A 46,908-nucleotide genomic window follows, 5' to 3' on the forward strand; every position below is an offset into this window, starting at 1 on the left:
ATTAAATTGGATATAAAAATCGCGATAAAATGGCTAAAACTGCAAGTTACAACAGGCTCAGCAAGTTATAAATAGCTTGAGCCGTTTCGTCCCGGCTCGTAAACAAGCTTGGCTGGAATGTCCCATTCGGATAACCTTTCATAAGCCGGATATGCGTTGCTTCCTCAATGGATGGACGGGCCCATTCCGATGCTTGGTTCAGATCGTTCGGACGGCTTGTGACATCTCCTGCTTCTACAGGGCCGTCGGCATAATGGTAAGCGCGCATGAGCATAATAGCCATTTCCTGGCGGGAAATCCGATCATCCGGCGCAAAACGCTGCTCCGAGCGTCCCGAAATGATTCCCGCTTCGTAAGCAGCCGCCACCATATCCGAATGCCAATCACCTGGCCTTACATCCTGGAACGGCGATTTCAATTGCGCATTCGGGAGCTTAAGCGCCCTCGCAAGCAGCGCCGCAAACTCCGCCCGTGTCGTCTCGCCGTCGGGATCAAAACGATCTGTCGACTTGCCGCTTACGATATGTTTGGCGGCGAGCGTCTGAATTGCCTCCAACGCCCAATGTCCCGCCGGAATATCTGCGAATGCAGCTTCATATTCCATAACGGCGTAGGCGCTGAAGTGCTGGAGCTCCGCTGAAACCGTACGGCTCGCCTCCTCGAATTCGCCGCCCGCGTATTCCCAGCTTCCTGAACCGGCATTGTGATATACCCCAAGCAAGTTCTCATTGCCATCGAACGAATCAACCGAGAAGGAAACATGAACGGGCTCCGGGAAGTCCGAAGCAAATACGGTCTGCGTACCGCCGCTTCTAATCAGCAGTTCAAATCGATAGGGAACGCCCACTAATTGGTACGAAACGGAATTCCCGTCTGCTTGCGGATGAGAGGCTGCATAATCATCGGATATTGGTACCGCTTTGATAATCAATTCAGCACCTTCCTTTTGCGCGTCCGCTATCGTCCGCAGCATGGAAGGGGAGAAGGTGAGCGTTGCTTTGCCGGCTTGCACGGCAAGCGGCTTTGTCAGTTTGCCAATAATGCCTGGAGTCAGCAGAACCCCGTTCTTATCCGCATCAAGCTCGACCGTTATCGGTTCGTCCTGACTTCCTCTCGCCAAATCGCCGTCTGTAACAACGACCAGATCATCCTGGTTCCCGCCTCCGCCGGCGATGGGTCCGGTGCTCGGCCATCCCGGATTCGGATTCGGATCAGGGTTAGGATTCGGATCAGGATCAGGATCAGGATCAGGATCAGGATCAGGATCAGGATTAGGGTTAGGATTAGGGTTAGGATTCGGATCAGGATCAGGATTAGGATTAGGGTTAGGATTCGGATCAGGATCAGGATCAGGATTAGGGTTAGGATTCGGATTCGGATTTGAGATGTCGATCGGCTTCAGCTCGAAGGCGTTATCCGCCCCTGTGTAATGGTAAACGTTCAAATATCCTTCGGCCGCGATCGGATTGTCCGGATCGGAATCCAGCACGTTCAACACGGGTTTTCCATCCGCTTTGAGAATAAATCGCGTGCCATCATCCACCTGTACCGCGCCAATTTCGATATCATACTCTTGGCCGGGGAGAAATACTGAATTCGGAATGATTTGCATCATCGTTTGTGCCGGCTTCCAGCTCTGAAATTCGATATGATTCTCCTTAATGACGACGAGATAGCCCTTATTGGCTTTCACCCAAGTCGGATCTCCCGTCCGATCGGATCGAACGGCGAAGCCGTACCAGCCGGTTCCGAAATCACCGAACTTCGCCTTGAAGCGGATCAGTTCATTGCCGAATGTTTCGGCTTCGTATCCATATACGCCGTCTCCGAACAGTCTAACGCTCTGCTCGCCGCCATAGACGGAGTCGGAGACGGTCCAGCTATCTTTGTCCTTCAGCTGCATGCCTGCCAGGGTTACAGGATACGATTGTTCGCTTACCGTAACGGTCGCAGATGCCGCAATGGAGGAATCGTCCCCGGAAGCTGCCGTAATGACCGCCGAACCCGGTGCCATCGCCACTATTGTACCGGGCTCCGTAACGGCAGCTACTTCGGGATTGCTGGAGCTCCAGTCCAGCTTTTGGTTAGTCGCTTCGAGAGGGGTAATCAGCGCCGTCAAGGTTCGGCGTTCGCCCGTCTGAAGCGTCAACTGCTCTTGCTCCAGCTCAATGTCCGTGATCGGCACTCTTACGATGGAGAAGGCAACGTCGTCAAATTCCAGATAGTCGAAATTTTCCACATAAAAACCGACCTTGCCGGATGCGCTGTGCGCCTCATTCTGGCCCTGAATCACCAGCCTATCGTTAACAAAGACGCTGATCATCGCATCTTGTACGATCATCCGGATCGTATAGACGGTGTCAGGCTGCAGCTCATCGCTTTCATTCACCGCAGCTTCCTCTAACGTCTGCCACTGCGAGTTAAAAATAACCCATGAAGAACCTTCTTCCGACTGTTGATACCGAACGTATCCGCTTCCGTTATTGCCGTTTCGCTCGTACATGAGCAGGGTTGCCCCCTCCGGAATCGTCCCAGGCGTCTTCAAGCGGTATTCCAGCTCATAATCGGCGAACAGTCTTGGATGCTGCGAATTCGCTCCATTCACGATGCGATACCAGTGGTTTCCTTCTTCATCCTCCTCGATACTGTGGTTGGCATCGATCATCCATCCGTTGCCTCCCGATTCGAAATCGGTAAAGTGCAACATGCCTTCACCGTCGGACACGGTTACAGCCATTTCATCCGAAAGGTCGGCATTGTGGTTGGAAACGGCCGTTATTGTCGTCACTCCGGCGGTTAATGCAGTCACTTGGCCATTCGCATCAATCGTGGCTACAGCCGTATCGCTGCTGCTATATAGGACACCGTTGTTCGTCGCATTCCAAGGCACCACTTCGGCCGCGACCGACACCATTTTGCCAATCGACATCGTCATGTCGTCGGCGGGCAAATAGACATCCGCAACGTCGATGGCCTCTGGCGCATGGGACAGGCCTACTTTGCCTTGTGTGCCGATGTCTTCGAACGGAATGGGCGTGAATCCTTCAATATGGTCGAATACGGCCGCATCCCCGGTAAGTCGGAAGTCTCCGTTCGCCAGGCTGACAAAGCCCGGGTCCTCGTTTGCGATCCAGTTGTTCTCATGCTTAAGCAGGTTGTGAATGTCCCGTACGCCGTGCTCGTTCGTTTGGTCAGAGAGGGCGAGCGTAGGATTGTAAATGACGTTGTTCTCGAACGTGTTGGTAGTAGGGAAGTACCGGTCCTCTTCGAAAAACGTCAGAAGCTCGGGGTACTTCGCGGCATAAGGCGTGCCCTCGAAGTTGTTGTACTGCTCAAAGAGATCCAGCCAAACCGGCATGTAGTCGCGGTCCACGCGGTTGCCAGGCTCCTTGCTCATGAACATTTCATAGTTGTCGTATGGGACAAACGTGTCTACGAAAATATTGTTGCTCGTATGGATGTATGAGCCGGTACCGCTTTTGATCGCGCTGTTGCCCATCTTGTAGAAAATGTTTTCCTCGATCGTCATATCCATCGTCATATTGTCCGGGTAGATGCCTTCGACGCCGTGTTTGTCTTCCCCGATGTGGTGGAAGTAGTTGCGCCGCACGATCGTTCCTCTTTCTTCGGGATCCATACCTGCATTCATATAGATGGCACCTAAGTCTTGAAACTCTTTGCATATATCATAGATGTTGTTGTATTCGATCAAGTGGTCGTTGCCGTAAAGGATGATGCCGGGATGGGGGGCGTCGTGAATTTCGTTGCCGATTGCCTGGTTGCCGACGCCGGAAAATAACACCGCAGGATTATAAGCTTTGTGGTAATAGGCAAAATCGTGAATATGAGAGTTCTGTACTTTGTTGTTCCCGTGCTCCAGCGTTACCTTGTCTCCGCCGTTCAGCGTAACGGCCGTTCCGCCGATATGTTGAAGATGGGAGGAGATAACGGCGTGATTCCGCCCGTCGAGATCGTCTTCCACTCCGTCGTATTCGTAACGTCCGGGCGAATTGATGAGTACGCCCCCATTCGTGAAGTTCCGGATTTCGGCATGCTCGATGACGATATCGCTGCCGCCAAGAATAACCGCGGCCGTGTCTCGACCGTATTCCATCACGAGATCTTCGAAGCGGATATGGGAGGCGCCTATCGCGCGGATCATCGGCTCTTTGAGCATCGTTACCGTTGCTCCGCCTTGTCCGCTGAGGAACGCGGCATTCGGAATCATGTACAGCATCCCGCTAGCGCGGTCGATGTAATATTCGCCCGGCGCGTCAAGCTCCTCGAGCAGGTTCTGGGCAAAATGGAAGTCTGGATACCAGTTTTTTAATAGACCCGACATTTCCCCATATTGCAGCGTAATCGTTTTGTTCTCCGTATCGATCGCGGCTACCTTGTTGTAGGACCACTCCCAGCTATAGCCGAAAATGCCGTCCAGCCATATATCTTCGGCCTCCGTCCAAAATCTCGGGCGATCGTATTTATAGCTGAACGTTCCTCCGCGCTGCTGCAGGTCCGGATCGTCTACCGTCGGCCCCGGATCCACAATATCATTCATTTGAACGGTGCCGGCATTGGGCCAGCGGGCCAGCGTCATGCCCTGTCCGCCGATATACAGCTCCATAGGAGGGACCAGGCTGACGTCGTTCGCCTTCCAATAGCCGTGGCGGCTCATCTGACCGTAGTCGTGGATGCCGAGTGCGGCAAGATCGATCCCTAGCACCTTATCCCGCGCCGAAACATCGATAATTCGCTTCAGCACGTTCGAATCGGTTACGGGAACGAAGCTGCCGCTGTCCAACTGCTTGCCACCCGTCAGCCTGACGGTGTCGCCCGGATAGGCACGGTAGACGATCGGCGAATCCGCCGTACCTGAATCCTCTTCCGACAAGTCAAACGATGCCATCCGCTCGTAGGTGCCTTCTTTCAAGTAAACCGTCACGCCTCCACCAGGAAGCCCTCCGCCTGCTTTGAGCGCACGGATCGCATCTCTGGCCCCTTCAAGCGTCAGGAGAGGCTCGTCTGCGACGCCACTATTGGAATCGCTTCCATTCGGTGCTACAAAAATAACCACTCCTTCTTCCGGTCCCGGTTCCGCCAGCGCGATTGTGTGCGGCATGCCCATGGCAAGCATGCACACAATCAGCCAGGCGGATAACAACTTCTTCTTTGTCACCCACATTCATCCTTTCGCTGATACGTAATGGTCCTGCGGTTTTATTGTGGCAAAGGAAGACATGGGCTGGAATCCTAAAATCAATGAAACATCCGGACTTTCGCTTTGTTTTTTGGCAATCATCTCAATAACATGTTATCCAAGCTCCAAATTACCTGCCAAGCGTCACGTTCAGGCGATGTTCTTTGGGCGTTACCCCATATTTCTTCTTAAACAAGGTGATGAAATAACTCGAATTGTTGAATCCCAAATAGTCGGCGATTTCCTTAATGTTATAGTCGCTGCCAATGAGTAATTCGCAAGCTTTCTCAAGCCTGTAGTCATTTAAGTAGTCGCCGACCGATTTGTACTCGTATTGTTTGAAGATTCTTCCGACATAGGCTGGCGACATCTTCAAGAAGGTCGCGATCGACTGCAGGCTCAAGTTGAGGTCCGAGTAGTTGTTTTCGATAAATTCCTTGATCGTGTCGACGATCATTTTGTTCCTGTCTTCCTTCAAAGGAGACTGATCTTCTTTGAAGATTTGCCGCAGGAAATGTTCGATGATCTCTCGCATGTCCGCCAATGTTTCCGCTTTGAGCACTTTTTGATTAATATTTTGCAGCTCGACCGAATTGGCGTAGGAGGTAAAAGGTGGTTCGCGCAGCACCTGCTTAATCAACAGGATGACCTGGATGACCGCATAAGTCATGTAATCGTAATGAATAGAGGCGATCAGCTCGAATATCCGGACCAGAGCGGCTTGAACGACGTCCTCATCCCTGGTTTTAATGCCCTCCAGGAGTCTTTTCTCCAGCTCTGCCGGGATCATAAAATCATGGCGGCTGTTATTCCCTTCGACCAGTTCCGGCGTGATGACCGCTCCTAAACCATAAGCCAGACGGTACATGGATTGCTGCACCGTTCGTTCGTAGGTCGGAGTCAACTCCTTATAACAGGTTACCGCATGACTAATAGCAGCGGAGAAGCTCCGTTCGCGATAAAATTTTTTGTACGTTTGCTGGGCATCCTTCAGAAGGCGGGACAAGGCGGCAAGATCAACCCCATCAGCCTGTACACCGACGATGACGACGATATATTCGTTATTCATATCGACAACCCGATTGGAGAACGACCGGCCGACCGTTTCTTCTATAATGTTGCATGCAGCGAACCTGTACAATTTCTCTTGCGAAGCGGGTTCTTTGGATGTGCCGTCCGGCGGCGCCTGGTCAAGCATGATGACGACCAATTGCCAGCATTGCTCCGTTTTGTCTGCGAACAGCTCGGGACTAGCTTCGGCGCAATAATCCAGTTCTTCCAAAGTCATCGAACGGCTGTCGGTCACCCAGCGACGCAAGTAGTAGTCTCCGACGATCTGATTGTTCCGGCGCTCTTCCTGATTCACCTGCTGGAGCTTATCCAGCGTCAGCCTGTATAGATCCGACATGAGACTCACCTCATCCTTATTTGGCGGGTCGGCATGCGGGGACTGTATGTCATTTCGTTTGAACAAGTCGAACAGCTTGCCGATCGGCCGGTATAATCGGTTCGTAATGACAAGAGATAGAATGAAGCTTGCCATCAGGAAGATGAAGGTGAACAGCAGCGTAATATTGAGCAACGTTTCCGCCCGGCCCATTACATTGCCGTAGGGAAGAATGTTCATAACCTTCCACTGGCTCACTCCGACGCCAGTTTCCGAGATCACATATTTGTCCCCGTCGATCCGCCTGATCGAAAAGACCTCGGACGGCATTTCTGCCGACAGGACCGATCTGGCCAAATAACGTTGCACGGCTTCCGACGGCTGCGAGGACATCCCCTCCGTTTGCAGAATCGCCCCACGTTTGTCCACAAGCACCGTGCCATCGCTGCTGCCCGACATATTGTCCAGATTCATAATATTTTCAAAGATCCATTGCGGTCTTATATTTACGATAACCGTATTGGGTAGCTCGCCGTTCGTAGGATGGTTATTGGTAATGATGAACGAGAAGAGGTCGACATTGGGCTGGCTTTCATCCAATTTAATCGGAATTAATTGCGAGAAGGAGTCCGTCCCCCTCGATTCCAACTGCTGCATCAGTCTGTCCTGGAGCGCTTTCAGATGTGTGCGCGTCCAAGTGCCCGATCCTCCGGTGTAGAATGTTTCGGTTACGCCGCTGAACACGAAGATGGATTCCACGAAGGTGGTAGAATCGGCAAGCGTGTCCAACTTGCGGTGCGTCTGAAATTTCATGACCGGCTCGGGATTCGCGGCATTCATCAAATAGATGATATTTGGGTCCAGACTCGCCATAATGCCGATGTTCTGCACGATATCATTAATATAGTTAATATTTTGTTTGATTTGCGAAAGTACCTTCTGATTGGCTTCCTTCTGCGTCTGCAAGATCATCTGCTGGGAATACACGTAAAACGAAATTGCCGCTACAAGCAACAATCCTGCCATAGACAAGTTGAAATAGAAAAAGATCCGCAGCAAATACTTTCGGCTTGTTAGGTGCTGGATGATATTCATGGCTCGACAACTCCGCTTCGCAAATTAGTAAGCTGTACGATCAACGCGTTTGCCGACCAATGCATCGGAGAAACGCGCAAGTTTCCCGAGTAGCAGTTCATTATGTCAGAGAGTGACGTGTTCCTGCAAGTAATATCAAGGCGAGGCGCCGGAAATTATAATAAAATGCGTAATTTGAAACGATGTCAAATCCATCCGATACCGGCAAAACACATGATTATTTACCGCTACCCTTTTCTTGCGGACTTGCATTCATCATGGGAATTGGGGGTGGGCCGTCTTACCGCATGACAGAGCCTTCAGAGGATGGAGGTTTAAGAGCATTTCAACGCCGGCGAATTGTGGTTGGTTTTGCACAGTCACGGATCGCCTCCATTTACATTATCAGAAGAAGCACCATGCTAGGTGCTTTTTTTTGTTTGTTATGGATACTTGGCGCTTGTTGTTAGATATATCGCAAATGCAACAGATATGAAGAATGTGACGAAAGCAATGATTTATCTTGAGGGATTAAAAGCTCTAAAATATAGCATGCAATTTGTTCAAGAAGAAAACTCATTCAGATATTAGAACATCAGCTGAAAATAGACACTGTTAATTAGGAGGGTTCATTTTGCTCGCATATATAGACGAGAGTGGGTTTCCTCATCCCAATGATGAGACTGTGAATCCAGTATTAGCGGCCGTGTGTGTGCCTAAAGATGAGATAAGAACTATAAGTCAGAGGATGTATAATATTAAGATGGATGAATATGGTCGTCATGATGTTGAGTTAAAAGCTGTTAATGTTCTAAAACAAAAATCACTAACAAGAAATTCGAATAATAAAATTTTCACCGACAGAGTAGTTAATGAAGTACTCATTAATACACTCAATCTTAGAGTTTTTGCGATTGTTATGGACAAACCTGAAACTTCGGGTATCTTGTTCAAGTATCGGCGGCGAAGCGTGGTTTTACATACCCACGCTTCGCCTCCACCATCATGAACACCATCCGCATGAGGATGGTGTTTTTGCTGTCGTTAGTAAACAATCCCTTTTGCAAATTTCGTTGTTATAATGAATTATCCCTATATTACCTGTAAATTGGCTGGTGAATCTGAATGAGTGAAAAGTTTTGGTTAGTGGTACAGTACCCTCTAAAAAGTGCAGCAGGCAGCCAACGTGACCACTGGTTAAGAGATAAAGTCATGGAATACTTGGAGATAGCTCTAACAGATGCTAACTTAGGCTATGTTGATGGCTTTGATCTGGGGAAATGCATTTCCGATCCGAAAAAATATGCTCTTAATATATTTTGTGTTATTACGGATGAAGAACAGAGTATAGCTCTGGTAAAAAGAATTTTAAGGGATAGCAGGCTTGATTATACTCGTATAAAAATTGCTACATTGCCCGATGGAAAAGAAGAACCGTATACTTTGAAATATTCTTATAAAAAGGGTGTTACCAAATTTTCACTGTAGCATAGTAGTGTGTTGGTCGTGTTTCGAATTGCAGCTGCACCCGTAGAAGCACATGCGGCGTTGTCTTTCGGACAGGGGTTCGACTCCCATTGCCTCCACTATGTAAAGCCCGACCTCATGCGGTCGGTTTTTTTGCTTTTTCTGTGGTTCAAAAAATACTTTGCGAAGATTTCTTGAATATCGTCTCCAAACGCTGATACTGGCGCATCTGGTAATGCCAGCCCTGAAGCTTCAACGGGAGTTGGCTGCTTGGTTTCTTTTTTCTTGGATTGATTTTCTTTGGTTTTAGATTTTCTATACCTCGTTCGTCAGGAGTCTTCTTCCATAAAACGGCTGTAATCACACACGAAAAGTTCCGTTCCTAGTGGAACGGAACTTTTCGTGTGTTCATCTAGAAGCATGTAAAGGATTGAATGGACTGCAAGCTCAATCCAGTATACACCCAAAACCTTCCGTTCCACTGAAACCCCGAAACCGAGGTGCGCCCTACGAAAACCGGGTAAAACCAGAATTGGTTTCTATTCACAAGCCAAACGTACGTATTCCGAAATAAACAACCGGCAATCGCTCCCGGGTCGACAGCAAGAGGCGAAACTGCAGGTTGCTGAGGAATGAATCCCGGGGGAGGTGAGCTGGGTCCCATGGATCCCGGCTGCCCTGGGAATCCTGGGGGACTTGGAGGTGGAAAAAATGACATGATCGTCACTCCTTATTTGATGGGCCAAAATATTGTATGTAGGAGCGGAGATAAGTGAATGGGCGTATTCAATATTTTTCTAATAGCCTTGATCACCTATGAGATCGGTTACTCAATTAATAGGTAGCCTCCTACCCGATGTTAAAAAATTTCGTTTCGATACTCTCTTAGCTTCCGCATACACCAAAAAGTTTGATTATTTTGATTATTCTGAATTAATCGAGTAAATAATCAGAAAGTATGGTATGGTATTTTTTGGTGAATGTCATACTATAGGGGCTATATAAGGATGATCGAGGATACGACAAAGAAAGAGCGGACGATATTTGATCATGTTGGAAATACGATCAAGACAGAAGATCGAGAGATTCGTATTCTTGCCAAGTATGAGGAGCCATTGGTTGTCGTACTAGGAAATGTGCTTAGCGATGAGGAATGCGATGAGCTAATCAAACACTCCAGGGAACAATTGCAACGATCAAAAATCGGTGGAGATCATGCAGTCAATCAAATTAGAACAAGCAGTGGGGTGTTCTGCGAGGAGAATGAGACGATTACAAGAATCGAGAAGCGATTCTCTCAAATTATGAATATTCCGATCGAGCATGGTGACGGCCTGCAAGTTCTGCTGTATACCCCTGGCCAAGAGTATCAACCTCATTATGATTTCTTCGCAGAAACGAGTCGAGCAAGTGCTAACAATCGAATTAGTACGCTCGTGATGTATTTGAATGATGTGGAAGAAGGCGGTGAAACAGCGTTCCCCTTGCTTAATATCTCCGTTTTTCCTAACAAAGGCATGGCAGTCTACTTTGAGTATTTCTACAGCAATCATGAATTAAACGATTTTACCTTGCATGCAGGTACACCAGTGATTAAAGGGGAAAAGTGGATCGCAACGATGTGGATGAGAAGACAAGTTCTTCGTTTATCCTAGGTCAGGTTGTTTATTCATTCTTTTATCTCTTAAAAGCGACCGTGTGGTAGGTCGCTTTTTTGCGTTAAACGAGAATATTTTCATTAAGTTTTATGTTGTTGCGGCGGACAGAACACCATGGCGAACCAGTGTGCAGCAGGGATAGGGGCGCTGCACTCCCTTTCTTTCAGCGGTCATTTTAAACGTTAATGCCCGGAGCAAACTTAGTAATCTGTAATAAAGTATTGCAGCATTCCAAGTTTTTATAGTAGTATTTTATATATGGACAACAATTTTATAATAAGGAAATGGCGGTGAAGTTTTGACGGAAGAGATTAAGCAGTCGGGGACCGTGAAATCCGCGGACCGGGTTTTGGATATCATCGAATTGCTTGCCTCAGAACAAGAGCCTATGAACCTGACAGAAATTTCAAGAGCTTTGGCTATGCCCACAAGCAGCATATACAAGATCATTAAAAACCTGCTGGCTAGAGGTTATCTTGAATCCGACGAGCAGGAGAAGCAGTTCAGGCTTGGATATAAAATATTGGAGGTAGGCACTAAATATACTCAAAATACGAATTTGGTTAACGAATTCCAATATGTTTCGCAGCGCATCGTTAGTGAGATTAATGAGGCTGTTTATTTGTCTATCCGCAACGGCAAGAACGTTCTCTATATAGCGGAAAAACAAAGCCTGCAGCCCATCCGTTTTGTCTCCCACTTGGGCATGCAGTTGCCCATGCATGCGACTGCGATGGGGAAAATGCTGCTCAGTCAGCTATCCGATGCAGAAATTGAGCAATTGTACCCCGAGGAAGAGTTAGGGACTTTAACAGAAAATACCATTCATGAGCGTTCTTCTTTAATTAAAGAGGTTTCACAGATTCGGGAGGAGAAGCTGGCATACAGTCGTTCGGAATCTGTTCAGGGCGTGCATTGCATCGCTGTGGGCATAAAGAATTCCAAGGGTCAGATCGTGGCTGCTATGAGTATATCCATCCCGCAATCGCGAGTGACGGATTCTTTATGGGATAAAGTGAAGGAACTTCTTACGCAGGCAGCCAAAGAGCTGAGCTATAAAATCTATTTTCAATAATTATATTTCCTAATGGAAAATATTTTTCTTGATATAAAAAAATAGTTGTGATATCTTTTAGATGTTATCATCTATGACATTGCTTTTTCGTTGATAACGAGAAGCGGCATAGAAGCGCATCTTTTTTTTTATTATACCATTGGGGGGACTTGAAATGCATCATGGGACAAGCGGAAGTGGTAAATTGAAAGGTGAAAGTTTCAAACAGGTAACGCGAAGCAGCTCGAAAGCAAAAATGGTGTCAGGTTTCATTACATTGGCTTTACTCTGTACGACCATTTTGGGCTGTTCCAATAACGCCAATAACAACGCAGCAGGTTCTGGATCAAGTCCGGACGCTTCTGCTGAAGGCGCTAACAAGTACGATGGTGTTAAGCTTACGCACATCTCCATGTCGGGCTCCAATCGGCCGGAAGCCTACAAGGAATTTGCTAAAGCGTTCAAGGAAGAAACGGGTGCTGAAGTAGAGATTATAGATGCGCCGTGGGATCAATTACACGACAAAATTATTAACGATATTATTTCACAATCGGGATCTTACGATGTTATGGATGTGGATAGCGGATGGGATGGCGAGATGGCCAGTCAGTTCGAGTTATTGGATCCGTATATAGAAAAGAACAAGATGGACATGAGCGATCTGCTGCCCATTTTCGCTAAAGCAGTAGGTGTCAGCTCCATTACGAGCGGGAAACGTTATGGCTTGCCTGTAACGGGCTCGGGCATCGCGCTTTTCTACAACAAGGAAATTCTGGAGAAGCTTAACCTGCAGCCACCGGCTACATGGGATGACTTGCTCGCGATGCTTCCCAAGTTGAAAGAGGGCGGAGTGACCCCGTTCACTTCAGCGGGGGTTAACATCCAACTGCCGAAGATGTTCTACGCAGCCTATGCTCCTCAAGGTAAGCCGTTGTTCGATAAGGATTTCAATCCGCTATTTAACGGACCTGAGGGAATCGAAGCGATCAATCGGCTTAAGACGTTGTATTCCTATGCGCCCAAAGGATATCTATCCATGGATAACCCGGATGCGAATGTTCCTTTCATGAATGGTGAAGCTGCGATTCAGATCGCTTGGCCATTGTTCATTCTCAAGGAACTGGATGATCCGAATAAATCGAAGATTGTAGGTAAATGGGGTGTAACGGTTGCGCCAGGACCAGGTAACATCGCACCTTGGTATACCGCAATTTCCAAGCTGTCCAAAAACAAGGATGCAGCCTTCGAATGGATGCAGTTTATACAGTCCAGTGAGAATGCCAAGAAACTAATGCTGGATTATAACAACTACTCGGTATGGAATTCTATCTGGTCGGATGAAGAAGTCAAGTCGAAAGTACCAGCTGCTGAAGTTGTTAAAGAAGCCAATAACGCTTCCTTCTTCCCGACTTTCTTCCAGCATCCGAAGGGCATTGAATGGTTCTCAAATTCCGGAGGCTTCCTGTCGGCGGCTATCTTTGGCCAGACGACACCAGAAGCTGCGCTCAAGCAAATGGAAGACGACTGGAACAAGCTTAAAGCAAATTCAAAGATTCCTGAAGGGTTGATATACGAAGAACTGTCTGCTGAATAAATTTATATTTCTAAAAGCCTTCATCCTGTCCGCATAGAGATGGCCGGGATGAAGGTATCTCAATATCGATACCGACAAAGGCGGTCCAGATGATATGAACAACTTGAAGACCGACGCAAGAGATAGAATGACAGCATGGCTGTTCTTATTTCCAGGTTTATTAATCTTGCTGTTTAGCTATGTATATCCGCTCCTTTATTCGCTCAAATTGAGTTTCTCTTCCTGGGATATGCTGGATTTAAGTTCCAGCATGCAATGGAATGGATTTGGAAACTACGTAAGAGTACTCTCAGAGCCAAAGTTTTTAGATAGCTTGGTCCGTACCTTGTTATTTGCTGGTGGAGCGCTATTTCTGCAGATTTTCCTGGGAATGGTCACCGCACTTTGGGCGACAAACGAGAATTTGAGCTCCCGGTTCACCCGTATTGTTCGAGGTATGATACTTGCTCCGATGATTATTTCTCCCATTGTAGCAGGGATTCTGTGGAGAATTCTCTATAGCGTAGAGTATGGGCCCATCAATGCTGTTCTGGGCTGGTTCGGAATTGAGCAGCGGCTATGGATTGCGGATCAAGGTTCGGCTCTGTTCTCTGTGATGCTTGTAGAAGTGTGGGCGAATACATCGTTCGTGACGATTATTCTGGTCGGGGCGCTGCTATCTATGTCACACGAGCCTAATCAAGCGGCCCAAGTAGATGGAGCTAACACATGGCAGACGTTCTACCATGTCACGCTGCCACAGTTGAAGCCTGTGTTGATGATTGTTGCTTTACTGAGAATAATGGATCTTTTTAAGGGTTTTGATTTCATCTATTCCATGACCTATGGTGGCCCTGGAGACAGCACTGAGGTCCTTACGATGTTTATTTACAAACAAGGCATTAAATTTTTGGACATGACGGGAGCCGCGGCTTCATCCTGGGTGCTGATGATTTTGCTGATGCCGTTCTCCATCTATTTACTGCGTAAAACGCTTGCGTCGGATAGCCAGAATGGATAACTGGTGATTTCAACCGCAGAAAGAGGAATGCTCATGAAATCGATTCACAGGCGATTAACGAATATGTTCGGCTATGTCTATCTCAGCGTTGTCGTCATCATAGCCGTGTTTCCAATATACTGGTTGTTTCTAACTGCCTTTAAGCATGAGAAGGATTGGTCAACTAAACCTCCTGTTTTCTTTACGAGTAATCTTACACTTAAGCATTTCGAGAAGGTGTTCGCAGACCCTCAGGTGGTTCATGCCTTGTCCAATACCATTATCGTAGCCGTATCCGGTACTTTACTGGCGGTGTTATTCGGAGCGATGGCTGCTTATCCTCTAGCCAGAATTCATCTGGGCCGCTATGTGAATTCAACGCTTCTGACGGGGATATTACTGACGAGACTTTTTCCATTCGTAACGCTTGTATTTCCTTATTTCCTCATTATTCGGAACTTTCGGATGATGGACACATTAACGGCGTTAATTATTTCTGATGCGGCTATGTTCTTTCCTTTCGCCGTATGGATGATGGTTGGATTCTATCAAGGCATTCCAAGAGAGATGGAAGAAGCGGCGATGATCGATGGCTGCAGCATTTGGCAAAGGTTTAGGAAGATTGTGCTTCCGGTATCTATTAATGGTTTATCCGTAACGGCGATTCTCGTCTTTATGGCGGCATGGAACGAGTTTTTATATGCCGTGACGTTTAGTAATAATGAAGCGAAGACGCTGCCTGTAGTGATTGGTGGTTTTATCTCAGATAAAGGCATCGCATGGGGAGATATGACGGCAATCAGCGTTATTTCGATTGTGCCTGTGCTGCTTATCGTTCTACTTGCCCAGAAGCTGCTTGTTCGAGGTATCACGGTAGGCTCCGTGAAATAGCCGGTGCACAAATGGAGGACAACATTCATGAATGACGCACAACACATTACTGATCAACAGAGTGGAGAGAATGCAACCGGGATTTGGCGGTTTGCCAAGTGGCTTCCGGCTGTTCCTTCGAATCAGCGGATCACTTTGGGAGAAGGGAATACTCCGCTTGTCGCAAGCCGAAGTCTTGGAAAAGAGCTAGGCTTATCCGCTTTGCATTTCAAGCTTGAGGGAGCCAATCCGACGGGTTCCTATAAAGACCGCATTTCTGCGCTCGGTGTATCTTTGGCCTTGACCAAGGGGAAGGTTGGTTGTATCGGAACCTCGTCGGGTAATGCAGGGGCTTCCGCCGCCGCCTATGCCGCTCGGGCTGGCATTCCTTATTACTTATATGTATTGGAGAATATACTCCAGGCTAAGATGGTTCAGGCTGCTTTGCATAAAGCATCGATAACTCGAATTCAAGGATTCGGTGTCAGCGCGGAGATCGGGGACCGGGTATTCGAATGGATTGAAGAGCAAGCGAAGGAACGCAATCTCGAAACGATGATAACGGCGTACAAATATAATGCGAATGCGATGGAAGCCGTCAAGACGATTTCGTTCGAATTGGCACAGCAGCTGGCATTCTGTCCGGCGCCTGATGCGGTATTCATCCCTGTTGGAGGCGGTGGTTTGTACGCGGGTATCAGCAATGGATTCCGTCATCTTCGACAATTAGGGCGTATAGATTCGATTCCGCAATTGGCAGCGGTCCAGTCGGCGGGCTGCTCGAACATCGTTCGAGCTTGGACGAATGGCGAAGCCGTACCTGCACCGGGCGATTCTACTTCTATGATATCTGGATTGCAGGTGCCGAACCCGCCGGATGGAGAGAGGGTATTGGAGTCGCTGATCAGCAAGGAAGGTTTTGGAGTCTCTGTCAGTGATTCAGACGTGTGGTATTGGCAAGAGAGACTTGCCGCGCAAGAAGGGATCTGGTGCGAACCGGCCGCGGCGTTATCGCTGGCTGGCGTGGCGGAGGCTGTCAAGGATGGTCGTTTGAAGGCCGGCAGCTCAGCAGTGTGCATTTTAACAGGGGCAGGATATAAGGACGGGGAAAGAGCAGTCGCTATGGCTGGCGTGCAGGAAAATATACCTCTTGTCGATATTAATCGGTTGGAGAATTAAAAACGATGAAGATAACAGAACGTGTCTATTTGGTCGGAAGTGGCAAACTCGGAAGCGGCTTGACCGACGATTACGATTGTAATGTCTATCTGCTGGATGCCGGCGGTATCTATGTTCTAATAGACAGCGGTGCGGGTATTCGACCGGAAGCTATTCTTCAGGAGATCAGAAAAGATGGGCTGGATCCACAAAAAATCGAGACGATCGTCTTGACCCACGCCCATGCGGATCATTCCGGAGGCGCTGCGGCACTTAGCCGGATGACGGGTGCTTCGGTCGTCGGATCAAGTGCCACCGCAGCTTTGCTTCGGGACGTCGATGAAGTGGGAATCGGTCTAAAGGCTGCGCGGCAAGTGGGAATTTATCCGGCTGATTATCGGGTTGAGGCTATTGAAGCGATTCGGGAAGTGCGCATTGGAGAAATACTGATCCTTGGCGACTTAACGTTGGAGATTGTTCAAACACCAGGGCACAGCGCTGATTCCATCAGTTGCTACATTGAGGAGATTGGGACGATGTTCTGCGGAGACTTATTGTTCGAGGGCGGGCGGATCGCAATGCAGGTCGCTCCCGATTTCTCTTTGTATGAGTTGGCCCGAAGTGTGGAAATTCTATCAGGTTACGAGATTCATGCGTTAATGCCGGGACATTTGTCACCTTTGTTAGGCCAAGACGATATTACATTGCCGCAAGTATTAAAACAATTTCAGGCCTTGCAGATTCCATCAAATCTTGTGTGAAGTTTACTATGGGAGGACAGAAAATGAGGAGCTTGGAAAAGTCAGAGCAATTATTTCATTTATCCCAAGAGACGTTAGCCGGAGGCGTATCCAGCACCCTGCGAAACGTCATGAAGCCCGTCCCGCTCTATTTGGAGAAAGGGAAAGGCTCTCGGGTATGGGATGTGGATCAGAATGAATATATTGATTATATTATGGGCTATGGTCCTTTGATTCTAGGGCATTCGAACTCTGAATTGCTGGAAGAAGTTAGTCGGGCTACTTTGAACGGCCAGCAGTTCGGCATGCAGCATAAGGCTGAGATCGAGATGTCCCGCATGATCGTGAATCAAGTCCCGTGCGCGGAGAAGGTAGCTTTCAGCGGCTCCGGTACGGAAGCGGTCATGCTTGCTCTCCGTCTTGCGAGGGCATTTACAGGAAAACAGAAAATTGTCCGATTTGAAGGACATTATCATGGTTGGTACGACGGGATCTATACTTCTTTCCCTGCCACGGTATCCGGCGGGTCGGATTCGATCGCCGCTACTCAAGGGCAAAGCGAGCAGGCACTAAAGGATATTCTGATCGTTCCGTGGAATGATGCCCAGAAGCTGGAGGCCGTCATGAAGGAGCATGGGCATGAGATCGCAGCCATCATAACGGAACCTGTGCTTTGTAATTCTGGCTGCATCTACCCGGTGGAAGGGTATATGGAATTAATTCGCCGTTTGACGACCGAGCATCATGCTCTGTTTATATTGGATGAAGTCATAACCGGTTGCAGGGTGGCAGCAGGCGGTTCCCAGGAACGGCTGGGCATCCTGCCTGATTTGACAACAATGGGCAAAGCGATTGCGGGTGGTTATGCTCTTAGTTTAGTAGCTGGACGCCGTGATGTGATGGATTTGATATCGAGTGGGAAAGTCGCGCATCTTGGGACGTTGAATGGGAACATGGTTGCGCTATCGGCTGGAGTAGCCACACTGAATATCCTCAACCGCAACGATGGTGAAGTGTTCAAGCGAATGGAATCCGTTTCAGATGCCTTAGTTGAAGGTCTGGGAAAGCTGATGGATGCGAAGGGATTGCCCCATCTGATTAACCGTATTGGATCCGTATTCCATTTAATGTTTACCGAGCTGAAGGAAGTTCAGCAATATCCACAATTCCTGACAAGGGATGTAGCCCAGTATACTGCGTTTACGGAAGCCGCGCTGCAAGAAGGCGTCCTTCTTCGACCGAGTGGTTTATGGTATACGTCGGCTGCTCACTCGATGGAAGATGTGGAGGAAACACTTCGAAGGCTGGAGAAGGCAATCAACCGAATATAAGCGGATCGTACAGGGGGATACAGCATGATTACGGACACATTGAACATGTTTCAATTAACGGGGCAGGTCGCGATTGTCACCGGAGGCAGCGGTGTCTACGGAAGTCATATGTGCCTGGGTCTATGCGAGGCTGGTGCGACTGTCGTAGTTGGTGGACACGATGGCGCCGCTTGCGAGGAGACCGCTGCGGGCTTGCGTGAGAAAGGGTTCCAGGCGATCGGGCTTGGCGTTGATCTTAGTAATGAGGCCAGCATTATCGATTTTATTCGTCAGATCCTAACCCAGTGCGGTCGTATCGACATTCTGGTGAATGCAGCCATATCCCGATATGAGAATCGTAATCTCGAGAATATAACAAGCGATGGCTGGGATGCAACTGCACAGGTGAATGGACGGGGAACGATACTCATTACCCGCGAGGTCGTCAAGCAAATGCGGCAACAGGGACAAGGAAATATCATCAACGTTTCGTCGATTGTGGGAGTCGTCGCACCTCGTTTTCCAATGTATGAACTGGATGACCTGATTAGCGGAGTGGAATATACCTATAACAAGTTTGGGATGATGGGCCTAACGCAGTGGATGGCTGCTTATTATGGACGTTATAACATTCGAGTGAACTGCCTGAGTCCTGGCGGTAACAATCTGAAGGGGACCAAGGACGAAATTCGTTCAGAAGCGGTCGCAGATGAATATTTACGCCAGACTCCGATGGGGAGATTTGCCGATGAACGGGATCTGAAGGGCCCGGTTGTGTTTCTGGCATCGGAAGCGTCACGTTATATGACAGGGCAGAATTTAATTATAGATGGCGGTTATACGATTTGGTAAGGACATAACCATGCTGATTGGAGAGATTAACATGACAATTCGTAAAGAAATCATATCTGGAAAAGCATGTAAACCGGGAAGTCTGTATTCACAAGCCGTAGAGGTGGATGGATGGATCTATGTATCCGGTCAGGGTGCATTGGATATGGAGGGACATGTTATCCAAGGGCTTGATATGAAGGAACAGACGAAGATGGCTATGGATTATATTCAATTTATTCTTGAAGAAGCCGGGGCTACGATGGGCGATGTAGTCAAGATGAATGCGCATATTACGGATCACGCTATGTTTGGCGAATACAACGAAATTTACCGGCAATATTTTGAAGTGCCATTTCCTGCCCGGACAACCGTTGTTAGTGTTCTTGCGCCGGGAATGCTGGTGGAAATAGACGCTATAGCCAGGAAAAGAAGTCTCCCCGGTGGAGATCAAGGCTAATGAAAATCGGAATCGCGGGCTGCTTTCACGAGACGAATACATTCGCACCGGGAATAACCGGGTTACCTGCATTCCAGCGGGAATGGTATGAGGGAGATACCGCTTTTCGGCAGGCGTATGCAGGCACGAAGACGAGTATGGGTGCCGGTTTGGATGCCTCAGACATCTTGGGGATCGAAACGATCCCGCTATTTTATACCTATACAACGCCTTCCGCTATGGTTGAGGAAGAGGCGGTTGATGCGATTATTAATACCCTGATTCAGTCGGTTGCCTCCGAGGCAGAACAAATTGACGGTTTATTACTGATTGTTCACGGGGCAATGGTAAGCGAGTCGACCCCTGATGTAGAAGGACTTATTCTAAGAAGATTGCGTTCGATTCTTGGGAACAAGCCAATCGCCATGACGATCGATCTGCATGCCAACGTTAGCGAAGAAATGAACGAGCTGGCAGATTATATCGTCGGTTATGATACCTATCCGCATATTGATGCCTACGAACGAGGTCTGGAAGCTTGCGGTTTGCTGCATAAGCACATGGAGGGATGTATTACACCTGCACGTTATTTAGCGCGGCCGGGAGTGTTAATTGCACCAACATTAATGAATACAAATACGGCACCGATGTCCGAATTAATGGATCTGGCCTTTCGCCTGGAGAGAGAAGAAGGCGTTCTGAATGTGACGGTGGCAGGCGGGTTCGCTTATGCGGATGTACATTGTGCGGGATTCACCTTCGTCGTTACGACGGATAATGATTCGTCGCTTGCGAAGCGAATAGGGGATGAGCTTGCCGATTGGCTGCTCATGCATCAGGAGCAGTTCGCGCCTAAGTTAATTGATGCAAAAACAGTGATTGATCAGGCATCGTTGCAAGGGCGCTTTCCTACAGTTCTGGTCGAATCATCCGACAATGTCGGTGCTGGTTCTCCGGCAGATGCAACCCATGTTCTTCGAGCGCTGCTCGAACAGAAGCAGCACTCCTTCATGATTGTTATTTGCGATAGACAAGCGGTAGCGTGGGCAGACAACATTGGCGTTGGGCATTCTTTCTGCTGCTCTGTCGGAGGCAAGACAGATCAGGCTTACAACAAACCCCGCATGCATGGAGAGCCGGTAGAAATAGCCGGTACGATACGCTGCCTGTCGGATGGAAAGTATAAGCATAAAGGTCCTTATATGACAGGGATGGCGGCTGACATGGGTAGAACGGCGGTTATTGAATTAGACAGGGGTGATGGATCGCTCGTCGTTCTGACCGAGCAGCGAGTAGCGCCGTGGGATATTAATCATGTCCGCTGCCTGGGGATCGATCCAACGAAATTTGACTTTATCGTCGTAAAAGCAGCTGTCGCATGGCGGACTGCCTTCGGAGAGCTGGCTGCTCAGGCGATTGAGCTCGATACGCCTGGCTGTTGCAGCTCGAATCTGTCTCGTCTTCCTTATCGGAATATAGCAAGCGATACTGTCATGATTAGCGGGAAGGTGCCGGATAATGAATAATGAACACATTGAAGTCATTCAAATGGACATGGAAGACTTTGATCATGAGACCTTGCCTCTCGGAAGCAAAGCCTATTATCAGTTGAATTATGATTCCGGAATGGCTGAGCAAGGAATCCTCCCCGTATGCGTCATTCGTGGATATTCCAAAGGTCCGAGGCTGCTCGTTATGGCTGCTGTGCACGGGGACGAATATGAGGGGATCCTGGCATTAACGGAGCTCATTCCGCTTATGGGACCTGCTGACGTGCAGGGGGATCTGGTCGTAATTCCCGTTGTAAACGTGTCGGCCTATTACGGCGGAACACGTTGTTCACAGGCCGACGGCAAGAATCTGGCCCGCTCGTTCCCTGGTGATGCCGAAGGATTGTATACGGATCGTCTAGCTTGGCATATACGCAACACATTCATCGCGAAGGCTGACTTCATGCTGGATCTCCACAGTGGAGGAACGCATTATGCCATGCCCTTAATGGTTGGTTATGATAGCAGCCGGAATAGCCGGGCAAGTATCTTATCCCAAGCCGCTGCCGAATCCATTGGTGTGGAGGTCATCTGGGGACATGAATCTATTCCCCCAGGGAGAACCGTATCGGCGGCTTCTGAATTAAGCGTTCCTTGGCTCTACATGGAAGCGTACGGTGGACAGAGGATACGCCAGAACGAGCTGGAGGCGTTCCGAAATGCTGTTCTTCATCTCATGAATCATATGCATATGTTAAGTGAACCTATTCGCTGGGTGAAAGAGTCTGCCACGTCCGTCAGTCTGCGGCTCACAGGAGATGGCAACCTCGATCGTTCGGATGAGGCCAATTGCGAAGGGCTATTCGTTCCCGCAGTTCGACTGCTCGATGAAGTGCGGAAGGGGACGCTAATCGGAGTCATTTACGATTGGTTCGGCTGCCCGTTACAGGAGATCATAGCTCCTTCTGAAGGGATCGTCATGATGCTAAGAGAGGTTCCTTACACGAAGCCGGGTGATGGACTGTTCACGCTGGCGCTTCGGGAAAAGGACTAGAATCACCTAAGTTCTATGGTTAGTTAGTGAATCAGGGAATGGAGATAACCACAGTTCAATGGTGAACTGTGGTTATTTTGTCTGTCATTGAACAATCCCCGCTAACTTCCGAATCATCAAGAATGCATTTCACAAATCTAATTCTATTTACTCATTAATGTAAGTGTTGACTCGGTTTTGAATCAGTTTGCTGACATCTTCAACTGATTTCTGGCCGCTCATATAGGAATCGAATTCTTCAATCGCAATGGAAACGACCTTGAAATCACTAGTTAAATTCTTACTTGCTCCCTCTATGAGCTTATGCAATTCTTTAATTTTGCTTTCTACTGTATTAGCATCAACCTTCTGTCCAAGAAGTGTACCCGCTACTGCCTGCTGTTTGGTATCCTTGAGCTGTTTTTCTACAACTCCCTTATGCAATGCAAAGCCTGCTACCATTGGTGAAGATTGCATTTCTTCGGAAAGCATGAATTTAATAAAGTTCCAAGCTTCATCTTGAACCTTAGATTTGCTGTTTATGCCTAAAGTGAAATACGACTTAAATGGAGTTCCGCTATATTGTCCATTTACGGTTGGTCTTTGATATATATTTAACTTTTGATCAAGGACTTGAGACAGGCCTGTTGTTGGATCGAGAAGATTAGCATTGTTGAACAAAGTTTTGTCATAGTCGTACGTAAATTCGGCTTTAAGCACGCCTTCATCATACATCGATTTGATTTGCTTCATCATATCTCGAAACAGATCGGAATCAAAATTGGCTTGATCTTGATCAACGAGCTGATCATAGTTAGCCTCTATATATTCTGCTAACATTTGAATTGGGAATAGATTAACAAATGCCACATAATCCTCACCAGCTTGTTGCTTTAGCTTCTTCGAAATATTTTTAAACTCATCCCATGTCCATGTTTGATCATCAATTTTTATCTTAGCTTGCTCTAACAATTCTTTATTGCCAGTAAGCGCGTCAAGAACAAATGAGAATGGCATTGCATACAAACCATCTCCATTCTGGGAGTTTTTAAAGATATTCTGATAGTACTGATTTCGATCAAAGTCAGAATCCTTGTCCATCAGATCATAGAAATTAGTCAGCATGTTCTTGGCGACATATTTGTCCTTCGGCAAATCGTTCATGACGATGATGTCTGCACCTTTGCCAGACATCATCTGTGTGCTCACCGTTTGTACATATTTCTCAACATCGCCCTTTGATACTGCTTCGCCTGATTGAATCATTCCATCTCCCTGCGTTTGAGGTCTAGCTAGATACTCCTTAACTTCAATATGAATATCTGGACGAAGCTTGTTATATTGCTTAATCGCCTCCTCTAAATAAGGATGTACCGTCATGGTTGCGATCTCGATTGTTTTGCCTCCTTGACCTGACTCTTTATCGGATGATCCTCCTCCACCTGATCCCACGCTGCTACTAGAACATCCCGATAATACGACTATTATTGCTAATAAGGCCAATACCCATCTTTTATTCAAATTACTTCATTCCTCTCAATAAATTCGAATTCGATTACCTTCCTGCAGTGGTTCACTTGATTCAATAATGATCTCATCATCAGGACTTAAACCGCTCACAGCTACAACCTCATCCTCGGTTGAATCACCTGTTACAATATAAGCCTTACGTGCATTGAATGTATTGCCGAGTGAGCTTTTCTTCTCCTCAACTACATAGACATAGCTTCCTGTTGCATCTTTATGAACCCATTTCTTTGGCAACACATAACCTTTTTCATTTGAATCCTTCTTTATATCCAGACTTACTTGTTCACCGCCTTTAAGATCATCATCGGAGACGGAAACGACAACCTGATAACCGGATTCATCGGGTGAATCTTCACTATTTTCTGTAGTTGCAGCTTTAATCTCTTCAATTGTGCCGTTAACCACTTGATTGTCTTTCACCAATCGAACAGAGACCTTAGACCCAATCTCGAATAAAGCCGTATTCCCCGAATCGACAGTAAATAAAAATTCGAAGCCCTTGTCACGATCCATAAGTGTCAGAATAGTCCCGCCTTGTGAGGCACTCATGCTGTCCTCAGCTGCAATCTTTGTGATCTTGCCATCAAAAGGGGCAGTTAGCGTTTGCTTGTCCGCTTTATCTTTATGCAGCTTATTTAATTTCCTTTGTGCCAGTTCAAGATCCATCTTATCCAATTCAAAATCTCGCTTTGCTTTGACAATGGCTTGCCCATCACCGTCTCGCATCGCATTCACTAAGTTCTCCTTCAACACCTCCCGATTCATATTTTGCTTTTTCAGCGCCATTTCCTCTTGGTATAGCTGCTCATCCAGTTCAGAGCTGTCGAATGTCACGAGCTTTTGGCCCTTCTTAACCTCATCATTCTCTTTTACATGAAGCTTCAAAATTTTAGAGCCGCTCTCATTCACCAGATCCACCTGCTTTCGAGGCGTTAAGACTCCACTCCCGTTAACTTGATGAACTAATGATTTAGAAGCAAGCTTCTCTGTAATCACTTTGGGCAGCATCATCGTTTCGATTGTGCTGCTAAAAAAAGTCAGGCCAGCCAATATCGCAAAGAACAATACAAACAAAACAGCCGTTATACGTTGTCGCCTGGATATACTTGTCATCTCCTTCCATCTATCCTTTAATTCCAGAAAGCTCTATACCCTCAATAAAATACCGTTCCGCAAGAAGAAACAACAGAATCATGGGCATCATATACAAAACCGCAGCAGCAAAGGATACCCCAAACGCATCTTCCTGCAAGCGAGATAGAAAAATGGACAAGGGCTGCAAAGCGGCATCCTGCAGAAAGATCAGCGGCTGCTCCACCATATTCCAGTAATCTGCAAACAGCAGAACAACAAGCGCTGCCATACCAGGTTTCACCATAGGCAGGACGATCGCGATAAAGGAACGGAAATAGCCTGCTCCGTCCATTTTCGCAGCTTCCATATAAGCAGTTGGGATCTGGAGCATAAATTGTCTGAGCAGGAACACACCAAACGCTGCAAATATTCCTGGTAAAATAATGGAGCTCGGACTATTAATAAGCCCCAATCGATCAGACATAATGTAATTCGGTACAAGTGTGACCTGAAACGGCATCAGCATCGTTATCAAATACACAATGAATAACGGCCCTCTACCCGGAAATCGCAGTTTGGCAAATGCAAATGCCGCTAATGTTGCCACCATGACCTGTCCTATAATAATTGGAACCACCATAAATACGGAATTCCAAAACATACGAAGAAATTGCGAGGTTGAAATAAGCACCTTAAAAAATTGCTCGAACGAAACCCAATCTGGAATCAGCTTCAAATTCGCAAAATCATTGATTTGAGTGCTACCTAACATGCCGTAATTCAGCATAATTTCCTTCTCCGTCATCAAGGAGCTTACGATTGTCAGTACAACAGGAAACAACATGACAAGTGCTATTACGGTTAAGAAGATAGTGAGTAGCAGTGTTCTTATCTGTTTCTGTTTCATCTACACACCTTCCCTTACTCCATAAACGAACGGAACTTTTGTTCAACCCGGAATAGTATGAGCACAATGACTAGAATGCAGAGCACCATCAAGCATGCTGCAGCCGACAGCTTCTGAATATCGAGCGATAGGAACATATTGTTCATATAGTGCTGAAGCATATAGATGCTGTCATGTGGATAGTCACCTGCAACTAAATAGATTTCCCGAAATACCTTGAATGAGTTCAGAATCGACATCAATATAACTAAAAATCCTGTCGGTATTAAATAAATCAAGGTGATCTGGAGCTTGCGAGTCCAGCTTGCTCCTTCCAGGTCTGCTATCTCATAATATTGATCAGGGATATTTTGTAACCCGGCTAAGAACAGGATCACGTTATAGCCCATGTTTTTCCATACATAGATAAATATAATGACTCCTTGTGCCCAATCTGATTTCATCCAATCAATCCGATCGATACCAAGCCACTCCAATACATAATTGAAAAAACCATTCCAATCAAATAAAATCTGCCATACGAGCACAATTGAAGCTACTGGAACAACCAGCGGCAGCACATAAGAGGTGCGCAGCCAGTTTCGAAAGAAGACTCGTTTATTAAGCAGCATAGCAAGAGAAAGGGACAATGCAATAAGAATGGGAACGCCAATAATAGTAAACCAGAATGTATTCCCCATTGCTTTTTGAAAGGATGAACTGGCTAACAGGCTCTGATAATTGGCAAGCGAGAACCCTGCTTCCTCGCTCGGATTCTCAAAAGAAAATGCAATACTTTGACCAAACGGAATTAAATAAAATAAGGCAAAACCTATTAAGCTCGGAGCAAGGAAACAGAAAGCCGCAAGAACCTCCTTACGATCCAATATTGATATTCTCACAGCATCCCCATCCATTTTCGGTTTTTAAAATATACATGGTTGTTCCTCCTAAACTTGATGCAACCATCGTATAACAAACGATGTTAAATCCCTGTTAAGTGATTTTTTATTTTTCATCAAATGCTTAACATAGATTTAACCTATTCTTAGGTACAATAGTAAAAGAGGTGATTCACATATGAGGATACTTATTGTAGAGGACGAGCTTGATTTGCAAGAAGCAATTGCAGATGGGCTTAAAATAGAGGGTTATGCCGTTGATATTTGTGACAACGGTGAAGCTGCTTATGAGCTTTTATTTGAAGTAAATTACGACTTGGTTGTACTTGACTTAAACCTCCCGAAAATGGATGGGCTCGAGGTTTTAGGAAAGATACGAGATGAAAAGCCGGAATTAAAGGTACTCATTCTCAGTGCAAGAAGTAGTGTTAATGACAAAGTAAAAGGGTTAGACATAGGTGCAAATGATTATTTGGCGAAGCCATTTGATTTTCCGGAGTTGGAAGCAAGAATACGAAATTTGTTAAGGCGCAAGTTTGTACAAGAAAGTGCTGTGCATTTCTGCGGTGCAATTAAAGTGGATTTATCAAAGCGTATTGCATTTGTTCATGAGGATGAAATATCACTTACAAAAAAAGAATTTGCATTGCTTGAATATTTCCTGCTTAACAAGGATAGAGTGATTAGCCAGGAAGAATTGATTGAACATGTGTGGGATCAAAATGCGGATAGCTTTAGTGGTGCTATTCGTGTTCATGTTGCAACTCTCCGAAAGAAACTAAAAGCTGTTTTAAACTACGACCCTATTGGGACGAAAATCGGTGAGGGATACTTTTTATCAGATAAGGCTGGTGATGCTAATGCTTAAAAAAATGCCAATTCGATTGCGGCTTACGGTTATGACCGTTGCACTTTTGACTATTTGTTGTGTAGGTCTTACCGTGATCCTTAATTTTTCTGCGGATACTATGGCTGAAAGGATTGATGCAGCTGTGTTATCACCGGCAAAAGAAATCGGGGATGATGGATGGGGGGATGGCAACGCACAATCACCGTCAAGCAGCATAATCACTCCCGTTCCATCTGTTGATTCCCAACAAGCAAGAATGGATTTTAGAATGAAAAGCATCATTTATATGATTTTTGTTATTGTTGGCGGCGGATTTTTAACCTACTATATTTCGGGCAAGGCATTAAAACCTCTTCATACACTAAATGGTCAAGTAAAGAACATAAATGTGCATAATCTATCTGAAACATTATCTGTACCGCCCACAAAGGATGAAATTGCAGAGCTTACTGTAACATTCAACGAAATGACGGATACGTTGGATAATGCTTTTATGATGCAAGGAAGGTTTTCTGCAAGTGCCGCCCACGAGCTTAGAACACCTCTGGCTGTGTTACAAACAAAGGTTGATGTATTTAAGAAGAAAAAAGAGCATACAAACGAGGAATATGATGCTCTTATTTCCGTTATTGAAAAGCAAACCCATCGCTTGAGAGGACTCGTCGGCAACCTGTTAGAAATGACGAATATGAACGATAACGGAGAGCAAAGCAGCATTTGCATAAAGGATATTTTTGAGGATATTATTTCTGAGCTTTCTCACATAGCTAAAGACAAACAAGTTACGATGTTCTTAGATTGTGATAATAGCATTGTTACTGGTAACACCGATTTATTGTATCGTGCGTTTTACAACCTCATGGAAAACGCAATAAAGTACAATGTTGACGGCGGGAACGTGGAGGTCCATGTATACAGATTAAGTAAAGAACAGGTTTCGATCAAAATTAAAGATACAGGCATCGGTATTCCCGATAATAACAAAAAGAATATATTTGAGCCTTTTTATCGCGTTGACAAATCACGCTCCCGCCAAGTCGCTGGTGCGGGCTTAGGGCTATCGATTGTTGACAGTATTATCAAAAAGCATAAGGGTACACTTACGGTTACTGATAATGAAAATGGCGGATCTTGCTTTAATGTAATCTTAACTATATAGCCACTCGTTCCACAGGTTTCCTAAAGATTGGCCGATTGTGTGATAGGGTGATGCGTTATTTGCCCAAGCTGAGCACAAGCTTTTCAAATCCATCGCCTCCACCATGTTAATCCACAACCGCATGAGGTTGTGGATTTTTGCATTTCTTCGACCTTTAACCTGGCTCCACTGATTTTCCTGCACTATGTTATTTGAGCGTGATGCGATGAAGGAGAGAAATGGCCATAGATCTGGAAATATATTTGAGGTGATGTACGTTTAATTATTTGCAGAATGTAATCAGGGTTACAGATTAACCACCTTAAATAAATGTACAATAGTGGAGGATAACATTCTGGGATGTTATAGGACGAGGATCTGATTTAGCGTAGCTAAGATGGCGCCATGTATGAATTTGGACGTGTTATCGACGGGAAGCGGTCAGTAAATTTTAGAAGTTGACCATGAAGCGATTACGATTTCCGACAACTTCTCTATACGAAAGGACGGAAGAACGGTGACAAGCTTGAGTAGGAAATTTGTGGTAATCGTTTTGATTATTCTTGTATCAATAGGCACGATTCCGGGGAAGTTCGGCGCAAGGATTGGCGGCATATCGGCTGTAGCAGCGGCTACAAACATACTCAGTCAAGATGGGATCGGATTTAGGGGCTCCATTCCTGAAAATGAAGTGGCGGGGACCACTTTTACGGGATACCAGGCCTGGCCCAGCGGATTTACCAGAGGCTCTTCTGCCTTTATTGGCGGCGTCTATGACGGCACGAGTATATGGATGATACCTTACAATGCCGACCGATTGGTCAAGGTCAATCCGTCCACAGGGGAGATGACGGGATATAGTAATTGGCCCGCCGGCTTTACTAAGGGGAGCAATGCATTTGCCGGAGGCGTCTATGACGGAACGAACATATGGCTAATTCCATATAGCGCAAGTCACATCATTAAAGTTAATGCGACTACAGGTGTAATGACGGGGTATAGCAGCTGGCCAGGTGGATCGAGAGGCAGCGAGCAATCCATTGGAGGTGCTTTTGATGGTACCCACATATGGCTTGCCCCCTATTCTGGCAGTCGCTTAATAAAGGTTGATGCAACGAGCGGAGCAATGACCAGTTATAATAGTTGGCCAAGCGGGACAAGCCTTGGAAGCTATCCATTTTATGGTTCGATATTTGATGGTACTAGTATTTGGCTCATTCCAAATAATGCCGATCGACTAATCAAGGTTGATCCTGAAACAGGAGAAATGACGGGGTACAACAATTGGCCAAGCGGGTTTACCAAAAGTGCAAATGCATTTTCGGGAGGCGTCTTTGATGGAACAAATATATGGATGTTGCCTCATAATGCTACTCATCTAGTTAAATTTAATACGGCAACCGGAGATATGACCGGATACAACGGATGGCCTAGCGGATTTACCAAAGGGAGCGGTAGCTTCACTGGCGGCGTGTATGATGGTACTAGTATTTGGCTCATTCCGAACAATGCCGATCGTCTGATCAAGGTTGATTCGACAACAGGTGAAATGACGGGATACAACAATTGGCCAAGTGGGTTTGCGAAACAAAATAGTGCGTTCATGGGCGGCGTGTATGACGGAGAAAATGTTTGGATGATTCCGTTTATGGCCGACCGTCTGATGAAGTTTGGGGATAGCTCCGATTTGAGCGGGCTGACGCTCAGTAAAGGTGCTTTATCGCCGACATTCAGCGCGTCGACAACGAGCTACACGGCAGGCGTCGGCAACGAAGTGACGAGCATAGACGTCACGCCAACGACAGCGGACGTTGAGGCAACGGTGACGGTGAACGGGTTGTCCGTCCCGAGCGGACAAGCCCAAGTGGCGGCACTGAACGTTGGCGACAACACGGTTACGGTGATGGTTACATCGGGCAACGGCCATACGAAAACGTATACCGTCACGGTGACGCGGGCAGCGTCAACGAACGCCGACCTGATCGGACTGACGCTCAGTGCCGGTACATTATCGCCAGCATTCAACGCGTCGACAACGAGCTATACGGCAAGCGTCGGCAATGAAATGACGAGTATAGATGTCACGCCAACGACAGCGGATGCCGATGCCACGATTACCGTGAATGGCTTGGCCGTGGCGGGCGGGCAGGGAAAAGCAATGGCCCTGGACGTTGGTGACAACACGATTACGGTAATGGTCACATCAGGTAATGGTGATACGAAAACGTATGCCGTCACGGTGACGCGGTTGGCATCAACGAACGCCGATTTGAGCGGACTGACGCTGAGTGCGGGCACACTATCGCCGGCATTCGATGCGTCAACGACGAGCTACACGGCAACCGTCGGCAGCGACGTGACGAGCCTTGACATCACGCCGACGGCGGCGGACGCCGAAGCCGCAATTGCGGTGAACGGTTCGGCCGCCGCGAGCGGGCAAGCAAAAGCATCGGCGCTGAACGTTGGTGACAACGCAATTACGGTTCAGGTCACCGCGAAAGACGGCAGTACGAATAAAAGCTACACCGTCACGGTAACACGGGCGAACAGCGCCGATAACGGAAATAACGGAAATAACGGAAATAACGGGAATAATGGTAACACCGGTAATACCGGCAATAACGGGAATAACAGCAATAACAGCAACAACGGTGAGACGCAGGGCATAATCGATACGGACATGGACACGTCTACGACCATCTGGATCAATGGCAAAGCGGTGAACGTTGGAACGATAACAACTTCACAAAGGAATGAACAAACGGTCACAACCGTAACCATCGATCCGAACAAGCTCGTTGAGATGCTGAAGCTGGGAGGAGAACGCCCCGTTGTGACGATCTCGGCCAACAACCGTACCGATGCTTTAATAGCTGAGTTAAACGGACAAATGATTAAAGTGTTGGAAGAAAGCCATGCCGATCTGGAAATCAAGCTGGATAATGCCAGCTATAGAATTCCGGCTCAACAAATCAATATCGATGCCATTTTGCGACAAATGGGGACGTCGATAGATCTTAAAGACATTATCATTCAGATAGAAATAGCCTCATCCACTATGGAGAACGTCAAGTTCGTCGAAGATGCGGCGCGAAATTCGAACGTCACCCTTATCGTTCCGCCGCTTGATTTTACCGTGAGAGCCATCTATGGCAATCAACAGGTGGAAGTAGCGGAGTTTAATGCTTTTATTGAACGTTCGATCACTATACCGGATAATATCGATCCGAACCGAATGACGACAGGCGTAGTTATCGATCCGAATGGAACGATTCGTCATGTGCCTACCAAGCTGATTCAACAAGAGGGCAAATATTCCGCGGTTATCAGCAGCTTAACGAACAGCACTTATTCGATCATAGGGAGTCATGTGGAATTTAGTGATGTCGCCCATCATTGGGGCAAGCAAGCGATTAACGATATGGGCTCACGGTTGGTCTTGCGAGGCACGGGAGAGGGTCTCTTCAGCCCTGACCGACCGATTACTCGTGCCGAATTTGCGGCAGTTATCGTACGCGGGCTGGGTTTAAAGCTGGAAAGCGGCACCATAGGCTTTGCGGATGTGCAAGCTTCGGATTGGTACAGTGACGCCGTTCGGACTGCGAGACAGTATCAATTCATCACTGGATTCGAAGACGGCAGCTTCCGGCCGACGGAGATGATTACACGCGAGCAAGCCATGACGGTCATTTCCAAGGCGATGACGCTTACCGGACTAAAAGATCAGCTGCCCATTCAAGAAGCGGCCGTAACGCTTCGGCCATTTTCGGATGGCGGGCAGGTAGCCGCGTGGGCGCAAAACGACGTGGCGGCTTGCATTCTGGCGGGAATCATCACAGGCAGAAGCGATGCTGCTCTTGCGGTGAAGGAAAGCATCACAAGAGCGGAAGTAACAATCATGCTGCAGCAATTGTTGAAGAAGTCTAATCTGATTTAAAGGGTGAAGCAGCATGTGTCCACGCGAAGGGTAAGTATGACCTGAAGCATTTGTGTAGTAAATAAACCTGTAAATTGGCTGGTGAATCTGAATGAGTGAAAAATTTTGGTTAGCGGTACAGTACCCACTAAAGAGTGCAAAAGGCAGCCAACGTGACCATTGGTTAAGAGACAAAGTAATGGAATACTTGGAGATATCTCTAACAGATGCTAACTTAGGCTATGTGGATGGCTTTGATATGGGGAAATGCATTTCCGATCCGAATAAATATGCTCTTCATGTATTTTGTGTCATTACGGAAGAAGAACGGAGTATAGCCTTGGTAAAAAGAGTTTTAAGAGAAAGCAGGCTTGATTACACTCGAATAAAAATAGCTACAATGCCCTATGGAAAAGAAGAAACCTATACTTTGAAATATGCCTATAAAAAAGGTGTTACCGATTTTTCGCTATAGCATGGTTTATTTGTATTTATAAATTGCAGATATACCCGTAGAAAGCCGTGTGGCGTGATCTTCGGACAGGGGTTCGACTCCTCTCAGCTCCACCAAGAGAAACCCGACCGCGTGAGGTCGGGTTTTTGCTTTGGAAATGATCTTGATAAAAAGAGCTCGCCTCGGTGTTCACTAATCTCCTTATGCTTTTGATCTTACCAAGCCGGTACCTGCTCGCTGGAAACCGATCCCGGCGTTCCGAGGGTGTTGCTGGCAGATTTGCGCAATTTAATGCTACCATCTAGTGGGTAAAGATATCGAATCCCATCGTTTTCATTAATATCGCTTGGCAAGTAGGAAGCGGTACTGATTGGATTCCCGTTTGCATCCGCTATAGATATGGTTCGTTCGAACGAGTTAGACATACCGTTATCGTTGTACTGGTATACCTGCGAGGCCGTTAAAGCGGTTCCGTAATTCTGATTAAAATCGTCCAGAGTCGCGCTCACGCTTGGTTGATGAACCCAGATTACAAAAGTGCCTTTTGCTGGAATCGTTTTGTTGGAAGTGATCTCCCAATTCCATTGTGAGGAATCTGTCTGGTAGATAACGTTATAACCTTTCAAATTGATCGGCGAATCGGTTGTGTTATACAACTCGATAAATTCGAAAGCATCCGGTGTACCGGAAGTGCCATCCGCTTTCAAAGAATCGGGTGTTATTTCGGTAATCAATAGTTTCGGTACCGTCTCCACGCGCCAGATGTTATCGGTAGGGTATTTACCGTCAGCTTTAAACCTGGATGTGCCCGATTCGAATACAATTCCCAAACTATGGCCTGATGTCGTAATTCCCTCAGCCAAAGGTGGTGCATTCAACACTGCGGTTTGGGTGTTGCTATCCAAAAACCAGACCGGCACGGAACTGCTATTGACGGTGACATGGGTATCGGGGGGATTGGACAAAAAATCAGTATAAGAATAGATAGTGGAATCTGTGTATCTTCCTCCATTCACTCGGGTTAAAACGATGCGTTGATCCGAAACAATGGCAGCCCCCTGGATGTTGTCTATAGTCGAAAGAATGTAATCGGGTGTTACCGGAGTATTCTCGTCCACCAATTTCCCCGAAGGGATCCGATCGGTTTGGGGATCCAAAATAAACCCAGTCATCCAGGCAGATTGAACTGTTCCATCCGTTGCCGTTAACGTATGGGATGCATTTGTCGGATATTCGGTGCCGCTATGAAATTCACCCGACCACAACACTCCATTATTATAAGTAGCAAAGGAGGATCTTGTGCCGGTGGCAAATTTGTCTTGGATATGGATATGCGAGCCGTCGGAAGCGTTAATAATCTCCTGAAGAGGTATCCGATACAAGTAGCCGTCTGAAGAAATCCATACATTTGACGTGCTCACGGTCACACCACCGGCATGGCCGGGGTAGGGTCTGCCATCTGAGAAATAGATGGACATAGCTTTAACCATTTGCCCGGTGGAAGCATTTACTACTGACAACATACTGGGTTTCCCATCTTGACGGTAGGCGGATATTAAATACCAGTTTTCCGAGGATACATAACCGATTCCTTGCGGAACAAAATTTTGGGCTAAACCCGGTATATAACCGGCCGGGGTTGCTTCGTTGAACCAACGGCCATATTCTGGGAAACTGCCTGTCTGCGGGGGAACGTACGACTCTTGGGTAATGCTTTCTAATTTCGGCGCGCAGGTAACGATATCGGATTTTAGAGACTCTTGCTCTGAGGAGTCCACCGATGAAACCTGAAAAGCATAAGTCATGTCATCTTCCAACCCGGATACACTGGCAATGTGTTGGTTGGAGGGGACCGACGAGTGGTATACGCCGTTCACATAAATAAGATAGGAAGTAATCCCCGCCCCGGTTATTGGGGTCCATGACAAAGTAACCTGATTTGTGCCGGGGGACGATTGTAACCCAGTCGGAACATGCTGAACCACCGGTAACTGACCGTTAACTAACGAACCTGGCGTACCCAACGAACTGTTATTTGTTTTTCTCATGATGTTACTTCCGTCGTTGGGAAATCGATAAACAATTCCTTTGTTTTCGTGTACATCGGCCGGCACATAACTAGCAGTGCTAATTGCCATGCCGCTAGAATTGGCTATGGAGATTGTTCTCGCACTCTCATTGGCCAACCCGTCGTCATAAATCATATATACTTGAGACGAAGTTAAGGTAGTGCCATAGTTCTGGTTAAAGTCGCTTAATGTTGCGGTGCCGTTTACTTCATGAATCCAAATAACCATTGTACTTTTGGCAGCGATCGTTTTGTTTGCCGAAATGGGCCAAGATTCTTGCGAATTTTCCTTTTGATAAACGATTTTATGGTTTTGCAAAAGGATTGGAAAATCCGTTGTGTTATATAACTCAATGTATTCAAAGGCATCCGGTGTACCCGAAGTTCCGTCAACTTTTAATGAGTTAGGAGTGATTTCGGTAATCATTAAGGGTGGTAATAAAGGCGGAACTTGTTGTTCTTCAACAACTCCGGGGGATGCATTCGTGTTATTCGATATTTTCCGCATAACGCTTCCGCCGTCGAGGGGAAATGCATACATAATTCCTTTGTTTTCATGGACGTCGGTTGCTGTATAGCCGGCAGAGCTAAGGATCGTGTGGTTCGGATTGGCTATGAACAATGTCCGATTTTGAGTATTTGACATCCCGTCATCGATATAACGGAAAATCTGGGATGGTGATAATGAGACTCCGAAATTGCGATTGAAGTCCGCTAAATTAGCGCTAGCTACGGAACTGATCCAAACCACTAGCGTGGCTTTTGGCTGTATGATCATATCGGCGTTAATCTGGTGGGTTTCTTGGTTCGAGTCCCATTGATAGATAACTTCGTAATTCTTGAGGTTTATTGCCACGTTTGTCGAATTATAGAGTTCAATAAATTCGAATGCGTCCGGTGTACCGGAAGTTGTATTCAGTGTTCGTGTATCCGGTGTAATCTCGGTGATCATGATATCGGGAACGGATATGGATGCCGCATAGGCTTTTCTATTTCCGCTACCCGGAAACAGAAGCAGACCTTGTAAAACAAGCAATGCACTGACAAACAAGATTGTTGTTTTCAAGATTTTCATGCTAATCACCTTTTTCTTGTAAAATATATTTCCGGGAGGCATCTATCGCCCCATCCTCTAAAAATCCGATCACCCCCTTCATAATTAAAGAATATAAGGCCGGAAGGGAAAGTCTGGCATCCATTCACGGATATTGTAGGATGTAATCAACAGCCAATCAATGTGAATAATTTAGCAGGGTTGTAGAAAGATTTAGCGCTGTCTGTTTTTCTTGACGCTTGACATTACGGAACCTTATACTTATGCCATATTTGATCGTTGAGCGAATGGCGATGACATGTTCGGTTGACCTCCTGTTTGTTCGTCTTCTTCATTTTTAATCAGATGAGATGGGGGGATCCCGAAAGGAGGTTGACCGTTGTTGAGATTGGACAAGCCTTTCAAACGCTTCAATAAATCGAGGTCGCTAAAGACGAAAATGCTGGTGTTATTGGTGACAATTTCGATCATTCCCATTCTGGTTGTCAGCTACTGTTCGCAATATTTGATGTTTCGCTCGGCGACAAACCAGAGCTCGCTGCTTTCCCAGCAAATTATGAACCTGCTCGCGAACGATCTCGATCAACGGATTTCCAACATCGACCAATTGTTGAATCCGCTAAACATCGACCTCGATTTCCAAAAATATTTGAACGTGCCTAATGAGGACACGGTTTCTCAATTGCGGTATTTAAGAGACTTTCGCGGATTTTTCGAAAAAATGACACAGTCCAATGCCAATATTTCCGGAATCCTGTACCTGGATAAGCGCGGCAAAGTGTTCTATGAAACGACTCGCAATGAAATCGTAAATAAGCAATACCAATTCGATCAAGACTCCATCTATAGCAGACTGTTTACGATGACCGATACGGTGCTTTTACCGCCTCATCCCAGAAAATATATTGAGAACGGCGGCATGGAAACGATATCGCTGGTAAAGCCCGTATTTAATTTTGACACCCATTCATTCGATGCTTGGATCATCGTACAACTGGACTCGCGGCAGTTGTTTTCGAACATCGAGCAATCGGACTTTGGCCAATATGGAGAAATCGTTATGTATTATGCCGCAACAGGAGATCGAATCGAATTGACGAAGGGAAGCGATTCTCTTCCAATATCCGCATCTGTTCTGGCGTCTGCCGCTACCGGAGGGATGAAGACGTATTTGGTTGATCAGGAAAATCGCAGTTATCAAGTGGCAAGCAGGCCGATGTCGATTGATGGCTGGACGATGGTAGGCATCGCCCCGCTGGATGTGATGGTCAAGGGAACTGAACAGACGAAGCAATTTACGCTGATTATTGCCCTTTCCCTGTTAATAATATCGTTTGCTGCCGCCATTTATTTTGTTCAATTGATTCTCAAGCCGTTGGAAAGACTAAAATCATCGATTGTCAGGCTCGGCATACAAAAAAGGACAACTAAAGTCCCACCTGCTTCTGTCGGAGAAATCGACTTTCTGATTGGCACATACAACGCCATGCTCGATAATTTGGAGCAGATGGAGGAAACGGTGCAGAAGTCGGAAATGCGGGAAAAGGAAAAAGAACTATTGCAGTTGCAAGCCCATATCAATCCGCATTTTTTGTTTAACACCCTGGAGACGATTGGGGCATTCGCCTTCCAGCACGAAGGTGAAAAAGCGGAAGAAATGGTTCAACTGATGGCCCGTATGATGCGCTACAATATTCGCTCAGATGGCGGTTGGGCGTCGTTGGAAGAGGAGTTGGGCAATATCAGGGATCTCCTCAAGATCCACTATTATCGCACGCAAATGAACATGGAAGCGGAAATGGATATTGACGATGCCGCATTAAGTGAACAGATCATGAAACTCAGCATCCAGCCATTTGTGGAAAATGCGCTGAAATACGCTGGAAACTCCTTTACCAAAGGGACGCTTTTCCGTATTGCCATCAAGGTCCGATTTGACGCTGATCACTTGGTCATTGAGATTCATGACAACGGAAAAGGGATGTCTCCCGAAGTGCGCAATAAATACGAGAAGCTGATTCGTTCCAAGGGTCAATATAAAGACAAATATTTCAACAGCCATACCGGCATTCATAATGTGTTCCGCCGCTTCCTATTGGCATATGGTGAGCATTTCGGCATGGAGGTCAGAAGCCACGAGCATGGAGGAACCCAAATCATCTTGACTGCTGAAAGGAGGAAGATCGCATGATGAAAATATGTGTTGTAGATGATGAGAAGACCGTCAGGGAAGCGATCGTGCGCAAGCTGGAACGATTGAACAAGCCGATTGAGGTTTTCGACATTGGATGCGGTTATGAAGCGCTTGACACGGTCAGACTTATCCGGCCGGAGTTGCTTATTACCGATATTATGATACCAGAGTTGTCCGGTCTGGATATGCTGGAGATGCTCAAGAAAGAAAATAATCATACGGAGATCGCCTTGATCAGCGGTTACGACGAGTTCGATTATGCCCGCAAGGCGATCCAGCACGGGGCTGTTCGTTATTTGCTGAAGCCCGTTCAGATGGAGGAACTGATTGAATTGATCGAGCTTGTGGATTCCCGCTTGATCGACAGGTGGGAAGCTGACATGAAAGAGCGCGTGTGGGAGCTGAAGCGGCATTCTTTGTCGATCGGAGAACTTGAATCGGAGCAGGTTGCAGCCTGGTTTGACGATAAAACTCCTAAAGTCATTCAATGGAGCGAGCAACCCGTATCGGAGGACGCTGAGGTTGTGTTCACGTTTAACGTGAATGATCGCCATCGGGGAGAGGTGAGAACGGCTGATCCGAGGGAAACCAATGTGTTCTATGATCGCAGCGAATTTACCTCCCGATTGCGTCGAGCGGAGGAAAAGTGGCAAAATGAAAGTTTTTTTGGCGAGAGAAGGCAAACAACTGCAGACGGAAGCGATTATGTGAAAACACTCCTTCGCCAGATGCAGAGGCTGCATGATCAAATGCTGAAGGACGCAAAGGGAATACATTCCGATGATCTGCATGAACATTTATACCAATGGTTTTTGTTGGCCGAACCGCTGCACTCTTCCAATCTGAAGAAGCAATGCGCTTATTTGATAGCGGCGCTGGACAATGTGATGACCTCAAGCAAGGAGGTAAGCGTCATTACAGAGGAACAGGCCATGCACTGGTTAGAATGGGTCGGCGGCTTTGCCACTTGGGAAGAACTCAAAATCAGCATGTCCCATTTTATCGTGGACGGCCTGAAGGCGTTGCATGAATGTGCGGTCGTTGCTCAAAATCCCGGATTGACCGCCAAGGTATTGAGGTTGCTTGAGCAATCATCCGATCCCCAAACAAGCCTGAATACGATCGCGGCGCAGTTGAATGTGCACCCGGTCACGATTAGCAAAGCGGTTCGCCAGGAGACCGGGAAAAAATTCATCGATTTGTTAGTTGCGCGGAAAATAGAAATCGGCAAAAAACTGCTGGTGCAATCGGATAAAACGGTGATTGACATTGCCCTGGAAACCGGCTATTCCGATTTTCGCTATTTCAGCAAACTTTTCAAGAAAACGTACGGCGTGACGCCCAACGAATTCCGGCAAACTAAAAAATCACCACAGCAAAGCTAAAACATTCACCATCCCCCTTCCGGGGTTTTTTTTATAATGAATATGTAACATGTAAAATAATATAGGGGTGAGGAAAAATGACGAAAAGCAAAAAGCTGATTTCCATTTGCTGCATTACGCTGATGGTAGCGATGCTACTGCTCGCGGGATGTTCATCCGGAGGATCTTCCCAGGCGGAAGGGGGAGAGCCTGTACCCAGCGATTCCGGTTCTGCGGTCGCTGATACGGAAAAGCAAGAAGATGTCACGATCACGATGTGGATGCGTTGGCCGGAGTTCGCGGAGTTGAACAAAGAAGTTATTGCCAAATTTGAAGCAAAATATCCGTACATTCATGTCGAAAACACGGAAGTGGCGACCAGCCAGTATTTGCCCCAATTGCAGACGGCGATTGCCGGCTCGGAATTGCCGGATATCTTTGCTAATTACTCCAGCTTGCCGCTGTATCAGCTGCACGATCTAGATGTCGTTCACAGCTTGAACGATGTGATTGGCGATCAAAAGGACAAGTTCGAGAAGGGGATGTTCACTCCCGGCATGACGATGATTGATGGGGACATTTACGCTTTCCCGATCACATCGAACCATCGGGACGGTTATGTAATGTATTACAACAAGGATGTGCTGCAGAAAGCCGGTCTTGGAGAACAGGACATACCGAAAAACTGGGATGACTTGTTGAAGGTGGGCAAGCAGATCGAAGAGAAGACGGACGGCAAAGCTTACGGCGTTGTCATGGGCATGCAGGAACATTGGCTTGTCAACAACATTATAGCGCATTTATCTTCGGCCATTACGCCTGAAGTATTGCCCAATTCGCATCTGAACCCGCACACCGGACAATATGTTTATGATACGGACGGGATCGTGGAGACGCTGCAGTACATCAAGAAATTGTCGGACGAGGAAGTGCTGCATCCCAACAGCTTGTTGGTCAAGGCACCGGAAGCAGCCACCTTGTTCGCCGGCGGTCAGGCGGCCTTTTTAATGAGTGGCTTGTGGGAAATTCCAACTTTCTATAAAGCAGGATTCCAGTCCTTTGGTGTGGCTCCGCTGCCGACCAAAGACGGAAAAGCAATGTATGAGGAAGTCAACGGTGACCCGAAGTCCGCCCTATATGTCAGTAAGAAGACGAAGCACTTCAATGAAGTGAAATTGTTCTTGCAATTTATGATGGACGAATATTACAAAGGTCTCGTCTCGAACGAAATCAATTTCTCGCCGATTCCGGAAATCAATCAGTCTGTGGAGATCAAGGATGCGAATCTCAAGAAAGGCTTGGATATGCAGGACAATTTATTCTTTTTCACACCTCACCCGTTCATTAAAAATCTGAATACGGTTCAAGTGAATGAGGCTATGAGCGGGAAGCTGCCGAAGGAAAAGCCCGCCGATATTTTGGAAGGCTATCTGGTCGGACAAATTACAGATGTAAAACAAGCATTGAAAAAGATAGGCGACGCACATAATCAATTGCTGAAAAAGACGATTGAAGAAGTTAAAGCCAAAGGCGTTGAAGTCGATAGCTCGGATTGGCAATTTGCCGATTGGGAATCTTTCAAATCGTATGAAGTCAAATAAAGAGAATCCCGTGCGATGCTCGAAATGCTGAGTGGAGGGGCTGTGTGCGGACATGGCCCCTTTTTTTTCGAAATGTGAAAGGAGTGGAAGGGCATTGGAAAGGCATACTGTGGGCGCAGGCAGTCGGAAGGCAAGCATGTCTCCTATTACCCGGCGTGCAGGAAGAAGAAAGTGGAATCGAATTTGGTGGTCCTATTTGTTCGTACTGCCGCAATTCGCATTTTTTATCGCATTTACAATTTATCCGATCATTATGAGTTATGTCTATTCTTTTTTTGATTGGAGCGGTATCGGCCCCCTGAAGGATTTTGCGGGTTGGGGAAATTATATCGCAGTGCTGCATGACAAATGGTTTTGGAACGCCTTCGGCAATACGTTTGTTTATATGCTTGGAACGACATGCATTCTAATGCCGACAAGTCTGCTCATGGCCATAGCGCTCAATCGTGTCATCCGCAAGGGACGCGTTTTTTACAGGGTGCTTTATTTTTTGCCGGTTATCACTACAACGGCTATTAACGGACTGGTAATGAAAGCGATCTTTGGCAACAAAAATGCGTTTTTCAATGAGCTGCTGATAAAACTGGGCATTCTTGATCAACCATTTTATTGGTTGGGTCACGCTCATTCCGCCATGATTCTGCTGATTTTGATTGGCTCCTGGCAGTTTTTCGGGATGATGATGGTTTACTGGCTGGCGGGTCTGCAATCTTTGCCGACGGATGTCTATGAAGCCGCCAGCATTGACGGAAGCAGCTCCTGGCAGTCGTTTCGCCACATTACCGTGCCGCTTCTTCTTCCCATCGGCGCCGCGATTTTGCTGTTGAGCACGGTTCACAGCATGCACGTCTTCGACCTAGCCAAGACGCTGACGGAAGGCGGACCGTATTTCAGTACGGACGTTATGGATTTGTACGTTTATCGCTATGCGTTCGATACGCAGGGCTTTCCCGCCTATGGTCGCGCCTCTGCCGCAGGGATTTTATTCGGAATTTCGATTTTTGCAATGGCGCTGCTGCTGGGTTGGCTTGTTAAAAAGACACGCGCACATACGGTGTAAGTAGGGGGAAATCATGATAAAAGGACAAAGGTTTAGACGGTTGCCACTGCATGCACTCCTCCTGGCAATGGGGGTTATTTGGGTTTATCCGTTCGTGTGGATGATTTTATCTTCGTTGAAAACAAATACGGAAATGATTAATGGAGGCATTCGGCTTTTACCGGAAGTACTGCAATGGGAAAACTATGCACGGGCCTGGAAATTGGCGAACTTTTCCGACTATTTCACAAATACGGTGATTATCGCGGTGTCCAGCGTTATCATCGTCGTCGCGATGTGCGCGTTGACAGGGTATGCGATGGGCAGGGTAAACTTCCCCGGACGAAATTTGCTGATTGGCGCCATTACGGCCTCAATGTTTATTCCTAAGGGCTATACGCTGATCCCAATGTACATCATCATCAAGCAGTTGGGGCTGTTGAATACGCTTCCCGGTGTCATTCTGGCCGAATCATCAGGCGCGCACGTTCTGTTTATTTTGTTGTTCATGACTTATTTCCAAAAGCTTCCCAATGAATTGGAAGAGGCCGCGGAAATGGACGGATGCGGATATCTCCGCACATTTCTGCAAGTCATGCTGCCGCTTTCGAAGCCGATGCTCGCCACCACGGCGATCATGCAATTTATTTGGGCGTGGAACGCATTTCTTATTCCTTTGGTGTTTACTTTGAGCAAACCAAACCTTCGTACACTGGCTGTAGGCATGTTTTCCTTTGTTGGCGAGCATTCGATTGATTGGGTGGGCATGTGCGCAGGGGCTGCCCTATCTTTAATTCCCGTCATGATTGTTTTTATTTCGTTGCAACGATATTTTATCGAAGGCGTATCCGGATCGATCAAAGGGTGATTATTTGATCGTTAAACCAGGCAGGAGCTTCAGACACCGAACCTGGACAGATTAACGAAAAAAGGGACTGCATTTTTCAGAGCGTATTGCCCAAACCCAACATGCACGCCGTCCAGAGCTTCTATAATAGCAGGGAAGTATCCAAGTCAACAATAAGTTTAAGCTGGAGTTAGAGCCGAGCAAAACCCGATTAATCGAGTTTGGCGATTCGCAAGCAAGCACAGCCAATCCAAAGGCAAACGTAAGCCGGATACCCTCTACTTTCTGAGATTTACGCATGACTGCATGCGAAACCGACAAGGGAATTTCATGGTGGGCAGGAAGACGGAGAAGAAGCGACTAAAGCAAAGCATTGGGAACGTGCAGGAAACAATGAGAAGAATGCAGCATGAAGCGGTAGAGATGCAGGCGGCAAAGATCAACCAGATCCTGCAAGGCCATTACGCCTATTACGGAATGGCAGGGAATATGAGGTGTCTGAACAAAGTCTATGCTGTCGCTGTTACCTATTGGCGGAAAGTGCTGAGCAGGCGAAGTCAGAAAAGCTATGTAACCTGGGAAGAATACCGCCACATTCGCACATTATTTCCCCTTAAGCGACCGAAATTCTTCATTCCCTATAATCGATTGAAGACCTACGCTATGCTGTAAATCCATTTCTGAAGAGCCCGGTGCGGGAAATCCGCACGCCGGGTTCTGTGGGGGTTCGGGCCACCAGTTGGGTGGCCCTTCTACCCGGAGACGGGGGCTAGCCGCCCCCTCCTACTCGATTTCTGTGGTTCAAAAAATACCTCGCGATGATTTTTTGAATTTCGCCTCCAAAAGAATACGCCGATACTGGCGCATCTGGTAATGCCAGCCCTGACGCGCTTCAACGGGAGTTGGTTTTAGGTCTTCTATACCTCGTTCGTCAAGAGTCTTCTTCCATAAAATGGACTGTAAACACACACGAAAAGTTCCGTTCCTAGTGGAACGGATATTTTTCGTGTGTTCATTTAGAAACATGTAAAGGATTGAATGGACTGCAAGCTCAATCCCGTATACACCCAAAACCTGCCGTTCCACTGAAACCCCGAAACCGAGGTGCGTCCTACGAAAGCCGGATAAAACCAGAATTGATTTCTATTCACAAGCCAAACGTACGTATTCCGAAATAAACAACCAACAATCGCTTCCGGGTCGACAGCAAAGGACGAAACTGGAGGTTGCTGAGGGGTGAATCCCGGGGGAGGTGAGCTAGGTCCCGTGGGTCCCGGCAGCCCCGGGAATGATGAAAGGTTCCCAGGATGATCAAGATATCTATTTAATTATTTGCAAAATGTAATCAGGGTTACAGATTGATCACCTTAAATAAATTTACAATAGTAGAGGATAACATTCTAGGATGTTATAGGCTCGGCTATCATGATATGCTTCACGAAGTGCTGGGGATTCGCACGTCTTTTTGAGCGTTTCATTGTCAATTGATGTAGGTGGCGGACAGGTAGCCGTGTGGGCGCAAAGCGACATAGCGGCTTGCATCCTGGGAGGATCATCACAGGTAGAAGCGATGCTGTTTGTCATATGACAATATTGATGACAACAGCTATTTTCAAAAAAATGTAATCTATATAATAGATAGGTTACATATAAAGATGAAATGGGGAGAAATAATGAAAGAGAGAATTCTGATTCTATTCATGACTGTTGCTATGGTATTCACGATGATCACACCCGGGTTGGTACCAAGAGCTGAGGCAGCAGGGGGCACAGTTACAAAAGCCTATATCGCCACGAAGGATACCATGGAATTAAACGGTCATATTCAGTATGACGGCATTCATGATAATGATGGGAATGGTTTTCTTAGTATTGGCAGGAGTAACGATGAATACGGGAATGTTCGGCAGAGGGCTGCCTTATCGTTTGATTTGGGTGTGCCAGAAGGGGTTGTTGTATCAGCAGAGTTGGTCTTGACTGTGGCTACTGTTATCAGAAATCCCAGCCATACTTTGTATATGGAAGCCAGAGGATCTGCGGCGAATGATTTGAACGATGTGACCTTCCCCTCTTTAGATACGAATAGTCCTTATGCAGATAAATTCACTGCGAAAAGCATTGCCGAAGTGCCGATGAGTACTTATCTTCAGAATCAATCCATTACATTTAATGTGAAAAGTGCTGTAGATGCTTTCACAGATATCTCGGATCGTAAAATCATCTTTATGCTCAATGGGAATGAGGCGGATGCAGATAGCGGCTGGTTCTCCGTTCATTCCTTGGAGACATACGTGAATGCTGCATACCGCCCGAAGCTGGTCGTTACGTATGAGACCGGACCAGTAAATACCCCTCCTGCGGGTGCTTTCACGATCACTGAAGGAGCAGCAACAAACGCCAGTACAGTTAATCTGTCCGTTACAGGATCAGATCCCGATGCAGGGGATAGTGTTACCCATATGAGATTTGCGAATAGCGCTGCTAATTTACCGGCAGCATCATGGCTGCCTTTCAGTAATACTGCAACATTCAGTCTAACTGAAGGAGATGGATCGAAGACCATCTATATGCAGGTGAGGGATTCTAATGGGGGGATCTCAGCCAACTCTTCTCAGACCGTTCTATTGGATCAGACAGCACCAACAGGTGCACTGATCATTAATGATGGTGCCACATGGACGAAATCGTACACGGTCACATTGAAAGGGACCTATACGGATGGAAGCGGCTCAGGAGTTGAGCTGGCGCGCCTCTCTAACATCAACGGCACTTGGCAGACCAGCTGGTTCAGCTATGCCGACTTGAACGGGAGGTCTTGGGTACTCACGGCAGGCGAGGGAGCAAAGACTGTCTATGTGCAATATAAAGATAGAGTTGGCAATACGAGTACCGGAACCATTAGCAGTATTGCAGTGGATACGACAACTCCTGTTATTTCCAATGTAGAGACCGGAAAAGTATATAACAGCAAAGTAAACGCTCTATTTAACGAGGGCAGCGGGCTGCTCAACGGCACCCCCTATACGAGTGGTACAGAGATCACGCAGGATGGCGCGTACACGCTGGTTGTAACGGATGCAGCAGGCAATGTGGCGACCATTAGCTTCACGATCGACACAGCGGCGCCAACGGTTACAGGAGTAACGAACGGCGGGATTTATAAAGAGCCGGTGACTGTTAGTTTCAACGAAGGCACGGCGACCTTGAATGGTGCTGCTTTTACAAGTGGTACAAAGATCGCGCAGGGTGGCGTGTACACGCTGGTTGTAACGGATGCAGCAGGCAATGTGACGACCGTCAGTTTCACGATCGATACAGCAGCGCCTACGGTTACGGGAGTAAGCGAAGGCGGGAGTTATAAAGAGCCTGTGACTGTTAGTTTCAACGAAGGAACAGCGACATTGAATGGTGCTGCTTTTACAAGCGGTACAGAGATTGATCAGGATGGCGCGTACACGCTGGTGGTAACGGATGCAGTAGGCAACGTGACGACCGTCAGCTTCACGATCGACACAGCAGCACCTGCGGTTACGGGAGTAAGCGAAGGCGGGATTTATAAAGAGCCGGTGACTGTTAGTTTCAACGGAGGAACAGCGACCTTGAATGGTGCTGCTTTTACAAGCGGTACAGAGATTGATCAGGATGGCGCGTACACGCTGGTTGTAACGGATGCAGCAGGCAATGTGGCGACCGTCAGTTTCACGATCGAC

The 46,908-nt window shown here is 46.9% G+C and carries 32 protein-coding genes and 2 pseudogenes; 26 read left to right on the forward strand and 8 right to left on the reverse strand.

Annotation, left to right across the window (positions count from 1 at the left end; all coding sequences use genetic code 11):
• Positions 1-46: 46 nt before the first annotated feature.
• Both IEY46_RS33325 and IEY46_RS33330 read right to left on the reverse strand, forming a co-directional pair.
• A complete protein-coding gene (locus IEY46_RS33325; protein ID WP_188999851.1) occupies positions 47-5,176 on the reverse strand; it encodes an S-layer homology domain-containing protein in 5,130 nt (1,709 codons plus the stop codon).
• A gap of 151 nt (positions 5,177-5,327) precedes the next feature.
• Positions 5,328-7,679 (reverse strand): AraC family transcriptional regulator, encoded by a 2,352-nt coding sequence (locus IEY46_RS33330; RefSeq protein WP_188999853.1) that lies wholly within the window; start codon positions 7,677-7,679, stop codon positions 5,328-5,330.
• 613 nt (positions 7,680-8,292) lie between these two features.
• Between IEY46_RS33330 and IEY46_RS33335 the strand changes: the two genes are divergently transcribed.
• Entirely contained in the window at positions 8,293-8,667 is a 375-nt protein-coding gene (locus IEY46_RS33335) for a hypothetical protein (protein WP_188999856.1), read from the forward strand.
• Between the two features lie 116 nt (positions 8,668-8,783).
• Entirely contained in the window at positions 8,784-9,146 is a 363-nt protein-coding gene (locus IEY46_RS33340) for a hypothetical protein (RefSeq protein ID WP_188999859.1), read from the forward strand.
• Positions 9,147-9,537: 391 nt separating this feature from the next.
• On the opposite strand, the gene IEY46_RS36650 is transcribed toward IEY46_RS33340, so the two are convergent.
• Entirely contained in the window at positions 9,538-9,843 is a 306-nt protein-coding gene (locus IEY46_RS36650) for a transporter (protein WP_229750717.1), read from the reverse strand.
• A 289-nt stretch (positions 9,844-10,132) separates the two neighbouring features.
• On the opposite strand from IEY46_RS36650, the gene IEY46_RS33345 reads away from it, so the two are divergent.
• From IEY46_RS33345 to IEY46_RS33400, 12 genes are all read left to right on the forward strand, one after another.
• Positions 10,133-10,780 (forward strand): 2OG-Fe(II) oxygenase, encoded by a 648-nt coding sequence (locus IEY46_RS33345; protein WP_188999862.1) that lies wholly within the window; start codon positions 10,133-10,135, stop codon positions 10,778-10,780.
• A 301-nt stretch (positions 10,781-11,081) separates the two neighbouring features.
• Complete coding sequence (locus IEY46_RS33350; RefSeq protein ID WP_188999865.1) at positions 11,082-11,858, forward strand: IclR family transcriptional regulator; 777 nt, start codon at positions 11,082-11,084, stop codon at positions 11,856-11,858.
• Between the two features lie 154 nt (positions 11,859-12,012).
• Positions 12,013-13,431, forward strand: a complete 1,419-nt coding sequence (locus IEY46_RS33355; RefSeq protein ID WP_188999868.1) for an ABC transporter substrate-binding protein — start codon at positions 12,013-12,015, stop codon at positions 13,429-13,431.
• Between the two features lie 94 nt (positions 13,432-13,525).
• On the forward strand, positions 13,526-14,431 hold the full coding sequence (locus IEY46_RS33360) for a carbohydrate ABC transporter permease (RefSeq protein ID WP_188999871.1): 906 nt from the start codon (positions 13,526-13,528) through the stop codon (positions 14,429-14,431).
• Between the two features lie 33 nt (positions 14,432-14,464).
• A complete protein-coding gene (locus tag IEY46_RS33365) occupies positions 14,465-15,301 on the forward strand; it encodes a carbohydrate ABC transporter permease (RefSeq protein WP_188999874.1) in 837 nt (278 codons plus the stop codon).
• A gap of 27 nt (positions 15,302-15,328) precedes the next feature.
• Positions 15,329-16,459 carry a pyridoxal-phosphate dependent enzyme gene (locus IEY46_RS33370; RefSeq protein ID WP_188999877.1) on the forward strand — a complete coding sequence of 377 codons (1,131 nt, stop codon included), beginning with the start codon at positions 15,329-15,331 and terminating at the stop codon, positions 16,457-16,459.
• 5 nt (positions 16,460-16,464) lie between these two features.
• Entirely contained in the window at positions 16,465-17,199 is a 735-nt protein-coding gene (locus IEY46_RS33375) for an MBL fold metallo-hydrolase (RefSeq protein WP_188999881.1), read from the forward strand.
• Between the two features lie 23 nt (positions 17,200-17,222).
• Positions 17,223-18,509, forward strand: a complete 1,287-nt coding sequence (locus IEY46_RS33380) for an aspartate aminotransferase family protein (RefSeq protein ID WP_188999884.1) — start codon at positions 17,223-17,225, stop codon at positions 18,507-18,509.
• Between the two features lie 24 nt (positions 18,510-18,533).
• Positions 18,534-19,340: an SDR family NAD(P)-dependent oxidoreductase gene (locus IEY46_RS33385; RefSeq protein ID WP_229750718.1), complete on the forward strand. Its 807-nt coding sequence runs from the start codon at positions 18,534-18,536 to the stop codon at positions 19,338-19,340.
• 31 nt (positions 19,341-19,371) lie between these two features.
• On the forward strand, positions 19,372-19,779 hold the full coding sequence (locus IEY46_RS33390) for a RidA family protein (RefSeq protein ID WP_188999887.1): 408 nt from the start codon (positions 19,372-19,374) through the stop codon (positions 19,777-19,779).
• A complete protein-coding gene (locus IEY46_RS33395; RefSeq protein WP_188999890.1) occupies positions 19,779-21,284 on the forward strand; it encodes a M81 family metallopeptidase in 1,506 nt (501 codons plus the stop codon). Before IEY46_RS33390 ends, IEY46_RS33395 begins: the two co-directional genes overlap by 1 nt.
• Positions 21,277-22,302, forward strand: coding sequence for a succinylglutamate desuccinylase/aspartoacylase family protein (locus IEY46_RS33400; protein WP_188999893.1), 1,026 nt, complete (start codon positions 21,277-21,279; stop codon positions 22,300-22,302). The genes IEY46_RS33395 and IEY46_RS33400 overlap by 8 nt, the downstream gene beginning before the upstream one ends.
• Before the next feature lie 147 nt (positions 22,303-22,449).
• On the opposite strand, the gene IEY46_RS33405 is transcribed toward IEY46_RS33400, so the two are convergent.
• From IEY46_RS33405 to IEY46_RS33420, 4 genes are read right to left on the reverse strand one after another with little or no spacing between them, the layout of a single operon-like run.
• Positions 22,450-23,802: an ABC transporter substrate-binding protein gene (locus tag IEY46_RS33405; protein ID WP_188999896.1), complete on the reverse strand. Its 1,353-nt coding sequence runs from the start codon at positions 23,800-23,802 to the stop codon at positions 22,450-22,452.
• A gap of 15 nt (positions 23,803-23,817) precedes the next feature.
• Complete coding sequence (locus IEY46_RS33410; RefSeq protein WP_188999899.1) at positions 23,818-24,924, reverse strand: efflux RND transporter periplasmic adaptor subunit; 1,107 nt, start codon at positions 24,922-24,924, stop codon at positions 23,818-23,820.
• Positions 24,925-24,934: 10 nt separating this feature from the next.
• Positions 24,935-25,792: a carbohydrate ABC transporter permease gene (locus tag IEY46_RS33415; RefSeq protein WP_188999902.1), complete on the reverse strand. Its 858-nt coding sequence runs from the start codon at positions 25,790-25,792 to the stop codon at positions 24,935-24,937.
• Positions 25,793-25,806: 14 nt separating this feature from the next.
• Complete coding sequence (locus IEY46_RS33420) at positions 25,807-26,673, reverse strand: carbohydrate ABC transporter permease (RefSeq protein WP_229750719.1); 867 nt, start codon at positions 26,671-26,673, stop codon at positions 25,807-25,809.
• 178 nt (positions 26,674-26,851) lie between these two features.
• Here IEY46_RS33420 and IEY46_RS33425 point away from each other — a divergent pair, with 178 nt between their 5' ends.
• From IEY46_RS33425 to IEY46_RS33440, 4 genes are all read left to right on the forward strand, one after another.
• Positions 26,852-27,541, forward strand: a complete 690-nt coding sequence (locus IEY46_RS33425; protein WP_188999908.1) for a response regulator transcription factor — start codon at positions 26,852-26,854, stop codon at positions 27,539-27,541.
• Positions 27,534-28,682 carry a sensor histidine kinase gene (locus IEY46_RS33430; RefSeq protein ID WP_373288939.1) on the forward strand — a complete coding sequence of 383 codons (1,149 nt, stop codon included), beginning with the start codon at positions 27,534-27,536 and terminating at the stop codon, positions 28,680-28,682. Before IEY46_RS33425 ends, IEY46_RS33430 begins: the two co-directional genes overlap by 8 nt.
• Before the next feature lie 496 nt (positions 28,683-29,178).
• Positions 29,179-32,598: a cadherin-like beta sandwich domain-containing protein gene (locus tag IEY46_RS33435; protein ID WP_229750720.1), complete on the forward strand. Its 3,420-nt coding sequence runs from the start codon at positions 29,179-29,181 to the stop codon at positions 32,596-32,598.
• 91 nt (positions 32,599-32,689) lie between these two features.
• The gene (locus tag IEY46_RS33440; protein ID WP_188999917.1) at positions 32,690-33,052 is read left to right on the forward strand and encodes a hypothetical protein; all 363 of its coding nucleotides are present in this window, start codon (positions 32,690-32,692) and stop codon (positions 33,050-33,052) included.
• 194 nt (positions 33,053-33,246) lie between these two features.
• Here the strand turns inward: IEY46_RS33440 and IEY46_RS33445 are convergent, their stop codons facing one another.
• On the reverse strand, positions 33,247-36,174 hold the full coding sequence (locus tag IEY46_RS33445; protein ID WP_188999921.1) for a lamin tail domain-containing protein: 2,928 nt from the start codon (positions 36,172-36,174) through the stop codon (positions 33,247-33,249).
• Positions 36,175-36,532: 358 nt separating this feature from the next.
• Between IEY46_RS33445 and IEY46_RS33455 the strand changes: the two genes are divergently transcribed.
• The 8 genes and pseudogenes from IEY46_RS33455 to IEY46_RS33490 all read left to right on the forward strand — a co-directional run.
• Positions 36,533-38,344 (forward strand): sensor histidine kinase, encoded by a 1,812-nt coding sequence (locus IEY46_RS33455; RefSeq protein WP_229750721.1) that lies wholly within the window; start codon positions 36,533-36,535, stop codon positions 38,342-38,344.
• Positions 38,341-39,732, forward strand: a complete 1,392-nt coding sequence (locus IEY46_RS33460) for a response regulator transcription factor (protein ID WP_188999929.1) — start codon at positions 38,341-38,343, stop codon at positions 39,730-39,732. Before IEY46_RS33455 ends, IEY46_RS33460 begins: the two co-directional genes overlap by 4 nt.
• Positions 39,733-39,809: 77 nt before the next feature.
• Complete coding sequence (locus IEY46_RS33465; RefSeq protein ID WP_188999932.1) at positions 39,810-41,312, forward strand: ABC transporter substrate-binding protein; 1,503 nt, start codon at positions 39,810-39,812, stop codon at positions 41,310-41,312.
• 94 nt (positions 41,313-41,406) lie between these two features.
• Positions 41,407-42,372 (forward strand): carbohydrate ABC transporter permease, encoded by a 966-nt coding sequence (locus IEY46_RS33470; protein ID WP_188999935.1) that lies wholly within the window; start codon positions 41,407-41,409, stop codon positions 42,370-42,372.
• 13 nt (positions 42,373-42,385) lie between these two features.
• Positions 42,386-43,219, forward strand: a complete 834-nt coding sequence (locus tag IEY46_RS33475) for a carbohydrate ABC transporter permease (protein ID WP_188999938.1) — start codon at positions 42,386-42,388, stop codon at positions 43,217-43,219.
• A 24-nt stretch (positions 43,220-43,243) separates the two neighbouring features.
• A pseudogene (locus tag IEY46_RS33480) lies at positions 43,244-43,369 on the forward strand (sulfatase-like hydrolase/transferase); the annotation flags it as partial.
• A 222-nt stretch (positions 43,370-43,591) separates the two neighbouring features.
• On the forward strand, positions 43,592-43,870 hold the full coding sequence (locus IEY46_RS33485; protein ID WP_229750722.1) for a hypothetical protein: 279 nt from the start codon (positions 43,592-43,594) through the stop codon (positions 43,868-43,870).
• Between the two features lie 1,001 nt (positions 43,871-44,871).
• A pseudogene (locus IEY46_RS33490) lies at positions 44,872-46,908 on the forward strand (hypothetical protein); the annotation flags it as partial.

The organism is Paenibacillus nasutitermitis, from assembly GCF_014641075.1.
In the GTDB taxonomy this organism is placed as follows: domain Bacteria; phylum Bacillota; class Bacilli; order Paenibacillales; family Paenibacillaceae; genus Paenibacillus_Z; species Paenibacillus_Z nasutitermitis.

What these genes read in the sequence shown, in the direction of transcription:
- IEY46_RS33360 (WP_188999871.1), top strand. Translation starts at nt 13,526, where the DNA reads ATGAACAACTTGAAGACCGACGCAAGAGATAGAATGACAGCATGGCTG.
- IEY46_RS33465 (WP_188999932.1), top strand. Translation starts at nt 39,810, where the DNA reads ATGACGAAAAGCAAAAAGCTGATTTCCATTTGCTGCATTACGCTGATG.
- IEY46_RS33370 (WP_188999877.1), top strand. Translation starts at nt 15,329, where the DNA reads ATGAATGACGCACAACACATTACTGATCAACAGAGTGGAGAGAATGCA.
- IEY46_RS33410 (WP_188999899.1), bottom strand. Translation starts at nt 24,924, where the DNA reads ATGACAAGTATATCCAGGCGACAACGTATAACGGCTGTTTTGTTTGTA.
- IEY46_RS33485 (WP_229750722.1), top strand. Translation starts at nt 43,592, where the DNA reads ATGAGAAGAATGCAGCATGAAGCGGTAGAGATGCAGGCGGCAAAGATC.
- IEY46_RS33475 (WP_188999938.1), top strand. Translation starts at nt 42,386, where the DNA reads ATGATAAAAGGACAAAGGTTTAGACGGTTGCCACTGCATGCACTCCTC.
- IEY46_RS33340 (WP_188999859.1), top strand. Translation starts at nt 8,784, where the DNA reads ATGAGTGAAAAGTTTTGGTTAGTGGTACAGTACCCTCTAAAAAGTGCA.
- IEY46_RS33430 (WP_373288939.1), top strand. Translation starts at nt 27,534, where the DNA reads ATGCTTAAAAAAATGCCAATTCGATTGCGGCTTACGGTTATGACCGTT.
- IEY46_RS33355 (WP_188999868.1), top strand. Translation starts at nt 12,013, where the DNA reads ATGCATCATGGGACAAGCGGAAGTGGTAAATTGAAAGGTGAAAGTTTC.
- IEY46_RS33445 (WP_188999921.1), bottom strand. Translation starts at nt 36,174, where the DNA reads ATGAAAATCTTGAAAACAACAATCTTGTTTGTCAGTGCATTGCTTGTT.
- IEY46_RS33365 (WP_188999874.1), top strand. Translation starts at nt 14,465, where the DNA reads ATGAAATCGATTCACAGGCGATTAACGAATATGTTCGGCTATGTCTAT.
- IEY46_RS33375 (WP_188999881.1), top strand. Translation starts at nt 16,465, where the DNA reads ATGAAGATAACAGAACGTGTCTATTTGGTCGGAAGTGGCAAACTCGGA.
- IEY46_RS33390 (WP_188999887.1), top strand. Translation starts at nt 19,372, where the DNA reads ATGACAATTCGTAAAGAAATCATATCTGGAAAAGCATGTAAACCGGGA.
- IEY46_RS36650 (WP_229750717.1), bottom strand. Translation starts at nt 9,843, where the DNA reads ATGTCATTTTTTCCACCTCCAAGTCCCCCAGGATTCCCAGGGCAGCCG.
- IEY46_RS33400 (WP_188999893.1), top strand. Translation starts at nt 21,277, where the DNA reads ATGAATAATGAACACATTGAAGTCATTCAAATGGACATGGAAGACTTT.
- IEY46_RS33330 (WP_188999853.1), bottom strand. Translation starts at nt 7,679, where the DNA reads ATGAATATCATCCAGCACCTAACAAGCCGAAAGTATTTGCTGCGGATC.
- IEY46_RS33460 (WP_188999929.1), top strand. Translation starts at nt 38,341, where the DNA reads ATGATGAAAATATGTGTTGTAGATGATGAGAAGACCGTCAGGGAAGCG.
- IEY46_RS33440 (WP_188999917.1), top strand. Translation starts at nt 32,690, where the DNA reads ATGAGTGAAAAATTTTGGTTAGCGGTACAGTACCCACTAAAGAGTGCA.
- IEY46_RS33380 (WP_188999884.1), top strand. Translation starts at nt 17,223, where the DNA reads ATGAGGAGCTTGGAAAAGTCAGAGCAATTATTTCATTTATCCCAAGAG.
- IEY46_RS33415 (WP_188999902.1), bottom strand. Translation starts at nt 25,792, where the DNA reads ATGAAACAGAAACAGATAAGAACACTGCTACTCACTATCTTCTTAACC.
- IEY46_RS33425 (WP_188999908.1), top strand. Translation starts at nt 26,852, where the DNA reads ATGAGGATACTTATTGTAGAGGACGAGCTTGATTTGCAAGAAGCAATT.
- IEY46_RS33395 (WP_188999890.1), top strand. Translation starts at nt 19,779, where the DNA reads ATGAAAATCGGAATCGCGGGCTGCTTTCACGAGACGAATACATTCGCA.
- IEY46_RS33385 (WP_229750718.1), top strand. Translation starts at nt 18,534, where the DNA reads ATGATTACGGACACATTGAACATGTTTCAATTAACGGGGCAGGTCGCG.
- IEY46_RS33345 (WP_188999862.1), top strand. Translation starts at nt 10,133, where the DNA reads ATGATCGAGGATACGACAAAGAAAGAGCGGACGATATTTGATCATGTT.